Annotated in this window: 41 protein-coding genes, 12 tRNA genes and 6 rRNA genes (2 of these 59 only partly in view); 50 read left to right on the forward strand and 9 right to left on the reverse strand. The window is 42.2% G+C overall.

All coding sequences use genetic code 11. The features are described 5' to 3' along the window. The 24 genes from dnaJ to NST80_RS00865 form a co-directional block, all read left to right on the forward strand. Positions 1–896, forward strand: partial view of a molecular chaperone DnaJ gene (dnaJ, locus tag NST80_RS00750; RefSeq protein ID WP_002886399.1) — the 3' portion only. 238 nt of this gene lie to the left of the window's left edge; 896 of the gene's 1,134 nt are visible here — the last part of the coding sequence; its start codon lies off the left edge, out of view; its stop codon occupies positions 894–896. 104 nt (positions 897–1,000) lie between these two features. Continuing rightward, positions 1,001–1,747 carry a tRNA pseudouridine(38-40) synthase TruA gene (gene truA / locus NST80_RS00755; protein ID WP_004182157.1) on the forward strand — a complete coding sequence of 249 codons (747 nt, stop codon included), beginning with the start codon at positions 1,001–1,003 and terminating at the stop codon, positions 1,745–1,747. Beyond that, on the forward strand, positions 1,740–2,501 hold the full coding sequence (locus NST80_RS00760) for a bifunctional hydroxymethylpyrimidine kinase/phosphomethylpyrimidine kinase (protein ID WP_045768725.1): 762 nt from the start codon (positions 1,740–1,742) through the stop codon (positions 2,499–2,501). The genes truA and NST80_RS00760 overlap by 8 nt, the downstream gene beginning before the upstream one ends. Next, entirely contained in the window at positions 2,491–2,964 is a 474-nt protein-coding gene (locus NST80_RS00765; RefSeq protein ID WP_022496745.1) for an ECF transporter S component, read from the forward strand. Before NST80_RS00760 ends, NST80_RS00765 begins: the two co-directional genes overlap by 11 nt. Positions 2,965–3,342: 378 nt before the next feature. After that, positions 3,343–4,890: ribosomal RNA gene (locus tag NST80_RS00770) — 16S ribosomal RNA — on the forward strand. Between the two features lie 54 nt (positions 4,891–4,944). Further along, a tRNA-Ala gene (locus NST80_RS00775) sits at positions 4,945–5,017 on the forward strand. Between the two features lie 146 nt (positions 5,018–5,163). Beyond that, positions 5,164–8,063 (forward strand): 23S ribosomal RNA (locus tag NST80_RS00780). Between the two features lie 83 nt (positions 8,064–8,146). After that, positions 8,147–8,262: ribosomal RNA gene (rrf, locus tag NST80_RS00785) — 5S ribosomal RNA — on the forward strand. A 5-nt stretch (positions 8,263–8,267) separates the two neighbouring features. Next, positions 8,268–8,340, forward strand: a tRNA-Val gene (locus NST80_RS00790). Between the two features lie 2 nt (positions 8,341–8,342). After that, positions 8,343–8,415, forward strand: a tRNA-Asp gene (locus NST80_RS00795). A 19-nt stretch (positions 8,416–8,434) separates the two neighbouring features. Next, a tRNA-Lys gene (locus NST80_RS00800) sits at positions 8,435–8,507 on the forward strand. A 5-nt stretch (positions 8,508–8,512) separates the two neighbouring features. Continuing rightward, a tRNA-Leu gene (locus NST80_RS00805) sits at positions 8,513–8,594 on the forward strand. A 12-nt stretch (positions 8,595–8,606) separates the two neighbouring features. After that, positions 8,607–8,679: transfer RNA gene (locus NST80_RS00810), tRNA-Thr, on the forward strand. 6 nt (positions 8,680–8,685) lie between these two features. Continuing rightward, positions 8,686–8,757: transfer RNA gene (locus NST80_RS00815), tRNA-Gly, on the forward strand. Between the two features lie 6 nt (positions 8,758–8,763). After that, positions 8,764–8,849: transfer RNA gene (locus NST80_RS00820), tRNA-Leu, on the forward strand. Positions 8,850–8,863: 14 nt separating this feature from the next. Then, positions 8,864–8,937, forward strand: a tRNA-Arg gene (locus NST80_RS00825). Between the two features lie 6 nt (positions 8,938–8,943). Next, positions 8,944–9,017 (forward strand) — tRNA-Pro (locus NST80_RS00830). Positions 9,018–9,144: 127 nt separating this feature from the next. Beyond that, a 16S ribosomal RNA gene (locus NST80_RS00835) occupies positions 9,145–10,692 on the forward strand. Between the two features lie 54 nt (positions 10,693–10,746). After that, positions 10,747–10,819: transfer RNA gene (locus NST80_RS00840), tRNA-Ala, on the forward strand. Positions 10,820–10,965: 146 nt separating this feature from the next. Continuing rightward, a 23S ribosomal RNA gene (locus tag NST80_RS00845) occupies positions 10,966–13,865 on the forward strand. Positions 13,866–13,948: 83 nt separating this feature from the next. Further along, a 5S ribosomal RNA gene (rrf, locus tag NST80_RS00850) occupies positions 13,949–14,064 on the forward strand. Together the 16S, 23S and 5S rRNA genes with 12 tRNA genes alongside form the textbook arrangement of a ribosomal RNA operon. 5 nt (positions 14,065–14,069) lie before the next feature. Beyond that, positions 14,070–14,143 (forward strand) — tRNA-Asn (locus tag NST80_RS00855). A gap of 155 nt (positions 14,144–14,298) precedes the next feature. Next, positions 14,299–14,796 (forward strand): sigma factor, encoded by a 498-nt coding sequence (locus NST80_RS00860; protein WP_021143466.1) that lies wholly within the window; start codon positions 14,299–14,301, stop codon positions 14,794–14,796. Positions 14,797–14,925: 129 nt separating this feature from the next. Beyond that, on the forward strand, positions 14,926–15,912 hold the full coding sequence (locus tag NST80_RS00865) for an IS30 family transposase (RefSeq protein WP_013990693.1): 987 nt from the start codon (positions 14,926–14,928) through the stop codon (positions 15,910–15,912). A gap of 21 nt (positions 15,913–15,933) precedes the next feature. Here NST80_RS00865 and NST80_RS00870 read toward each other — a convergent pair whose 3' ends face one another. Beyond that, the gene (locus NST80_RS00870) at positions 15,934–16,776 is read right to left on the reverse strand and encodes a mechanosensitive ion channel family protein (RefSeq protein WP_118172430.1); all 843 of its coding nucleotides are present in this window, start codon (positions 16,774–16,776) and stop codon (positions 15,934–15,936) included. A 142-nt stretch (positions 16,777–16,918) separates the two neighbouring features. Here NST80_RS00870 and tig point away from each other — a divergent pair, with 142 nt between their 5' ends. From tig to NST80_RS00915, 9 genes are all read left to right on the forward strand, one after another. Beyond that, positions 16,919–18,202, forward strand: coding sequence for a trigger factor (tig, locus tag NST80_RS00875; protein ID WP_002885606.1), 1,284 nt, complete (start codon positions 16,919–16,921; stop codon positions 18,200–18,202). Between the two features lie 157 nt (positions 18,203–18,359). Next, entirely contained in the window at positions 18,360–18,935 is a 576-nt protein-coding gene (gene rpoE / locus NST80_RS00880; RefSeq protein ID WP_002885605.1) for a DNA-directed RNA polymerase subunit delta, read from the forward strand. A gap of 252 nt (positions 18,936–19,187) precedes the next feature. After that, on the forward strand, positions 19,188–20,792 hold the full coding sequence (locus tag NST80_RS00885; RefSeq protein ID WP_002886409.1) for a CTP synthase: 1,605 nt from the start codon (positions 19,188–19,190) through the stop codon (positions 20,790–20,792). Positions 20,793–20,886: 94 nt separating this feature from the next. Next, positions 20,887–21,357 carry a DUF3013 family protein gene (locus NST80_RS00890; RefSeq protein ID WP_002886414.1) on the forward strand — a complete coding sequence of 157 codons (471 nt, stop codon included), beginning with the start codon at positions 20,887–20,889 and terminating at the stop codon, positions 21,355–21,357. 15 nt (positions 21,358–21,372) lie between these two features. Then, positions 21,373–21,840 carry an NUDIX hydrolase gene (locus tag NST80_RS00895; RefSeq protein WP_002886415.1) on the forward strand — a complete coding sequence of 156 codons (468 nt, stop codon included), beginning with the start codon at positions 21,373–21,375 and terminating at the stop codon, positions 21,838–21,840. Next, positions 21,819–22,772 carry a 50S ribosomal protein L11 methyltransferase gene (gene prmA / locus NST80_RS00900; protein ID WP_002886416.1) on the forward strand — a complete coding sequence of 318 codons (954 nt, stop codon included), beginning with the start codon at positions 21,819–21,821 and terminating at the stop codon, positions 22,770–22,772. The genes NST80_RS00895 and prmA overlap by 22 nt, the downstream gene beginning before the upstream one ends. Further along, complete coding sequence (locus tag NST80_RS00905) at positions 22,773–23,516, forward strand: 16S rRNA (uracil(1498)-N(3))-methyltransferase (RefSeq protein ID WP_002886417.1); 744 nt, start codon at positions 22,773–22,775, stop codon at positions 23,514–23,516. It abuts the gene before it with no gap. Positions 23,517–23,681: 165 nt separating this feature from the next. After that, on the forward strand, positions 23,682–26,222 hold the full coding sequence (locus tag NST80_RS00910) for a bifunctional 2',3'-cyclic-nucleotide 2'-phosphodiesterase/3'-nucleotidase (protein WP_118172434.1): 2,541 nt from the start codon (positions 23,682–23,684) through the stop codon (positions 26,220–26,222). Between the two features lie 541 nt (positions 26,223–26,763). Further along, positions 26,764–27,966, forward strand: a complete 1,203-nt coding sequence (locus NST80_RS00915; protein WP_037605196.1) for an IS110 family transposase — start codon at positions 26,764–26,766, stop codon at positions 27,964–27,966. A 276-nt stretch (positions 27,967–28,242) separates the two neighbouring features. Here NST80_RS00915 and nrdI read toward each other — a convergent pair whose 3' ends face one another. Further along, positions 28,243–28,701: a class Ib ribonucleoside-diphosphate reductase assembly flavoprotein NrdI gene (nrdI, locus tag NST80_RS00920; RefSeq protein WP_002883589.1), complete on the reverse strand. Its 459-nt coding sequence runs from the start codon at positions 28,699–28,701 to the stop codon at positions 28,243–28,245. A gap of 167 nt (positions 28,702–28,868) precedes the next feature. On the opposite strand from nrdI, the gene NST80_RS00925 reads away from it, so the two are divergent. The 4 genes from NST80_RS00925 (at position 28,869) to ilvA (ending at position 37,045) form a co-directional block, all read left to right on the forward strand. Next, on the forward strand, positions 28,869–31,088 hold the full coding sequence (locus NST80_RS00925; protein ID WP_118172435.1) for a bifunctional (p)ppGpp synthetase/guanosine-3',5'-bis(diphosphate) 3'-pyrophosphohydrolase: 2,220 nt from the start codon (positions 28,869–28,871) through the stop codon (positions 31,086–31,088). Between the two features lie 12 nt (positions 31,089–31,100). Next, positions 31,101–31,544 (forward strand): D-aminoacyl-tRNA deacylase, encoded by a 444-nt coding sequence (gene dtd / locus NST80_RS00930; protein WP_049545639.1) that lies wholly within the window; start codon positions 31,101–31,103, stop codon positions 31,542–31,544. A gap of 378 nt (positions 31,545–31,922) precedes the next feature. Beyond that, complete coding sequence (locus NST80_RS00935; RefSeq protein ID WP_118172437.1) at positions 31,923–35,684, forward strand: glycoside hydrolase family 66 protein; 3,762 nt, start codon at positions 31,923–31,925, stop codon at positions 35,682–35,684. A 110-nt stretch (positions 35,685–35,794) separates the two neighbouring features. Then, the gene (ilvA, locus tag NST80_RS00940) at positions 35,795–37,045 is read left to right on the forward strand and encodes a threonine ammonia-lyase IlvA (protein ID WP_002883616.1); all 1,251 of its coding nucleotides are present in this window, start codon (positions 35,795–35,797) and stop codon (positions 37,043–37,045) included. A gap of 126 nt (positions 37,046–37,171) precedes the next feature. Here the strand turns inward: ilvA and def are convergent, their stop codons facing one another. Then, a complete protein-coding gene (gene def / locus NST80_RS00945; RefSeq protein WP_002883663.1) occupies positions 37,172–37,786 on the reverse strand; it encodes a peptide deformylase in 615 nt (204 codons plus the stop codon). Between the two features lie 93 nt (positions 37,787–37,879). Then, positions 37,880–38,518 carry a cyclic nucleotide-binding domain-containing protein gene (locus NST80_RS00950; RefSeq protein ID WP_183138081.1) on the reverse strand — a complete coding sequence of 213 codons (639 nt, stop codon included), beginning with the start codon at positions 38,516–38,518 and terminating at the stop codon, positions 37,880–37,882. Between the two features lie 107 nt (positions 38,519–38,625). Between NST80_RS00950 and NST80_RS00955 the strand changes: the two genes are divergently transcribed. Then, the gene (locus tag NST80_RS00955) at positions 38,626–39,783 is read left to right on the forward strand and encodes an MFS transporter (RefSeq protein WP_110980925.1); all 1,158 of its coding nucleotides are present in this window, start codon (positions 38,626–38,628) and stop codon (positions 39,781–39,783) included. Positions 39,784–39,932: 149 nt separating this feature from the next. Further along, entirely contained in the window at positions 39,933–40,202 is a 270-nt protein-coding gene (gene rpsO / locus NST80_RS00960; RefSeq protein WP_002883618.1) for a 30S ribosomal protein S15, read from the forward strand. A gap of 214 nt (positions 40,203–40,416) precedes the next feature. Here the strand turns inward: rpsO and NST80_RS00965 are convergent, their stop codons facing one another. Continuing rightward, the gene (locus tag NST80_RS00965) at positions 40,417–41,007 is read right to left on the reverse strand and encodes a VanZ family protein (RefSeq protein ID WP_002886429.1); all 591 of its coding nucleotides are present in this window, start codon (positions 41,005–41,007) and stop codon (positions 40,417–40,419) included. Positions 41,008–41,305: 298 nt separating this feature from the next. Between NST80_RS00965 and NST80_RS00970 the strand changes: the two genes are divergently transcribed. After that, complete coding sequence (locus NST80_RS00970; RefSeq protein WP_002886430.1) at positions 41,306–43,873, forward strand: SEC10/PgrA surface exclusion domain-containing protein; 2,568 nt, start codon at positions 41,306–41,308, stop codon at positions 43,871–43,873. On the opposite strand, the gene NST80_RS00975 is transcribed toward NST80_RS00970, so the two are convergent. From NST80_RS00975 to NST80_RS00985, 3 genes are all read right to left on the reverse strand, one after another. Then, on the reverse strand, positions 43,818–45,347 hold the full coding sequence (locus tag NST80_RS00975; protein WP_342504615.1) for an IS1182-like element ISSth2 family transposase: 1,530 nt from the start codon (positions 45,345–45,347) through the stop codon (positions 43,818–43,820). The genes NST80_RS00970 and NST80_RS00975 overlap by 56 nt on opposite strands. A gap of 172 nt (positions 45,348–45,519) precedes the next feature. Next, positions 45,520–46,260, reverse strand: a complete 741-nt coding sequence (locus tag NST80_RS00980) for an amino acid ABC transporter ATP-binding protein (RefSeq protein WP_002886432.1) — start codon at positions 46,258–46,260, stop codon at positions 45,520–45,522. After that, entirely contained in the window at positions 46,260–47,807 is a 1,548-nt protein-coding gene (locus tag NST80_RS00985; protein WP_013989972.1) for an ABC transporter substrate-binding protein/permease, read from the reverse strand. Before NST80_RS00985 ends, NST80_RS00980 begins: the two co-directional genes overlap by 1 nt. Positions 47,808–48,012: 205 nt before the next feature. Here NST80_RS00985 and NST80_RS00990 point away from each other — a divergent pair, with 205 nt between their 5' ends. Further along, on the forward strand, positions 48,013–48,867 hold the full coding sequence (locus NST80_RS00990; protein WP_002883622.1) for an undecaprenyl-diphosphate phosphatase: 855 nt from the start codon (positions 48,013–48,015) through the stop codon (positions 48,865–48,867). Between the two features lie 59 nt (positions 48,868–48,926). Here NST80_RS00990 and NST80_RS00995 read toward each other — a convergent pair whose 3' ends face one another. Beyond that, positions 48,927–49,298, reverse strand: a complete 372-nt coding sequence (locus tag NST80_RS00995; RefSeq protein ID WP_118057865.1) for a DUF3021 family protein — start codon at positions 49,296–49,298, stop codon at positions 48,927–48,929. A gap of 206 nt (positions 49,299–49,504) precedes the next feature. Here NST80_RS00995 and mecA point away from each other — a divergent pair, with 206 nt between their 5' ends. The 9 genes from mecA to hslO form a co-directional block, all read left to right on the forward strand. Further along, positions 49,505–50,254, forward strand: coding sequence for an adaptor protein MecA (mecA, locus tag NST80_RS01000; RefSeq protein ID WP_002886435.1), 750 nt, complete (start codon positions 49,505–49,507; stop codon positions 50,252–50,254). Between the two features lie 3 nt (positions 50,255–50,257). Further along, a complete protein-coding gene (locus NST80_RS01005; protein WP_118172028.1) occupies positions 50,258–51,415 on the forward strand; it encodes an MraY family glycosyltransferase in 1,158 nt (385 codons plus the stop codon). A 161-nt stretch (positions 51,416–51,576) separates the two neighbouring features. Further along, complete coding sequence (sufC, locus tag NST80_RS01010) at positions 51,577–52,347, forward strand: Fe-S cluster assembly ATPase SufC (RefSeq protein WP_002883600.1); 771 nt, start codon at positions 51,577–51,579, stop codon at positions 52,345–52,347. 36 nt (positions 52,348–52,383) lie between these two features. Next, complete coding sequence (sufD, locus tag NST80_RS01015) at positions 52,384–53,646, forward strand: Fe-S cluster assembly protein SufD (RefSeq protein WP_049529344.1); 1,263 nt, start codon at positions 52,384–52,386, stop codon at positions 53,644–53,646. A 53-nt stretch (positions 53,647–53,699) separates the two neighbouring features. Then, complete coding sequence (locus NST80_RS01020) at positions 53,700–54,932, forward strand: cysteine desulfurase (RefSeq protein WP_118172029.1); 1,233 nt, start codon at positions 53,700–53,702, stop codon at positions 54,930–54,932. Then, the gene (sufU, locus tag NST80_RS01025) at positions 54,919–55,353 is read left to right on the forward strand and encodes a Fe-S cluster assembly sulfur transfer protein SufU (protein ID WP_049529343.1); all 435 of its coding nucleotides are present in this window, start codon (positions 54,919–54,921) and stop codon (positions 55,351–55,353) included. The genes NST80_RS01020 and sufU overlap by 14 nt, the downstream gene beginning before the upstream one ends. Positions 55,354–55,428: 75 nt before the next feature. Beyond that, the gene (gene sufB / locus NST80_RS01030) at positions 55,429–56,847 is read left to right on the forward strand and encodes a Fe-S cluster assembly protein SufB (protein ID WP_002883666.1); all 1,419 of its coding nucleotides are present in this window, start codon (positions 55,429–55,431) and stop codon (positions 56,845–56,847) included. Positions 56,848–57,020: 173 nt separating this feature from the next. Next, on the forward strand, positions 57,021–57,380 hold the full coding sequence (locus NST80_RS01035) for a hypothetical protein (RefSeq protein WP_013989977.1): 360 nt from the start codon (positions 57,021–57,023) through the stop codon (positions 57,378–57,380). An 80-nt stretch (positions 57,381–57,460) separates the two neighbouring features. Beyond that, positions 57,461–57,671, forward strand: partial view of an Hsp33 family molecular chaperone HslO gene (gene hslO / locus NST80_RS01040; RefSeq protein WP_013989978.1) — the 5' portion only. 656 nt of this gene lie beyond the right edge of the window; 211 of the gene's 867 nt are visible here — the first part of the coding sequence; the start codon lies at positions 57,461–57,463; the stop codon falls past the right edge of the window.

A 57,671-nucleotide genomic window follows, 5' to 3' on the forward strand; every position in this document is an offset into this window, starting at 1 on the left:
GAGGCTTTGGTGGCTTTGATGGTGGTGCAGGCTTTGGTGGCTTTGAGGATATCTTCTCTAGCTTCTTTGGTGGTGGTGCTACTCGTAACCCGAATGCTCCACGTCAAGGTGATGATCTTCAGTACCGTGTCAACCTAAGCTTCGAAGAGGCGATTTTTGGTGCCGAAAAAGAAGTTCACTACAATCGTGAAGCAACATGTAAGACATGTTCGGGATCTGGTGCAAAACCTGGAACAAGCCCTGTAACTTGTGGTCGCTGTCATGGTCAAGGGGTTATCAATGTCGATACGCAAACACCACTTGGTATGATGCGTCGTCAAGTAACCTGTGATGTCTGTCATGGAACAGGTCAAGAAATTAAAGAGCCATGTCAAACTTGTCACGGAACAGGACATGAAAAACAAAGCCACAAAGTATCTGTCAAGATTCCAGCAGGTGTTGAAACAGGTCAACAAATCCGTCTTGCAGGTCAAGGTGAAGCTGGTTTCAATGGTGGTCCTTATGGAGACCTCTTTGTAATCATCAATGTTAATCCAAGCGATAAGTTTACTCGTGATGGATCAACAATTTACTATACACTTAACATTTCTTTTGTCCAAGCCGCTCTTGGTGATACTGTCGAAGTACCAACAGTTCACGGAAACGTTGAGATGACTATTCCAGCAGGAACTCAAACAGGCAAAACTTTCCGTCTAAAAGGAAAGGGTGCTCCACGTCTTCGTGGAGGTTCACAAGGAGACCAACACGTTACAGTTAAGATTGTAACTCCTACGAAGCTAAACGATGCTCAAAAAGAAGCTCTCCTTGCATTCGCCAAGGCAAGTGGAGATGAAAAAATCGCACCACAGAAAAAAGGTTTCTTCAATAAAGTAAAGGATGCCTTAGAAGATTTATAAAGGAAGGACGCTGAAAGCGTCTTTTTCTTTATGTCAAAGCTGTATGGGGTCAGTTGACAATCGACCTACTTTTTATCCTTGAAAAAATCTGATATGATAATTTTATGGTTAGATACAAAGCGACAATTTCCTATGATGGTACACTTTTCTCAGGTTTTCAAAGACAACCAAATGCACGTTCTATTCAAGAAGAACTTGAAAAGACTCTCTTACGGTTAAATAGCGGAACACCTGTCACCGTTCATGGAGCGGGTCGTACAGATGCAGGTGTTCATGCCTATGGACAAGTTATACACTTCGATTTGCCCCAGGAGCGGGATCCAGAGAAGTTACGTTTTGGTTTGGATACGCAATGTCCAGATGATATTGATGTTGTTAGTATCGAACTCGTATCAGAAGAATTTCATGCACGATACAATAAACACAGTAAAACTTATGAGTTCTTAGTAGATGCAGGGCGACCTAAGAACCCTATGATGCGTAATTATGCGACCCACTATCCCTACCCTCTAAGTTTAGCACCTATGCAGGAGGCTGCTAAGGATTTGGTCGGCACACATGATTTTACAGGCTTCACAGCTTCAGGAACTTCTGTAGAAAATAAAGTACGCACAATTACACAAGCTAGTGTATCTATCGATGAGAAAACTGGATTTTATATCTTTACTTTTTCTGGGAATGGTTTTCTCTATAAGCAAGTTAGAAATATGGTCGGCACCTTGTTGAAGATTGGCAATGGTCGCATGCCTGTTTCGCAAGTTAAGACAGTGTTGGAAAGTCGTGATCGTAATCTCGCAGGACCAACAGCAGCAGGAAATGGATTATATTTGAAGGAGATAAGATATGAGTGATGAATTGATTTTAGCGATTTCGGGGAATGATATTTTTAGTGGTGGCGGACTTCATGCAGACTTAGCGACGTTTACCACTAATAAACAACATGGATTTGTGGCTCTTACCTGTCTGACAGCTATGACTGAGAATGGTTTTGAGGTTATTCCGGTTGATACTAATGTTTTTAAACAACAACTTGACTCACTAAAAGATATCCCATTCTCAGCAATTAAAATTGGTTTGTTGCCTAACGTTGAAATCGCGGAATTAACGTTGGATTTTGTTAAAAAACATTCTGATATTCCAATTGTCTTGGATCCTGTTTTAGTATGTAAGGAGACTCATGACGTTGAAGTTTCTCAACTACGTGATGAATTGGTTAAATTTTTCCCTTATACCACGGTTATCACTCCGAACTTACCTGAAGTCGAACTGCTTATAGATAGAAAGGTTAAGACTCTTGATGATATGAAGCATGCGGCTAGCTATCTCAATGAATTAGGTGCTAAGACTGTCGTTGTCAAAGGTGGAAATCGCTTGGATGGTAATAAAGCGATAGATGTCTTTTATGATGGAACAGATTACAAATTGTTTGAAGAAGCTGTGCTAGACAAAAACAATACAGGTGCAGGATGTACATTTGCTTCAAGTATAGCTAGTGAATTAGTTAAAGGATGTTCAGAAACTGAAGCTGTGGCAAATGCTAAAGCATTTGTTTATGAATCAATTAAACAATCAAATGAATTTGGAGTAGTTCAATATGCAAAATAAGAAAACAAAAGAGCTAACATTATTAGCTATCTTAACAGCTTTATCAGTGACCTTTGGATTCGTAGCTAAAATTCCGACTCCAACAGGGCTTTTAACTTTGGTAGATGCAGGAATCTACTTCACAGCCTTCTATCTTGGCAAGAAAGAAGGGGCAATTGTGGGAGGACTATCTGCATTTTTGATAGATTTGCTATCATCTGCTCCGCAATGGATGTTTATCAGTTTGTTAATCCATGGTGCACAAGGTTATTTTGCTGGATTTAAGGGTAACTATCGTATCCTAGGTCTTCTGATTGCTACAATTGTGATGGTGGGTGGCTATGCACTTGCTTCAGTATTTATGTATGGAACAGGAGCTTCAATCGCAGAAGTGATTCCTAATTTCTGCCAAAACGCTCTCGGCCTAGTCGTTGGATGGGTATTGTATCAAGGATTCAAAAAGGTTCAATCTAAAAAAGATTAATAGCTTTACTAAAATCCTATTGACAAGCATTAATTTGGGTGATAAGATATAAAAGTTGTCTTAATTGCCTTGCCACAAACTTGAAAAGGTTCCAAAACTTTAAAAAAGTTATTGACAAGACAAGCTAGAGATGATATTATAAATAAGCTGTTTCGCGAGAGACAGCGGACACGAGAAGTGAAAAAACTTCAAAAAAAGTGTTGACAAGACATTCTAGATTTGCTAGAATACAGAAGTTGTCTTAAGAGAGACAAAGACCTTTGAGAACTGAATAAGAAACCAAGTGCAGGGTTATAGAAGAAATTATAACCTGTCAATTTACAAGAATAAATCGTCAGACGACGGTAATGAGTTAACGCTCGAACAATTATTAAATTTTTTAATGAGAGTTTGATCCTGGCTCAGGACGAACGCTGGCGGCGTGCCTAATACATGCAAGTAGAACGCTGAAGAGAGGAGCTTGCTCTTCTTGGATGAGTTGCGAACGGGTGAGTAACGCGTAGGTAACCTGCCTTGTAGCGGGGGATAACTATTGGAAACGATAGCTAATACCGCATAACAATGGATGACCCATGTCATTTATTTGAAAGGGGCAAATGCTCCACTACAAGATGGACCTGCGTTGTATTAGCTAGTAGGTGAGGTAACGGCTCACCTAGGCGACGATACATAGCCGACCTGAGAGGGTGATCGGCCACACTGGGACTGAGACACGGCCCAGACTCCTACGGGAGGCAGCAGTAGGGAATCTTCGGCAATGGGGGCAACCCTGACCGAGCAACGCCGCGTGAGTGAAGAAGGTTTTCGGATCGTAAAGCTCTGTTGTAAGTCAAGAACGAGTGTGAGAGTGGAAAGTTCACACTGTGACGGTAGCTTACCAGAAAGGGACGGCTAACTACGTGCCAGCAGCCGCGGTAATACGTAGGTCCCGAGCGTTGTCCGGATTTATTGGGCGTAAAGCGAGCGCAGGCGGTTTGATAAGTCTGAAGTTAAAGGCTGTGGCTCAACCATAGTTCGCTTTGGAAACTGTCAAACTTGAGTGCAGAAGGGGAGAGTGGAATTCCATGTGTAGCGGTGAAATGCGTAGATATATGGAGGAACACCGGTGGCGAAAGCGGCTCTCTGGTCTGTAACTGACGCTGAGGCTCGAAAGCGTGGGGAGCGAACAGGATTAGATACCCTGGTAGTCCACGCCGTAAACGATGAGTGCTAGGTGTTGGATCCTTTCCGGGATTCAGTGCCGCAGCTAACGCATTAAGCACTCCGCCTGGGGAGTACGACCGCAAGGTTGAAACTCAAAGGAATTGACGGGGGCCCGCACAAGCGGTGGAGCATGTGGTTTAATTCGAAGCAACGCGAAGAACCTTACCAGGTCTTGACATCCCGATGCTATTTCTAGAGATAGAAAGTTACTTCGGTACATCGGTGACAGGTGGTGCATGGTTGTCGTCAGCTCGTGTCGTGAGATGTTGGGTTAAGTCCCGCAACGAGCGCAACCCCTATTGTTAGTTGCCATCATTCAGTTGGGCACTCTAGCGAGACTGCCGGTAATAAACCGGAGGAAGGTGGGGATGACGTCAAATCATCATGCCCCTTATGACCTGGGCTACACACGTGCTACAATGGTTGGTACAACGAGTTGCGAGTCGGTGACGGCAAGCTAATCTCTTAAAGCCAATCTCAGTTCGGATTGTAGGCTGCAACTCGCCTACATGAAGTCGGAATCGCTAGTAATCGCGGATCAGCACGCCGCGGTGAATACGTTCCCGGGCCTTGTACACACCGCCCGTCACACCACGAGAGTTTGTAACACCCGAAGTCGGTGAGGTAACCTTTTGGAGCCAGCCGCCTAAGGTGGGATAGATGATTGGGGTGAAGTCGTAACAAGGTAGCCGTATCGGAAGGTGCGGCTGGATCACCTCCTTTCTAAGGAAAAACGGAATGTACTTGAGTTTCTTATTTAGTTTTGAGAGGTCTTGTGGGGCCTTAGCTCAGCTGGGAGAGCGCCTGCTTTGCACGCAGGAGGTCAGCGGTTCGATCCCGCTAGGCTCCATTGAATCGCAAGATTCAAGTATTGTCCATTGAAAATTGAATATCTATATCAAATTCCATATGTAATTAATTACATATAGATAGTAACAAGAAAATAAACCGAAACGCTGTGAATATTTAATGAGTTAGGTCGAAAGACCAAAATAAGGTTAAGTTAATAAGGGCGCACGGTGGATGCCTTGGCACTAGAAGCCGATGAAGGACGTGACTAACGACGAAATGCTTTGGGGAGCTGTAAGTGAGCAATGATCCAGAGATGTCCGAATGGGGGAACCCGGCAGGTTATGCCTGTCACTCATTACTGTTAAGGTAATGTAGAGGAAGACGCAGTGAACTGAAACATCTAAGTAGCTGCAGGAAGAGAAAGCAAAAGCGATTGCCTTAGTAGCGGCGAGCGAAACGGCAAGAGGGCAAACCGAAGAGTTTACTCTTCGGGGTTGTAGGACTGCAACGTGGACTTAAAGATTATAGAAGAACTACCTGGGAAGGTAGGCCAAAGAGAGTAATAGCCTCGTATTCGAAATAGTCTTTATACCTAGCAGTATCCTGAGTACGGCGAGACACGAGAAATCTCGTCGGAATCTGGGAGGACCATCTCCCAACCCTAAATACTCTCTAGTGACCGATAGTGAACCAGTACCGTGAGGGAAAGGTGAAAAGCACCCCGGGAGGGGAGTGAAATAGAACCTGAAACCGTGTGCCTACAACAAGTTCGAGCCCGTTAATGGGTGAGAGCGTGCCTTTTGTAGAATGAACCGGCGAGTTACGATATGATGCGAGGTTAAGTTGAAGAGACGGAGCCGTAGGGAAACCGAGTCTTAATAGGGCGTATTAGTATCATGTCGTAGACCCGAAACCATGTGACCTACCCATGAGCAGGTTGAAGGTGAGGTAAAACTCACTGGAGGACCGAACCAGGGCACGTTGAAAAGTGCTTGGATGACTTGTGGGTAGCGGAGAAATTCCAAACGAACTTGGAGATAGCTGGTTCTCTCCGAAATAGCTTTAGGGCTAGCGTCGATGTTAAGTCTCTTGGAGGTAGAGCACTGTTTGGGTGAGGGGTCCATCCCGGATTACCAATCTCAGATAAACTCCGAATGCCAACGAGATATAATCGGCAGTCAGACTGCGAGTGCTAAGATCCGTAGTCGAAAGGGAAACAGCCCAGACCACCAGCTAAGGTCCCAAAATATATGTTAAGTGGAAAAGGATGTGGGGTTGCACAGACAACTAGGATGTTAGCTTAGAAGCAGCTATTCATTCAAAGAGTGCGTAATAGCTCACTAGTCGAGTGACCCTGCGCCGAAAATGTACCGGGGCTAAAACATATTACCGAAGCTGTGGATACCTTTATAGGTATGGTAGGAGAGCGTTCTATGTGCGAAGAAGGTGTACCGTGAGGAGTGCTGGAGCGCATAGAAGTGAGAATGCCGGTATGAGTAGCGAAAGACAGGTGAGAATCCTGTCCACCGTAAGACTAAGGTTTCCAGGGGAAGGCTCGTCCGCCCTGGGTTAGTCGGGACCTAAGGAGAGACCGAAAGGTGTATCCGATGGACAACAGGTTGATATTCCTGTACTAGAGTATATAGTGATGGAGGGACGCAGTAGGCTAACTAAACCAGACGATTGGAAGTGTCTGGCCAAGCAGTGAGGTGTGATATGAGTCAAATGCTTATATCTATAACATTGAGCTGTGATGGGGAGCGAAGTTTAGTAGCGAAGTTAGTGATGTCACACTGCCGAGAAAAGCTTCTAGCGTTAATTATACTCTACCCGTACCGCAAACCGACACAGGTAGTCGAGGCGAGTAGCCTCAGGTGAGCGAGAGAACTCTCGTTAAGGAACTCGGCAAAATGGCCCCGTAACTTCGGGAGAAGGGGCGCTGACTTATGGTCAGCCGCAGTGAATAGGCCCAAGCAACTGTTTATCAAAAACACAGCTCTCTGCTAAATCGTAAGATGATGTATAGGGGGTGACGCCTGCCCGGTGCTGGAAGGTTAAGAGGAGTGCTTAGCAATAGCGAAGGTATGAATTGAAGCCCCAGTAAACGGCGGCCGTAACTATAACGGTCCTAAGGTAGCGAAATTCCTTGTCGGGTAAGTTCCGACCCGCACGAAAGGCGTAATGATTTGGGCACTGTCTCAACGAGAGACTCGGTGAAATTTTAGTACCTGTGAAGATGCAGGTTACCCGCGACAGGACGGAAAGACCCCATGGAGCTTTACTGCAGTTTGATATTGAGTATCTGTACCACATGTACAGGATAGGTAGGAGCCTATGACCTCGGGACGCCAGTTTCGAGTGAGGCGTTGTTGGGATACTACCCTTGTGTTATGGCTACTCTAACCCAGATAGGTTATCCCTATCGGAGACAGTGTCTGACGGGCAGTTTGACTGGGGCGGTCGCCTCCTAAAAGGTAACGGAGGCGCCCAAAGGTTCCCTCAGAATGGTTGGAAATCATTCGCAGAGTGTAAAGGTATAAGGGAGCTTGACTGCGAGAGTTACAACTCGAGCAGGGACGAAAGTCGGGCTTAGTGATCCGGTGGTTCCGCATGGAAGGGCCATCGCTCAACGGATAAAAGCTACCCTGGGGATAACAGGCTTATCTCCCCCAAGAGTTCACATCGACGGGGAGGTTTGGCACCTCGATGTCGGCTCGTCGCATCCTGGGGCTGTAGTCGGTCCCAAGGGTTGGGCTGTTCGCCCATTAAAGCGGCACGCGAGCTGGGTTCAGAACGTCGTGAGACAGTTCGGTCCCTATCCGTCGCGGGCGTAGGAAATTTGAGAGGATCTGCTCCTAGTACGAGAGGACCAGAGTGGACTTACCGCTGGTGTACCAGTTGTTCTGCCAAGAGCATCGCTGGGTAGCTATGTAGGGAAGGGATAAACGCTGAAAGCATCTAAGTGTGAAGCCCACCTCAAGATGAGATTTCCCATGATTTTATATCAGTAAGAGCCCTGAGAGATGATCAGGTTGATAGGTTAGAAGTGGAAGTGTGGTGACACATGTAGCGGACTAATACTAATAGCTCGAGGACTTATCCAAAGAAAGTAACTGAGACATATTGACAACGATTTGGTTTCTTGATACAGTATAGATATTCAATTTTGAGTTGAGAATACTCAGAGTTAAGTGACGATAGCCTAGGAGATACACCTGTTCCCATGCCGAACACAGAAGTTAAGCCCTAGTACGCCTGATGTAGTTGGGGGTTGCCCCCTGTTAGATACGGTAGTCGCTTAGCGCAAAGGGAGTTTAGCTCAGCTGGGAGAGCATCTGCCTTACAAGCAGAGGGTCAGCGGTTCGATCCCGTTAACTCCCATAGGTCCCGTGGTGTAGCGGTTATCACGTCGCCCTGTCACGGCGAAGATCGCGGGTTCGATTCCCGTCGGGACCGTTCAAATAGAAATATTTGAGACTCGTTAGCTCAGTTGGTAGAGCAATTGACTTTTAATCAATGGGTCACTGGTTCGAGCCCAGTACGGGTCATATATGCGGGTGTGGCGGAATTGGCAGACGCACCAGATTTAGGATCTGGCGCTTAACGGCGTGGGGGTTCAAGTCCCTTCACCCGCATTAGAAAAGTTAGCCGGCTTAGCTCAGTTGGTAGAGCATCTGATTTGTAATCAGAGGGTCGCGTGTTCAAGTCATGTAGCCGGCATAAAATGCGAACGTAGTTCAGTGGTAGAACACCACCTTGCCAAGGTGGGGGTCGCGGGTTCGAATCCCGTCGTTCGCTTGAGGAGCCGGGGTGGCGGAACTGGCAGACGCACAGGACTTAAAATCCTGCGAAAGGAAACTTTCGTACCGGTTCGATCCCGGTCCTCGGCATAATATAATAATGAGCACCCTTAGCTCAACTGGATAGAGTACCTGACTACGAATCAGGCGGTTAGAGGTTCGACTCCTCTAGGGTGCATTTTATCGGGAAGTAGCTCAGCTTGGTAGAGCACTTGGTTTGGGACCAAGGGGTCGCAGGTTCGAATCCTGTCTTCCCGATTTAGACCTTTGAGAACTGAATAAGAAACCAAGTGCAGGGTTATAGAAGAAATTATAACCTGTCAATTTACAAGAATAAATCGTCAGACGACGGTAATGAGTTAACGCTCGAACAATTATTAAATTTTTTAATGAGAGTTTGATCCTGGCTCAGGACGAACGCTGGCGGCGTGCCTAATACATGCAAGTAGAACGCTGAAGAGAGGAGCTTGCTCTTCTTGGATGAGTTGCGAACGGGTGAGTAACGCGTAGGTAACCTGCCTTGTAGCGGGGGATAACTATTGGAAACGATAGCTAATACCGCATAACAATGGATGACCCATGTCATTTATTTGAAAGGGGCAAATGCTCCACTACAAGATGGACCTGCGTTGTATTAGCTAGTAGGTGAGGTAACGGCTCACCTAGGCGACGATACATAGCCGACCTGAGAGGGTGATCGGCCACACTGGGACTGAGACACGGCCCAGACTCCTACGGGAGGCAGCAGTAGGGAATCTTCGGCAATGGGGGCAACCCTGACCGAGCAACGCCGCGTGAGTGAAGAAGGTTTTCGGATCGTAAAGCTCTGTTGTAAGTCAAGAACGAGTGTGAGAGTGGAAAGTTCACACTGTGACGGTAGCTTACCAGAAAGGGACGGCTAACTACGTGCCAGCAGCCGCGGTAATACGTAGGTCCCGAGCGTTGTCCGGATTTATTGGGCGTAAAGCGAGCGCAGGCGGTTTGATAAGTCTGAAGTTAAAGGCTGTGGCTCAACCATAGTTCGCTTTGGAAACTGTCAAACTTGAGTGCAGAAGGGGAGAGTGGAATTCCATGTGTAGCGGTGAAATGCGTAGATATATGGAGGAACACCGGTGGCGAAAGCGGCTCTCTGGTCTGTAACTGACGCTGAGGCTCGAAAGCGTGGGGAGCGAACAGGATTAGATACCCTGGTAGTCCACGCCGTAAACGATGAGTGCTAGGTGTTGGATCCTTTCCGGGATTCAGTGCCGCAGCTAACGCATTAAGCACTCCGCCTGGGGAGTACGACCGCAAGGTTGAAACTCAAAGGAATTGACGGGGGCCCGCACAAGCGGTGGAGCATGTGGTTTAATTCGAAGCAACGCGAAGAACCTTACCAGGTCTTGACATCCCGATGCTATTTCTAGAGATAGAAAGTTACTTCGGTACATCGGTGACAGGTGGTGCATGGTTGTCGTCAGCTCGTGTCGTGAGATGTTGGGTTAAGTCCCGCAACGAGCGCAACCCCTATTGTTAGTTGCCATCATTCAGTTGGGCACTCTAGCGAGACTGCCGGTAATAAACCGGAGGAAGGTGGGGATGACGTCAAATCATCATGCCCCTTATGACCTGGGCTACACACGTGCTACAATGGTTGGTACAACGAGTTGCGAGTCGGTGACGGCAAGCTAATCTCTTAAAGCCAATCTCAGTTCGGATTGTAGGCTGCAACTCGCCTACATGAAGTCGGAATCGCTAGTAATCGCGGATCAGCACGCCGCGGTGAATACGTTCCCGGGCCTTGTACACACCGCCCGTCACACCACGAGAGTTTGTAACACCCGAAGTCGGTGAGGTAACCTTTTGGAGCCAGCCGCCTAAGGTGGGATAGATGATTGGGGTGAAGTCGTAACAAGGTAGCCGTATCGGAAGGTGCGGCTGGATCACCTCCTTTCTAAGGAAAAACGGAATGTACTTGAGTTTCTTATTTAGTTTTGAGAGGTCTTGTGGGGCCTTAGCTCAGCTGGGAGAGCGCCTGCTTTGCACGCAGGAGGTCAGCGGTTCGATCCCGCTAGGCTCCATTGAATCGCAAGATTCAAGTATTGTCCATTGAAAATTGAATATCTATATCAAATTCCATATGTAATTAATTACATATAGATAGTAACAAGAAAATAAACCGAAACGCTGTGAATATTTAATGAGTTAGGTCGAAAGACCAAAATAAGGTTAAGTTAATAAGGGCGCACGGTGGATGCCTTGGCACTAGAAGCCGATGAAGGACGTGACTAACGACGAAATGCTTTGGGGAGCTGTAAGTGAGCAATGATCCAGAGATGTCCGAATGGGGGAACCCGGCAGGTTATGCCTGTCACTCATTACTGTTAAGGTAATGTAGAGGAAGACGCAGTGAACTGAAACATCTAAGTAGCTGCAGGAAGAGAAAGCAAAAGCGATTGCCTTAGTAGCGGCGAGCGAAACGGCAAGAGGGCAAACCGAAGAGTTTACTCTTCGGGGTTGTAGGACTGCAACGTGGACTTAAAGATTATAGAAGAACTACCTGGGAAGGTAGGCCAAAGAGAGTAATAGCCTCGTATTCGAAATAGTCTTTATACCTAGCAGTATCCTGAGTACGGCGAGACACGAGAAATCTCGTCGGAATCTGGGAGGACCATCTCCCAACCCTAAATACTCTCTAGTGACCGATAGTGAACCAGTACCGTGAGGGAAAGGTGAAAAGCACCCCGGGAGGGGAGTGAAATAGAACCTGAAACCGTGTGCCTACAACAAGTTCGAGCCCGTTAATGGGTGAGAGCGTGCCTTTTGTAGAATGAACCGGCGAGTTACGATATGATGCGAGGTTAAGTTGAAGAGACGGAGCCGTAGGGAAACCGAGTCTTAATAGGGCGTATTAGTATCATGTCGTAGACCCGAAACCATGTGACCTACCCATGAGCAGGTTGAAGGTGAGGTAAAACTCACTGGAGGACCGAACCAGGGCACGTTGAAAAGTGCTTGGATGACTTGTGGGTAGCGGAGAAATTCCAAACGAACTTGGAGATAGCTGGTTCTCTCCGAAATAGCTTTAGGGCTAGCGTCGATGTTAAGTCTCTTGGAGGTAGAGCACTGTTTGGGTGAGGGGTCCATCCCGGATTACCAATCTCAGATAAACTCCGAATGCCAACGAGATATAATCGGCAGTCAGACTGCGAGTGCTAAGATCCGTAGTCGAAAGGGAAACAGCCCAGACCACCAGCTAAGGTCCCAAAATATATGTTAAGTGGAAAAGGATGTGGGGTTGCACAGACAACTAGGATGTTAGCTTAGAAGCAGCTATTCATTCAAAGAGTGCGTAATAGCTCACTAGTCGAGTGACCCTGCGCCGAAAATGTACCGGGGCTAAAACATATTACCGAAGCTGTGGATACCTTTATAGGTATGGTAGGAGAGCGTTCTATGTGCGAAGAAGGTGTACCGTGAGGAGTGCTGGAGCGCATAGAAGTGAGAATGCCGGTATGAGTAGCGAAAGACAGGTGAGAATCCTGTCCACCGTAAGACTAAGGTTTCCAGGGGAAGGCTCGTCCGCCCTGGGTTAGTCGGGACCTAAGGAGAGACCGAAAGGTGTATCCGATGGACAACAGGTTGATATTCCTGTACTAGAGTATATAGTGATGGAGGGACGCAGTAGGCTAACTAAACCAGACGATTGGAAGTGTCTGGCCAAGCAGTGAGGTGTGATATGAGTCAAATGCTTATATCTATAACATTGAGCTGTGATGGGGAGCGAAGTTTAGTAGCGAAGTTAGTGATGTCACACTGCCGAGAAAAGCTTCTAGCGTTAATTATACTCTACCCGTACCGCAAACCGACACAGGTAGTCGAGGCGAGTAGCCTCAGGTGAGCGAGAGAACTCTCGTTAAGGAACTCGGCAAAATGGCCCCGTAACTTCGGGAGAAGGGGCGCTGACTTATGGTCAGCCGCAGTGAATAGGCCCAAGCAACTGTTTATCAAAAACACAGCTCTCTGCTAAATCGTAAGATGATGTATAGGGGGTGACGCCTGCCCGGTGCTGGAAGGTTAAGAGGAGTGCTTAGCAATAGCGAAGGTATGAATTGAAGCCCCAGTAAACGGCGGCCGTAACTATAACGGTCCTAAGGTAGCGAAATTCCTTGTCGGGTAAGTTCCGACCCGCACGAAAGGCGTAATGATTTGGGCACTGTCTCAACGAGAGACTCGGTGAAATTTTAGTACCTGTGAAGATGCAGGTTACCCGCGACAGGACGGAAAGACCCCATGGAGCTTTACTGCAGTTTGATATTGAGTATCTGTACCACATGTACAGGATAGGTAGGAGCCTATGACCTCGGGACGCCAGTTTCGAGTGAGGCGTTGTTGGGATACTACCCTTGTGTTATGGCTACTCTAACCCAGATAGGTTATCCCTATCGGAGACAGTGTCTGACGGGCAGTTTGACTGGGGCGGTCGCCTCCTAAAAGGTAACGGAGGCGCCCAAAGGTTCCCTCAGAATGGTTGGAAATCATTCGCAGAGTGTAAAGGTATAAGGGAGCTTGACTGCGAGAGTTACAACTCGAGCAGGGACGAAAGTCGGGCTTAGTGATCCGGTGGTTCCGCATGGAAGGGCCATCGCTCAACGGATAAAAGCTACCCTGGGGATAACAGGCTTATCTCCCCCAAGAGTTCACATCGACGGGGAGGTTTGGCACCTCGATGTCGGCTCGTCGCATCCTGGGGCTGTAGTCGGTCCCAAGGGTTGGGCTGTTCGCCCATTAAAGCGGCACGCGAGCTGGGTTCAGAACGTCGTGAGACAGTTCGGTCCCTATCCGTCGCGGGCGTAGGAAATTTGAGAGGATCTGCTCCTAGTACGAGAGGACCAGAGTGGACTTACCGCTGGTGTACCAGTTGTTCTGCCAAGAGCATCGCTGGGTAGCTATGTAGGGAAGGGATAAACGCTGAAAGCATCTAAGTGTGAAGCCCACCTCAAGATGAGATTTCCCATGATTTTATATCAGTAAGAGCCCTGAGAGATGATCAGGTTGATAGGTTAGAAGTGGAAGTGTGGTGACACATGTAGCGGACTAATACTAATAGCTCGAGGACTTATCCAAAGAAAGTAACTGAGACATATTGACAACGATTTGGTTTCTTGATACAGTATAGATATTCAATTTTGAGTTGAGAATACTCAGAGTTAAGTGACGATAGCCTAGGAGATACACCTGTTCCCATGCCGAACACAGAAGTTAAGCCCTAGTACGCCTGATGTAGTTGGGGGTTGCCCCCTGTTAGATACGGTAGTCGCTTAGCGTTTATCCGCCATAGCTCAGTTGGTAGTAGCGCATGACTGTTAATCATGATGTCGTAGGTTCGAGTCCTACTGGCGGAGTAATGATTTCATTGCTGGACTTAGGTCTAGCTTTTTTTGTTTTTATCAACTTTTATAGTGACATATATGTCGCTATTTTATTTCTTATCTATCTCTTATAATAGGTCTCGTAATTAATTTAATTACAAAAATTATATCTATTAATAGGAGGTTGAATGGAACAAGAAGTTTTTGTTCACGCATATGAGGTTGTTAGGCCGATTGTACTTAAGGCTAGTCGACAATATTTCATCCAACTTTGGGACCAAGCTGATATGGAGCAAGAAGCTATGATGACGCTTTATCAGCTTTTAGAAAAGTTTCCTGAATTAAAGTCTGATGATGATAAGTTACGGCGTTATTTTAAAACGAAATTTAGGAATAGACTTAATGATGAGGTTAGAAGGCAGGAGTCTGTAAAACGACAAGCCAATAGACAATGTTATATTGAAATTTCAGATATTGCTTTTTGTCTTCCAAATAAAGAGTTAGATGCTGTTGATAGGCTTGTTTATGATGAGCAGCTTAATGCTTTCCGTAATCAGTTGTCTTCGGAAGATGCTACTAAGTTAGACCGTTTGCTAGCTGGGGAGTGTTTTAGAGGTCGAAAAAAGATGATTCGAGAGTTAAAATTTTGGATGGTTGATTTTGATCCTTACAATGAAGATGATTAATTCTTAATATAGAACCTTGACTGGCAATATTGATTAATGTCTTGAATATACAATATAAGTGCACAATAAAAACTCATAAGATTTTCTAGTAAAATAGAATTGAACGAACTAGTTACGAAAGGAAATCTTATGAGCTACCATCATTTTACCATAGACGAGCGTGAAAGTATTCTCATTTACCGTACGCAAGGCCTAAATTTTTCTCAAATTGCTAAGTTACTTCATCGTCATCCATCTAGTATTAGTCGTGAGTGGAAGCGCCATACAAAATCAGGAGCTTATTCTCCAAATCATGCACAGGAATCGTACCATAATGCCAAATCACACTGTGGGCGGAAACGGATGCTTGAAATAGATCACAATTTAAGCAATACCATCAAACATCTATTTCTCGATTACCAATGGTCTCCTGAAGAAATAGAAGGTCGGTTGCGCTTAGAGTATGGGAAAACTGTTGTTAGTTATCAAACAATCTATAGAGCCATTTATCGAGGACATTTTGAGGATAACTCATTATCTCATGGTGCTCGTGGTGTCATTCGTAAACTTCGTCATCGTGGGAAAACACGTCATACAAAAGGTCATGTTGAAAATAGAGGGAAAATATCCATTTCTCATACAATTCACGAAAGACCAGAAGAGGCTAATAATCGAACTAGAATAGGAGATTGGGAAGCCGATACTGTTGCAGGTAAAACTGGAAAAGCTTGTTTAGTGACTCTAACAGACCGTTATTCTCGTTTTCTAAAAATCAAAAAGGTAGCTGTTAAGAAAAGCAAGTTGGTAATAGAAGCTATGGTAAAACTGTTAGAACCCTTGACGAAGTATACAGTAACTCCTGATAGAGGGAAAGAATTCACGTATCATCAGAAATTGAGTGATCAATTGAACATTGAAGTCTATTTTCCTGACCCTCATGCTCCATGGCAACGAGGAACCAATGAGAACACGAATGGATTACTTAGAGAATATTTTCCAAAGGGTAGTGATCTAACATTGGTTGATGATCAGACTATTCAGCTATGGGAGAACAAACTTAATAATAGGCCACGAAAATGTCTTAACTGGAAAACACCTTATGAAGTATTCTATGGGGAAAGTATGCACTTAATTTGACAATTCAAGAATGTAATGAATTTATTTTACTGCTATAGGGTTTCCAATAAATCTTGGAAGTTCAATATTTTCTTTGATTAGGGCTTCTTGGTAAAGTTTTAAGAAGTCTGCATAGATATGAGTTTGTTGTCCATTTTGTGTAAAGATTTCAATACGAAATACTAGTTGTCCGGAAGGAGTTGTGCTTAATCCAATGATATTTGGTGCTCCACAGATTTGAGGATAGTTTTCAATGTTTTCTTGATTTACTTCTTGGATGATGCTTGTCACCTTATTGATATCGGTTGATGGATAGACTGGGATATCAATTTGAGCTCTCATGTCTCCTCGAGATTTGTTGGATACAATTGTGATATTTCTGTTAGGTATAAAGTGGAGAGTTCCATCAAATCCTCGAATTTGAGTAGTTCGAATACCTACGGTTGAAATAAGGCCTGTAACGGGTCCTACTTCAACTGAGTCACCGACTTCAAATTGGTTTTCTAACAAGATGAAAAAACCATTAACGACATCTGATAGGAAGCCTTGAGCTCCTAGACCAAGAGCAACCCCAGCAAGTCCTGCACCAGCAAGGAGGCTTGATACTGGAACCCCAAGGATACTAAGAAGCCAGTAAACAAGGAAAAAGTATAGCACGTAGTTCATGCAATTGTGTAGTAAACGTTCAATGGTTTTTTGTCGAGCAGGTGTTTGAATTGTCCAAGCTAGAGAGCGTCCCACTGTATGTTTAAAAAGGAAGTTGATAATCTTCTTACTAAGAAGAAAGATGATGAGGAGAATGAGGAGTTTAATCCCTTTTGTAATGAGTACCATTAGGGTCTCTTCAAAATTAAATTGTTGGATGTATCTTTGTAAAATATTCATAGCTTTAGTTTATCAAAAATTTGAAGAAGTAGCAGTTTCTAACGATTTTCTTGTGATTAAATTGGAGAAAAAAACTTTTAAAAGGCTTTGAAATATGGTAAACTAAACTGTATCTATAAAAAATTTTAAGGAGAATGACTACATGTCTGTATCATTTGAAAACACAGCCACTAACCGTGGTGTGGTGACATTCACTATCGGTCAAGATAAAATTCAACCAGCTTTGGATCAAGCGTTTAACAAGGTTAAAAAGAATTTGAACGCTCCAGGCTTCCGTAAAGGACACATGCCTCGTGCCGTATTTAACCAAAAATTTGGTGAAGAAGCTCTTTACGACGATGCTTTGAATGCAATTCTTCCAGCAGCTTATGAAGCAGCGATTGCTGAACTTGGTCTTGATGTTGTTGCACAACCAAAAATTGATGTAAAATCAATTGAAAAAGGTCAAGATTGGACACTTACTGCAGAAGTTGTTACAAAACCTGAAGTAAAACTTGGTGCATATAAAGATCTTGAAGTTTCAGTTGAAGCTTCTAAAGAAGTTACTGATGAAGAAGTTGATGCTAAGCTTGAAAACGAACGCAAAAACTTGGCTGAATTGGTCGTTAAAGAAGGTGCAGCTGAAAATGGCGACACTGTTGTTATCGACTTTGTTGGTTCAGTAGATGGTGTTGAATTTGACGGTGGTAAGGGTGAAAACCACTCTCTTGAACTTGGTTCAGGTCAATTTATCCCAGGATTCGAAGACCAATTGGTTGGAGCAAAAGCTGGTGATGAAGTAGAAGTTAAAGTAACTTTCCCAGAAGACTATCAAGCTACTGATCTTGCAGGTAAAGCTGCTGTATTTGTTACTAAAGTTAACGAAGTTAAAGCTAAAGAAGTTCCTGCTCTTGATGATGAATTGGCTAAAGATCTTGACGATGAAGTTGAAACTCTTGATGAATTGAAAGCTAAATACCGTAAAGAACTTGAAGCAGCTAAAGAAATCGCATATGATGACGCTGTTGAAGGTGCTGCACTTGATTTGGCTGTTGAAAACGCTGAAATCGTTGAATTGCCAGCAGAAATGGTTGAAGACGAAGTTCACCGTGCTATGAACGAATTCATGGGTAACATGCAACGTCAAGGTATCTCTCCTGAAATGTACTTCCAAATCACTGGTACAACTCAAGAAGATCTTCACAAACAATATGAAGCTGACGCTGACAAACGTGTGAAAACTAACCTTGTTATCGAAGCTGTTGCTGCTGCTGAAGGATTCGACGCTACAGAAGAAGAAATCCAAAAAGAAATCAATGATCTTGCAGCTGAGTACAACATGGAAGTATCACAAGTTTCTGCACTTCTTTCACCTGAAATGCTTAAACACGATATCACTATGAAGAAAGCTGTTGAAGTTATCACAAGCACAGCAAAAGTTAAATAATATGACTAAAATCAAGTTTCTGTTGAGACTTGATTTTTTCTTCTATAAATGCTTTGACTATTGACTCTTTTTAGCGTAAAATAAAAGGTAGCGAAAAATTGATTGCTGAGCTATTTCTGATGGAAACTAGCTTGAGTAAGAATGAAGGAGAACCACTTTGGAACTAGACGTATTTGCTGGACAAGAAAAAAGTGAATTATCAATGATTGAAGTGGCCCGTGCTATCTTAGAAACACGTGGTCGTGATAATGAAATGTATTTCAATGATTTGGTCAATGAAATTCAAAATTACTTAGAAAAATCGGATGCTGATATCCGCAATGCTTTGCCATTCTTTTATTCAGATTTGAATACGGATGGAAGTTTCATTCCACTAGGTGATAACAAATGGGGCTTGCGTTCATGGTATGCAATTGATGAAATCGATGAAGAGGTCATCACATTGGAAGATACTGATGAAAATGCACCAAAACGTAAGAACAAGAAAGTTAATGCCTTCATGGATGGTGATGAAGATGCCATCGATTATAATGACGATGATCCAGAAGACGAAAACTTCACACCTGATTCTGATAGTCTTGAATATGACGACGATAGCGAAGATGATGAGAAAGCCGAAGTGGAATCTTATGACTCTGAGTTGAATGAAATTATTCCAGATGATGATTTGGATGATGTTGAGTTGTCAGAAGAAGATGATGATGATGACTATGAGGATGAGTCAAACGACTAAGTTTTCATTGACAAATAGTCTTGGATAGTTTAGACTATTTATCGGGCACCTCTTTTGAAGAGGTCATGATTAAGGCTCCCAGAGTGAAACTCTTGGGGGTCATTTTTGTTTTTAGTCATTTACTAGACTTGTCTAAGGTGAGGTAATTTGCACCGCTCCCATCAGGTACTAGGAAAGGGCTATCGTGATTATCTGAGTGGGTAATCAATCTATTATCTGTAGTTGTTTTGAATTATATTATAAGGAGTTAACATGACAAAATATATTTTCGTCACTGGTGGTGTGGTATCTTCAATTGGTAAAGGGATTGTAGCTGCAAGTCTTGGACGTTTGCTTAAGAATCGTGGTCTTAAGGTAACGATTCAAAAATTCGATCCTTACATCAATATTGACCCAGGGACAATGAGTCCTTACCAACACGGTGAAGTTTATGTTACTGATGATGGTGCTGAAACTGACCTTGACCTTGGTCACTACGAACGTTTTATTGATATCAATCTTAATAAATACTCTAACGTGACTACTGGTAAGATTTATAGCGAAGTTTTGCGTAAGGAACGTAAAGGGGAGTATCTTGGTGCGACTGTTCAGGTGATTCCGCATATCACCGATGCTTTGAAAGACAAGATTAAGCGTGCAGCGACAACGACTGATTCAGATGTCATTATCACTGAAGTTGGTGGTACGGTTGGGGATATTGAAAGTCTCCCATTCCTTGAAGCACTTCGTCAAATGAAGGCTGATGTTGGTTCTGAGAATGTTATGTATATCCACACAACACTTCTTCCATACTTGAAGGCTGCTGGTGAAATGAAGACAAAACCAACGCAACACTCTGTTAAGGAATTGCGTGGTTTGGGTATCCAACCAAATATGTTGGTTATTCGTACAGAACAACCTGCTGGTCAAGGAATCAAGAATAAATTGGCTCAGTTCTGTGATGTTGCACCTGAGGCTGTTATCGAATCACTCGACGTGGAACATATCTATCAAGTGCCACTTAATATGCAGGCTCAAGGTATGGATCAAATCGTTTGTGATCATTTGAAACTGGATGCTCCAGCTGCAGATATGACAGAATGGTCTGCTATGGTTGATAAGGTGCTTAATCTTAAGAAAACAACTAAGATTGCCCTTGTCGGTAAGTATGTGGAGCTTCACGATGCCTACTTGTCAGTGGTTGAGGCACTTAAACACTCTGGTTTGGCAAATGATACTGCTATTGATATTGACTGGGTCAATGCTAATGATTTGACTGCCGAAAATGTTGCTTCTCGTTTGGCTGATGCTGATGGGATCATCGTTCCTGGTGGTTTTGGTCAACGTGGTACTGAAGGTAAGATTCAAGCTATTCGTTATGCACGTGAAAATGATGTGCCAATGTTGGGTGTCTGTCTTGGTATGCAATTGACATGTATTGAGTTTGCTCGTCATGTCCTTCACTTGGATGGCGCTAATTCAGCTGAGCTTGATCCAAACACAAAATATCCAATTATCGATATTATGCGTGATCAAATTGACATTGAAGACATGGGTGGTACTCTTCGTCTCGGTCTTTACCCATGTAAGTTGAAACCAGGTTCTAAGGCAGCTGCAGCTTATGGCAACCAAGAAGTTGTTCAACGTCGTCACCGTCACCGTTATGAATTTAATACTAAGTTCCGTGAACAGTTTGAGGCTGAGGGCTTTGTATTCTCAGGTGTGTCACCAGATAATCGTTTGATGGAGGTTGTAGAACTCCCAGACAAGAAATTCTTTGTGGCAGCGCAATACCACCCAGAATACCATAGCCGTCCAAACCATGCTGAAGAACTTTACACTGCCTTTGTGACAGCAGCGGTTGAAAATGCTAAATAATAAACTAGGACAGAGTGGGACAGCCTACTCTGTTTTTTATTGGCTCCTTTTATGCTAAAATAAAGGGAATAATATGAAAGAACGAGGAAAACAAATGGCTAAATTCGGCTTTTTGTCAGTATTAGAAGAAGAATTGGATAAGCACCTGGACTCTGATTTTGCGATGGACTGGGATAAAAAGAATCACGCTGTGGAAGTAACCTTTATCCTAGAAGCGCAAAACAGTAGCAATGTGGAGACTATTGATGATAAGGGTGAAGTGTCTGATGAAGATGTTATTTTTGAAGACTACGTACTCTTTTACAATCCAGCAAAATCGCGTTTTGATGAAGAGGACTACCTAGTGACAATCCCATATGAACCTAAGAAAGGTCTATCTCGTGAGTTTTTGGCCTATTTTGCGGAGACCTTGAATGAGGTGGCGACAGAAGGACTGAGTGACTTGATGGATTTTCTATCTGATGATGGACCTGAGGAATTCGGTTTGGTTTGGGACAAAGAAGTTTTCGAAAAAGGGAAAGCTCAACTTGAAGAGAAGGAATTTTTTGCTTATCCAAGGTATTAAAGGGAGCGAAAAAGGATGGATGCTTATTTAAAAAATCAGTTTGATTTTACAGGTGTTAAGGCTGCCTTACTCGTAGAGCAAAGTATTTTGGTCATTCTCAGAGATAATAAACCAGATATTCCTTGGCCAAATACATGGGAATTGCCAGGTGGTGGAAGAGAAGGTCAAGAAACGCCTCTTGAATGTCTTCAACGTGAGGTCTGGGAGGAGCTGGGCTTGACTTTGACAGAGGAATCGATTATTTGGTCGAAAATCTATCCTAGTATGTTGGATAAAGATAGGTCAGCTGTCTTTGTGGTTGGCAAAATTAGCCAAGAGCAGTATCGTGAGATTCATTTTGGTGATGAGGGGCAGGAATTTAAACTAATGCCTGTAGAGGATTTTATAAAAGCAGAAGGTGTTATTCCCCAGTTGCAGGAACGCTTTAAAGACTATTTATCAGAAAAGGAAGAAAATAATATATGGACAAATGGCAAGAACTAACGATTGAGGTTAATCGTGAGGTCGAAGAGGCGGCTTCTAATATTTTAATTGAATCTGGTAGTCAAGGTGTGGCTATTGATGATAGTGCAGATTATATGGAAAATGCGAACCGTTTTGGTGAGCTTTATCCTGAGGTTGAACAGGTTGAGACGGTTAAAATTACGGCTTATTATCCGGAGTCAGCAGATATCGAAGCTATTACTAAGCAGGTTAATGAGCGTTTGGCTGAGTTGACGGATTTTGGTCTTGAAACTGGAGATATTCACTTGGCTACTCAAGAATTGGTTGAAGAAGACTGGGCTGAGAATTGGAAGAAGTACTATGAACCAGCTCGCATTACCCACGATTTGACTATCGTACCGTCATGGACGGATTATGAGGCATCAGTAGGTGAGAAGATTATCAAGCTAGATCCTGGCATGGCCTTTGGGACAGGAACACACCCGACAACTAAGATGAGTCTTTTTGCACTCGAACAGGTGCTTCGTGGTGGCGAGACTGTGATTGATGTGGGAACTGGTTCGGGTGTCCTCTCGATTGCTAGCTCTCTTCTTGGAGCTAAGGAAATCTATGCCTATGACCTTGACGATGTGGCGGTTCGAGTGGCACAGGAAAACATTGATATGAATCCTGGCATGGAAAATATCCACGTTGCGGCAGGTGATCTTTTGAAGGGTGTAACTCAAGAAGCTGAAGTTATCGTGGCTAATATTTTGGCGGATATTCTCATCCATCTGACGGAAGATGCCTACCGTTTGGTTAAGGACGAAGGTTATTTGATTATGTCAGGGATTATCTCTGAAAAATGGGATATGGTGCGTGCATCGGCTGAGAAAGCTGGTTTCTTCCTAGAAACTCACATGGTTCAGGGAGAGTGGAATGCTTGTGTCTTTAAGAAGACAGATGATATTTCAGGTGTGATCGGAGGCTAAATGCAACAGTATTTTATAAAGGGGCAAGTTGGAAATCCAGTAATCATCAAAGATAAGGATACTGTGAAGCATATGTTTAACGTTATGCGTTTAACAGAGGATGATCAGGTTGTCTTGGTTTTTGAAGACGGTATCAAGCGTCTTGCACGTGTGACTGACCGTGAGAATCATGTCTTTGAAGTGATTGAAGACTTAAGTGATAATGTTGAGATGCCTGTATCTGTAACTATTGCCTCAGGTTTTCCCAAGGGAGATAAGCTGGATCTGGTGACACAAAAGGCAACAGAGCTTGGAGCTCAGGCTATCTGGGCCTTCCCTGCCGACTGGTCTGTGGTCAAGTGGGATGGTAAGAAGCTTGCCAAGAAGGAAGATAAACTTGCCAAGATTGCTCTAGGAGCTGCAGAACAATCTAAGCGTAATCGTGTTCCAGAAGTTAGATTGTTCGAGAAGAAGGGGGAATTTCTATCAGAATTAGATAATTTTGATAAGATTTTTATCGCCTATGAGGAAACAGCCAAAGCAGGCGAGTTGGCTACTCTAGCTCGTGAGTTGGCTAAGGTAGAGAGTGGTCAGAAAATTCTCTTTATCTTTGGACCAGAAGGTGGTATTTCTCCGTCTGAGATTGATGTTTTTGAGGAAGCTGGTGGCCTTAAAATTGGCCTTGGACCACGTATTATGCGGACGGAAACGGCTCCTCTCTACGCTTTGAGTAGTGTCAGTTATGCCCTAGAATTGAATAAATAAAAGAAAGTTGGCCTTGTTCCAACTTTTTTTGTATTTGACACTTTTAAGCTAAGATTGCATCTTGTTATTGGTTTTGTATGACAAATCGAGTATTTCTAAAAAAGTTGATAATCTTATTTAGGTTTAATATAATTGTATTATCTTTATAAAAGGGGAAGATTTTTAATGAAAACAAATCGTTATGTGACTCAATCTGCTGTGGTTTTGGGCCTTTTTGCTCTCTTGACTGTGCCACAAGTCGTAGGGCAAGCCGATGAAGCAACGGCACTAGTACCAACTACTTCTACCGAAACTGTGGCAGATAGTGGTGCATCAGTAGTATCAGGACAAGGAACTTCTGGGACAGCTGTTCAAGGAGGAACAGAGACTGTTTCTGCTACACCAACAACAGTAGCGACAAATGCTTCTGAAGAGCCATCAGCTAATACCTCAACGGCCCAAGCGAGTCAAGAAGCCAGTGCTGTTTTGACGAATGCCAATCAAGTGACACCAGCAGTGCCAGTACAGGCTGAAACTGTTACAGAGCCTGCTCATGAGGGGCAGACCGTTGATATGCAGATTCTGTCAACAACAGACCTTCATACCAACTTGGTTAACTATGATTATTATCAAGATAAGCCGTCTCAAACAGTTGGTTTGTCTAAAACTGCTGTCCTTATCAAAAAAGCCCGTGAAACTAATCCAAATACGGTCTTAGTAGACAGTGGGGATACGATTCAGGGGACTCCTTTTGGGACTTATAAGGCCTTGATTGATCCTGTTGCCCAAGGTGAGACTCACCCTATGTACAAGGCTTTCGAGATGCTTGGTTATGATGCCGAAACGCTTGGAAACCACGAGTTTAACTATGGTCTAGAATTTTTGGATCGTATGGTTAAGGCTGCTAAGATTAACATTATCAATGCCAATGTACGCAATGCTCAGACTGGTGATTACTATTACAACCCTTATAAGATTGTTAACAAGACATTTACTGATACAGACGGCAAACAGGTAACGCTAAAAATCGGTATTACTGGTGTCCTTCCAACACAGATTTTGGTTTGGGATAAGGCCAACCTTGAAGGTAAGGTAACTGTTGATGATCCAATGGAGGCTGTTAAGGCTATCGTTCCTAAGATGAAGGCTGCAGGAGCTGACTTTATCCTTGTTGCTGCTCACTCTGGTATTGGTGACAATGAATACACTAAGAATGAGGAAAATGAAGGTTACCAAATTGCTGGTATCGAAGGCGTTGATGCTGTTGCGACAGGGCATTCTCACGCGGATTTCCCAAATGGAGATGGCACAAGTTTTTATGCAAAATACCCTGGTGTAGATGATGTCAATGGTCTCATCAATGGGAAACCTGTGGTTATGGCTGGTAAATTTGGGGATCATCTAGGTATCATGGATGTCAAATTGACTTACACGGATGGTAAATGGAAAGTTGTTAACAGTAAGGCCAAGCTTGAAAAGATTGATACTAAGTCAGATGTTGCGGACAAGGACTTAATTGACATGGCAGCTCATGACCATAATGGAACAATCAACTATGTTCGTAAGGAAGTTGGTGAGACTACAGCACCAATTACTAGCTACTTTGCTCAGGTTCAGGATGATCCATCTATTCAAATAGTTAATAATGCACAACTATGGTATGCTAAAAAACAAGTAGCGGGAACAGCAGATGAAAATCTTCCACTCCTCTCAGCAGCTGCACCTTTCAAGGCAGGGACTCGTGGGGATGCGACCTACTATACCGATATCCCAGCTGGTCCATTGGCCATTAAGAACGTTGCGGACCTCTACCTCTACGACAATGTTACTGCCCTACTCAAAGTGACTGGGGCACAAATTAAAGAATGGTTGGAAATGTCTGCAGGACAGTTCAATCAAATTGATCCTAACAGCAAAGAACCACAACAACTCATTAACAGTAGCTATCGCTCATACAATTACGATGTGATTGATGGGTTGACTTATAAGTTTGATTTGACACAACCTAACAAATACGATCGCGAAGGTAAGTTGGTTAACCCAGATGCTAGCCGTGTTCGTGACTTGGCTTATCAAGGGAAACCTATTGATTTGAATCAGACTTTCCTTGTCGTGACTAACAACTATCGTGCGACTGGTAACTTCCCTGGTGTTAAAGATGCTGCAGAAAAACGTCTCCTCAATCTTGAAAATCGTCAGGCCATCATTGATTATATCGTTAGTGAGAAAACGATTAATCCGAGTGCCGATGGAAATTGGAGTTTCGTCCCTAATATCACGAATGCAGATATCCGTTTTGCCTCATCTGACAATGCGCGTGCCCACCTTGCTGGTCAGGATGCCATTAGTTATGTAGGACCATCAACACAAGCAGGATTTGCAGAGTATCGTTTGGTTGTTAAGGAAAAGGCAAATCAAGTTGAGGATACGACTAAGAAAGAATCTGAGAAGTCACCAAAAGGTTCTGAGACAGCGGATCAAACTAAGCGTGAGATACCAAAAGCTACTGTAGGTGCCAGCGTGGCTAAACCTGCCCCAGCTATCCAATTGTCAAATGCTCAAGTCGTTATCTTGCCTCAAGCTCAAGTACAAGAAGCTCAAGGTTCAAGTTCAGTTAAGGCCTTGCCAAACACTGGTTCAGACGAATCTGTGTCAGCAACTTTAGCTGGTCTGGTTCTTATGACCTTGGCTGGATTCTTTGGAATCAAAAAACACGAAAAAAATTAAGCAAAGGAAAATCCTCTATCTGAACTGCACCCCAAAAGTTAGACAGAAAAATCTAACTTGGGGTGTTTTTATTATGAAATTGACTTATGAAGATACAGTTCAAATATATGAACTGAGAAAGCAAGGAGAAGGTTTTAAACGACTTTCAAATCAATTTGGGGTGAATGTTTCTGGTCTAAAGTACATGGTGAAATTAATTGACCGTTTATGAATAGACCTTTAAGTCACCTAACCAAATGGAACAGCTTTTGTAGACTATATTAATTACTACAACATTAAACGAATTAGAGTCAAATAAAACATACTAAGATTAGTAGTGAGGAAATCTCCGACGGGAGAAAGTACTCACTACTTTTTCGTTATGTTAAAGTAGAGGTGTCTTGTTAAGTCGATGAGTCCTTTGGCGCTAGACGTCGTAACTAAAACTGACAAGACACCTGTTTTAGGAAGAATGTTATCAAAGTATGTGGGACGAAAAACGTCGAGTATTGAAAATGGCATCACTAAAGCAAGGAATCATTCAAGACAAAGAGGTAATATCATGCGAGTAGTTTTTGGTATTGACGTGAGTAAAGCAAGTTCAGAAGTGGCCATCTTGGTCAATGGAGAAAAAGTACATGGCTATACCATACCCAATGATGCCATCGGATTTAATCGACTACTTGGGGACTTGAAGACTGTTCACCAGCCAGAGATTGTCTTCGAGGCGACTGGTGTCTATTCTCGTCGTCTTCAGGCCTTCTTTGAGGATAATAGTTACACTTATACACGGCTCAATCCTTTAGAATCCAAAAAACAACTAGATAGCTTACGAGTACGTAAAACCGATAAGATTGACGCTGAAAAACTAGCTATGTCTCAGTTCATCCTCAATCGTAAACCAAGCTATGTCCAAGAAGCGCTTTACCAAGAATTACGCGACCTCAGCCGTTTCTATCAGAATCTTACTGAGGATATTGTCTGCGCTAAAAACCGTCTGCACAAGGTTTTACAGATCACTTTTCCTGAATTAGAAAACATCTTGTCAGCACCAACTGGGGAACAATATTGGAACTTGGTAATAACTTTCCCATGTAATAGTTTTGTACTGGAGTCGGATGACGCCACATTAACAGCTATCATCCGTCAGTCTACGGCAAAACGTATCTCTGAAAAACGTGTGACTTACTTAGTAGATAAGCTTACAAAACTAGCTAATCAGTCTTATTGTGCGGTCAAGAAAACCTCTCCAGTGATAGAAGAGGTCAAATACTATGCAGGGGAGTTACTTAGGCTTTCTGAACACAGACAAGGTGTTGTAGAGGAGATGGTAACATTGGCTCAATCTTTGCCAGAATATGAGATTCTTCTCTCTATCCCTGGAATAGCTGAAACCACAGCGACAAGTATTATTGGCGAACTTGGTGACATTCGTCGATTTCACTCTGCCAATCAAATCAATGCTTTTATCGGTATTGACCTCAGACACTATGAATCTGGAAACTTTCTAGCCAAGGAACATATCACCAAACGTGGGAATCCCTATGCCAGAAAGATTCTCTTTAAGTGCATTCATAACATAGCTTCAGCTAGCCACACCAATCCTTGTCATATCGCAGACTTCTATGAGAAACGGAAAAGACAATCGCAAGTGACTTCAACCAAACCACACACGATTGCCTCTATACATCGTCTCATTAGAACAATGTATTACCTCATAACGCATAACAAACTTTACGATTATACTTCTATCCAAAATCGGTAAAATTGTTTATGCCATATTATTGTAACGCCTTATCAAAAAAATCACCATATAAGGTGTTGGTTTAGTGTACACTTTTTACACTAAACTTTAATTCAAAAAAAGATAATTTCCTTAGTTTGACTATGGAACTCAAACTATTTTTCATCAAATACCTTGATATACTTGACAAATGGTAGAAAAAGACTCAGTCCTGTACAATACAGAACTAAATCCTTTGATTAAATTATTTGTCTAACTTTTGGGGTGCAGTGCAATCAGGGCTTTTTTGCTCTAGTTTTAGCGTTGGTTAAAGTTCTTTTGTGCTTCTAGGATAATAGGTGCCAGACGTTCGATATCGGACTGTGTGCCGCGTAGCTCGAAGTCTCCCAACATTGGGAAACCAAAACGTTGACTGTACTGTTTGGCGGTTAGGCAGTACTGGTTATTGAAGTTACGGTTACCAGAACCGATGATACCAAAGCAACGTTCGTGATTGCCATGGGCTGCGATAAAGTCACCCAGTGGATTGGTTAGGATTTCAACATCTCCATTGTCAACGCCATTTCCTCCTTCAAGGTAGGTTGGCAAGAGTGCGACAAAGGGTTCATCTACTTGGAAGGTTTCATGATTAAGCTCTTTAATATTGATTTGGCGACATTCAATCCCGTGGTTGAGGGACAGATAGTCAGACATACGTTTGACAAAGCTTTGGGTATTACCGCTTAGACTAATATAAACGAGGGTAAGTTGAGACATAAGCGTCCTCTTTCTATCTATATCTTGTGTTTGTTCAATCATTCTAACACAAGATATTGTGCTTTTCAAGTTAGCTCCTTGCGGTTAAGAATTGCCTATCTAGCTCTTTTTCTTTACTTGTAAAAGTGATAAAATAAAGGTTATTAAAAGAAGCGAAGGAAGAAATCATGGCTAAAGATAAAAATGTAACAGGAGAAGAAATTTTAGACATTTGTTCGGCCTACATGTCAGCAGATGATTTGAAATTAGTTGAAAAAGCCTGGCATTATGCAACAGATGCTCATAGTGGGCAATTTCGTCAGTCAGGAGAACCTTATATTATTCACCCTATTCAGGTGGCAGGTATCCTGGCAGATCTCCATCTTGATGCAGTGACAGTAGCCTGTGGTTTCTTACACGATGTCGTTGAAGACACCGAAAAAACGCTTGATGATTTGGAAGCGGATTTTGGCACAGATGTACGAAATATCGTGGACGGTGTTACTAAACTTGGTAAGGTTGAGTACAAGTCCCATGAGGAGCAGTTGGCTGAAAATCACCGTAAGATGCTTATGGCCATGTCTAAGGATATCCGTGTCATCTTGGTTAAATTGGCCGACCGTTTGCACAATATGCGTACCCTTAAGCATCTTCGTAAGGATAAGCAAGAGCGCATTTCTCGCGAAACTATGGAAATCTATGCTCCTTTGGCCCACCGTTTAGGTATTAGTCGTATCAAATGGGAATTGGAAGACATGTCCTTCCGTTACCTTAATGAGGTGGAATTCTACAAGATTTCTCACATGATGAAGGAAAAACGTCGTGAGCGTGAGGAACTTGTGGACGAGATTGTCGATAAAATTAAGACCTACACAGCTGAACAAGGACTTGTTGGTGATGTGTATGGTCGTCCAAAGCATATCTACTCTATTTACCGTAAGATGCGCGACAAGAAAAAGCGCTTCGATCAAATTTATGATTTGATTGCCATCCGTTGTGTTATGGAGACGCATAGTGATGTTTACGCCATGTTGGGATACATCCATGAGCTCTGGCGTCCGATGCCTGGCCGTTTTAAAGACTATATTGCCAATCCTAAATCCAATGGTTACCAGTCTATCCATACAACGGTTTATGGGCCAAAAGGACCTATTGAAATTCAAATCCGTACCAAGGAAATGCACCAAGTTGCCGAATACGGGGTTGCAGCTCACTGGGCTTACAAGAAAGGTATCAAGGGCAAGGTAGATTCGAAAGAGTCTGCTTTGGGAATGAACTGGATTAAAGATCTTGTTGAACTTCAAGACGCCTCAAATGGTGATGCTATGGGGTTTGTTGACTCTGTTAAAGAGGATATCTTCTCAGAGCGTATTTATGTCTTTACGCCAAATGGTGCTGTTCAGGAACTGCCTAAAGATTCAGGACCTATTGACTTTGCCTATGCCATCCATACCCAAGTTGGTGAGAAGGCCACAGGTGCTAAGGTTAATGGCCGTATGGTGCCCTTGACAGCCAAACTCAAGACAGGTGATGTGGTTGAGATTGTAACTAATGCCAATTCCTTTGGTCCTAGCCGTGACTGGATTAAGATGGTTAAGACCACCAAGGCCAGAAATAAAATTCGTCAATTCTTTAAAAATCAAGACAAGGAAGCTTCTATCACCAAGGGTCGTGAGCTTTTGATTGCCTACTTCCAAGAGCATGGCTATATTGCCAATAAGTACCTAGACAAGAAACATATTGAGGAAATTCTCCCTCGTATGAGTGTGCGTAGTGAAGAAGCTCTCTATGCCGCTGTTGGTTTTGGTGAAATTAGTGCTGCTGCTGTTTTCAATCGTTTGACAGAAAAAGAACGCCGTGAGGAAGAGCGTGCTAAGGCAAAAGCTGAAGCTGAAGAGCTAATGAACGGTGGCGAAGTTAAGACTGAGAAGAAAGAAGTTCTCAAGGTTAAGAGTGAAAATGGCGTCATCATTCAAGGTGCTTCAGGCCTCCTCATGCGTATCGCTAAGTGCTGTAACCCAGTACCTGGAGATGAGATTGAAGGTTATATCACCAAGGGACGTGGAATTGCTATTCACCGTTCCGATTGTAATAATATCAAGAGTCAAGAAGGTTATGAGCAACGTCTAATCGAAGTGGAGTGGGATGAGCGTAATGCCAATAAATCTTATTTGGCAGAGATTGACATCTATGGCCTTAACCGTTCTGGTCTGTTGAATGATGTTCTTCAAATCTTGTCAAATACGACCAAGAGCATTGCTACGGTCAATGCACAACCGACTAAGGACATGAAGTTTGCCAATATTCACGTTAGCTTTGAAATTGCAAACCTTATTGAATTGACTGGTCTTGTGGATAAGATTAAAATTATCCCTGATGTTTACAGTGTTAAACGTACGAATGGGTAAGGAGTTACTGCGATGAAGATTGTAATTCAGCGCGTGCAAAGTGCCTCTGTAGTTATTGAGGATTCTACGGTTGGCGCTATTAAGCAGGGACTTTTACTCTTGGTTGGAGTTGGTCCAGAGGACACCAAAGAGGACCTAGAGTATGCAGTTCGTAAGATTGTCAATATGCGCATTTTTTCAGATGAAGATGGCAAGATGAATCTTTCTGTTAAGGATATTGGCGGTCAGATTTTGTCGATTTCTCAGTTTACGCTTTTTGCAGATACGAAAAAGGGGAATCGACCGGCATTTACAGGTGCTGCAAAGCCCGACATGGCTAGCCAGTTCTATGACGATTTCAACCAATCCTTGTCAACTCACGTTCCTGTAGAAAGAGGACGCTTTGGTGCAGATATGCAGGTTAGTCTGGTTAATGACGGACCTGTGACCATTATTTTAGATACTAAAAATCGATAAACAAACCATTTCTCGCCTTGTGTGAGAGGTGGTTTTTTATTCTCATCGCAGGAACTATTTTGATGGATTTTCATTATTTGGGATTTATTTTTGTCATTTTAAGTAGACTGAATCAAGTGAATATTTAATGAAATTAGAAAATGTTGTTCTCAAATTTCTGAAAAAACCTGACCATTCATGATGAAAAAATTACCGTTTACGAGGATTACCGGAAATTCCCTTGTCTTACAAAAAAGATTAAGTTAACATTAGTTTCATAAGAAACACCAAGCGATTTTTATGAAACTAAAAATAACTCGAGTTTACAGCATGCAAATACAAATAGTGATAATTTGAAACGCCGAGGTGATTTAAACTTTTTTAGAGGGATAGAGAGATATGTCAAAGAAAGTAGCGTCAACTAAATTATTATCAGGTTTGTTTGTAGCCGGTGGTGTCCTAGGGATGAATCAGGTCGCCAAGGCAGATAACGTGGTCAGTTCAGAAGCAACAAAACCAGTTATTACAACTGAAGCAGATAACTTGGTGGTGGTACCAACTGAGGCCGTTGCTCCAGTAGCGACAACAGAAGTAGGTCCATCATCTGCTGCTGTTGCGACAGATACTGCAACAACAGCGACAGCTTCTACAATCTTTTCACAAGCTGTGCCAGCAGAGAGTGCTAACTCAGAAACGCTTGTATCCAGTGAAGCATTAGCTCCTGAGTCAGCTGCTGTGGAAACCATCACATCATCATCTGATAATGCTACTGAGGCAGGACGCCATTCAATTGCTCAAGTAACACCAGTTACAGAAGTGGCAGAGCAAAACTTGAATGGTGATGCCTACTTGACAGATCCAGAAACAACAAAAGCAGCCTATAGCAAGACAGATGGTGATATTAATTATTCTGTTGTTGTATCTAATCCAACAGCAGAAACTAAGACGATGACTGTCAACTTGACACTTCAGCATGCTTCAGAAATTATCGGTCAAGATAACGTTGACCTTACGCTAGCGGCAGGAGCTTCAGCTAAGGTTTCAAACTTGACAGTAGCGTCAGAGTGGTTGACAAACAATACAGGTTATTTGGTGACAATCAGTGTCAACGATAAATCAGGTAGTACTTTGTCAAGCAAGCGTGCTGGCTTGTCTGTTGAAGATGATTGGACAGTTTTCCCACGTTACGGTATCGTAGCAGGTTCGCCAACTGATCAAAACAGTATTCTTGTTAAAAATCTTGAAGCCTACCGTAAAGAGCTTGAGCTCATGAAGTCTATGAATATCAACTCATATTTCTTCTATGACGCTTATAATGAAGCTACAGATCCTTTCCCAGAGGGTGTCGATAGCTTTGTTCAAAAATGGAATACCTGGAGTCATACTCAGGTTGACACTAAGGCTGTTAAAGAATTGGTTGACCAAGTTCATAAGTCAGGTGCTGTTGCCATGCTTTATAACATGATTTCAGCAGATTCAAATCCAAAGAATCCAGCACTTCCACTTGCTGCTTTGGCTTATAACTTCTACGATAGCTTTGGTAAGAAGGGTGAACCGATGACTTACACTATCGGTGATAACCCAACTCAAGTTTACTATGATCCAGCGAATCCAGATTGGCAAAAATATATCGCAGGTGTCATGAAATCAGCTATGGATCGTATGGGATTCGATGGTTGGCAAGGTGATACAATTGGTGACAACCGTGTGACTGATTATGAGCACCGTAACAGCACAGACGAGGCTGACTCACACATGATGTCTGATTCATATGCGTCATTTATTAATGCCATGAAGGACCTCATCGGTGAAAAGTACTACATCACAATCAATGATGTCAATGGTGGTAATGATGATAAACTAGCCAAGGCACGTCAAGATGTTGTTTATAATGAGCTTTGGACAAACGGTGGTTCAGTTATTCCAGGACGTATGCAGGTTGCCTATGGTGATTTGAAAGCACGTATCGATATGGTACGCAATAAAACTGGTAAATCACTTATCGTTGGTGCCTACATGGAAGAACCAGGTATTGACTATACTGTTCCTGGCGGAAAAGCAACTAACGGTGCGGGTAAAGATGCCCTTGCTGGTAAACCATTGCAAGCTGATGCGACACTTCTCGTAGATGCGACAGTAGCTGCAGCCGGTGGCTATCACATGTCCATTGCAGCCCTTGCCAATGCTAATGCAGCCCTTAACGTTCTTCAAAGTGCTTATTACCCAACGCAATACCTCAGTGTAGCTAGGGACACTATTCGTAAGCTTTACAATTACCAACAGTTTATCACTGCTTATGAAAATCTTCTCCGTGGTGAGGGTGTGACTAACAGCACTCAGTCTGTATCTACCAAGAATGCGGCTGGTGAAATCCTTTCTAAAGATGCTCTTGGTGTGACAGGAGATCAAGTTTGGACATTTGCTAAATCAGGAAAAGGTTTCTCAACTGTTCAAATGATTAACATGATGGGCATCAATGCGGGCTGGCATAATGAAGAAGGTTATGCGGACAATAAAACACCGGACGCACAAGAAAATCTCACAGTTCGTCTTAGCCTAGCAGGTAAAACAGCTCAAGAAGCTGCTAAAATTGCCAATCAAGTCTATGTGACGTCACCAGATGATTGGGCAACTTCAAGCATGAAGAAGGCACAAGCAAGTCTTGAAACAGATGAAAATGGTCAACCAGTGCTTGTCATTTCAGTTCCTAAACTAACTCTTTGGAACATGCTCTATATCAAGGAAGACACAACAGCAACACCGGTAGAACCAGTTATCTTGAAACCAGTTACTAACCAAGCTGGTAAGAAAGTAGATAATACCGTAACATCTGAAGCAAGCTCAGAAACAGCTAAATCAGAAAATACAACAGTAAATAAAGGTTCAGAGGCTCCAACTGATACGAAACCATCTGTTGAAGCTCCTAAACTAGATGAAACAACTAAACCAGCACCATCAGTTGACGAGTTAGTAAACTCAGCAGCTGTTCCAGTGGCGATAGCTGTGTCAGAGACCGCACATGATAAGAAAGATGACAACTCAGTATCTAATACGGATCAAGGTACAGTAGCATCAGATTCAATCACTACACCAGCTTCAGAGGCTGCAAGCACAGCTGCCTCAACAGCCTCATCAGAAGTCTCAGAAAGTGCAACAGTATCATCGGAAGCATCAGAAACTGAAATTAGTTCAGAAGCATCAACTTCAGAGTCAGCAACTCCAACGACGACAGCAATTTCAGAATCACATGCAGTAGTTGAACCAGTGGCTTCTTTGACAGAATCAGAGAGTCAGGCAAGCACTAGCCTTGTTTCAGAAACTACAAGCACAATTGTCTCAGTTGCTCCGTCAGAAGTATCAGAAAGCACAACAGTATCATCGAAGGTCTCAGAAACTGATATTATCTCAGAAACATCAACTTCAGAGACTTCAGCATCTGAATCAGAGAATTCAATCAGCACAGTCGTTTCAGAATCAGAAGTAGTTGAAGAACCAGCTGTTTCATTGACAGAATTAGAAAGTCAAGTGAGCACTTCAGAAGTGACTTCGGCGATTTCAGAAACAGTAAGCACATCAGAGGAGGTCATCCTTGATGGACTATCAGAAAACATCAATAGTTGGAATAGACTCTCTGTAGCTCCTCGCGTCTCAGAAACCTTACCAAGTACTTCTGAAACGATTACAGAAGCAGCATCACTCTTTAGCAACTATGCAAGATATTCAGAAACAGCAAGCTCAGAATCTCACTCTGTGGTAGCAGCTTCTTCAGAAGTTTCTATTGAAAAATTAGCAGTATCTATCTTGAAAGATACTGAGGGAGGCTTGTACGATGCAACAACAATCAGAAATATTGTTGAGATGATTGATAGTATTACAACAAATGTCAGCTATACTCGCAGTAGCCGTCAAGACCTTGTCAATACAGCTTCGTCAGATAACACTTACAATGGTAGTCAAGATCTTAACCTTGCAAGTAAGACAACGACGCAAGCAGGTGAAAAAGGAACAACTGAAGATCTTAAGGCTACAATTGCTAAAACAGCAAAATCTCACAAGTGGGGAGAACATGCTGTAGCTATCCTTACAGCTATTGTCCTTGCAGGTGCGGCAACCCTTGCAGCTCTTCGTAACTTCTTGATGTCAAAAAAAGTTGATAAATAATAAGTAGAACTCTTTGTGTAAACAAGGAGTTTTCTTTATACTGGCTGCTATTTTTTCTGAAAATTGTGATACAATAGAAATAGTTTGAATATTGTGTCAAAGGAGAGCCAATGATTACTGCAAATGATATCGTAAAGGCTAATGAAGTCTTGAAAAACGTGGTGGAACGCACACCACTAGATTTTGATCGCTACTTATCTGAAAAATACGGGGCGACTATTTATATTAAAAAAGAAAATATGCAAAAGGTACGCTCTTTTAAATTGCGTGGAGCCTACTATGCTATCCATCAATTGAGTGATGAGGACAAGGCGCGTGGTGTGGTTTGTGCATCAGCCGGAAACCATGCTCAGGGGGTTGCCTACACTTGTAACGAGATGAAGATTCCGGCAACCATCTTTATGCCAGTAACAACACCTCTCCAAAAAATTGGTCAAGTCCGTTTCTTTGGTGGCAAGTTTGTAACAATCAAATTGGTGGGAGATACCTTTGATGCTTCTGCTCAAGCAGCGCAGGAATATACCAAGTCTGAAGGGATGACTTTCATTGATCCATTCGACGATTATAATGTCCAAGCGGGGCAAGGAACTGTTGCTTATGAAATTTATGAGCAGGCTCAAGAGGAAGGTGTTTCCTTTGATAGTATCTTAGTTCCAGTCGGAGGCGGTGGCCTTATCTCTGGTGTAGCTACCTATATCAAGGATGTGGCACCATCTATGGAGGTTATTGGTGTTGAGGCTAGTGGTGCTCGTAGTATGCGTGCTGCCTTTGACCGTGGTTATCCTGTAAAACTTGAAGAAATTGATAAGTTTGCGGACGGGATTGCTGTTCAAAAGGTAGGCGTCAAGACCTATGAAGTAGCACGTAAATATGTTGACCGCCTCTTAGGAGTTGATGAAGGATTGATTTCAGAAACCCTAATTGATATGTACTCTAAGGTTGGTACCATTGCAGAACCCGCAGGTGCGGCATCAGTAGCGGCTTTGGAAGTGATTAAAGATGAGATTAAAGGAAAAACCATCGTCTGCATCATTTCAGGTGGTAACAATGACATCAACCGTATGCCAGAGATGGAAGAACGTGCGCTTATCTACGATGGTATCAAGCATTACTTTGTGGTTAACTTCCCACAACGTCCTGGTGCCCTTCGTGAATTTGTAAATGATATCTTGGGACCAAATGATGATATCACTCGTTTTGAGTACATCAAACGAGCTAATAAAGGAAAAGGCCCAGTTCTCATTGGTATAGCTCTTAGCGATAAGAACGACTATGATGGACTTCTCGAGCGTCTTTCTGCCTTTGACCCAAGTTATATTAACCTTCACGGTAACGAAACACTATACAATATGCTTGTCTGAGGATAGGTTCATATAATGAAAAAAGAATCGACGAAAGTCGGTTCTTTTCTACTTTAACTTAGCTATGAAGTGGCGCTAAGGCTTTATCTTCAAACTAAAACCCCAGTATTTCTACTGAGGTTTTCTTTATTCGATAATTAAGAGTCCATCTTTGATGGCGAATGGATTGTCTTTATTGATGCGGTCGTAGAACATGATACCGTTAGTATGGTCGATTTCATGTTGAACAACGATTGAGTTGTAACCACGGAGTTTAACACGTTGCTTTTCGCCTTCTTTGTTGAAGTATTCAACAGTTACACGAGCATGACGAACCACGTAACCAGGAACGTCGCGGTCAACTGAGAGGCATCCTTCGCCATCGCCCAAAGCAGCATCTTGAACAGAATGGGCAACTACTTTAGGGTTGTACATGATTTCTTGAAGGCTATATGCTTCTTTTGGTGGATTACCTTCAGCGTCTTCAGGGTTTGGAACGAGAACAGCGATAATGCGTTTTGAAATATCTAATTGAGGGGCTGCAAGACCGACTCCCCCACGAAGCCCCATTTTTTCGGCAATAACAGGATCTTGTGAGTTACGAAGAAACTGCATCATTTTTTCGCCTAGGATAATGTCTTCGTCTGATAGTGGGAAGGTTACATCTTCAGCGACAGCACGCAAGGTTGGATTTCCTTCGCGAATGATATCATTCATATCAATCATATGGCTGGCGCGGATAATTTTGGTTTGAGCGTCCATTTGTTTACCTCTATTTTCTTTGATTTACTTGTTTATAACTATAGCACAAAAGGGTTGAAAATTAAACCATCAAGGATTAAAGTGAGGCTTTTTCTAATCGATAAAAGCCAGTTTTTCCAAGGTTTGTCTCTCTAAAATACGATAGGTTTTAAAAGCCTCTTTTTCGATAATTCCCTGGTCGATAAATTGTTTGATGACTCGCTGTACATGACGATAGCTAGTTCCAAAACGGGAAGCTAAAATAGATGGCGATAATTGAAAGATATTCTCTTCTTCACTATTCAAAATATGGGTGGCCAGACGCTCTTTGACAGAGTAGCTCGCATTCGTTGAAGCAGTGATACCTTGCTTATGCAGTGCCATAGCCAGGTTACGTCCAATTTGGTAGAGAAAAACAGGGTCTTTGAGGAGTTCTTCTTTATTATTTAATGGGAGCTGAACTGCTTGAATATCTTCTAAAGCAATGACTGATGATCCTGCTGGTTGGTTGGTCATAAGTTCTACATCTCCCAATATTTGAGGTTGATTGAGCGTTTCTAGGATATGTTCTTTACCATTGAAGAGAGAACGAACAATTTTTACCTTTCCTGATAAAATGTAGGTCAGCTCAGTGATAGCTTGCCCTTGGGTACAAATATAATCGTTCTTTTGAAAGGTGACTTTCTGTAATTGGTTGAGGTAGGGGGGGGGAAAGACCTGGTCAAGTTGAGGTCTTATGGTATGATTACGCATACATCTCCTTTTTTAGGACCTAGGTCCTATTTTTTAAAGTCTCCTTAGATTATAATGAAAAAATAACTATTAGACAAGTAAGGAAAGGATGTTCTTATCCCTATATTATGACACGAATTTTAGAAAAAATGAGCCTGCTTGGGCTATCCTTGCTCTTGATTTCGGCCTTTTCGATTTCAACAGCGTTACCACCTATGTTGGACTACTATAGCCCAACCTTTTCTGCCGCGCAAGTGGAGCTTTTAGTATCTGTCCCTTCATTTTCCGTAGTCGCGATGCTCTTACTTAATTCATTTATTGACAAATGGCTAAGTGATAGACAGCTAATTGTGACTGGGCTGCTCTTACTTAGTAGTGCTGGGATTTTTCCTTTTTTTGTACAAGCCTATCCTCTTGTCTTACTGTCACGTATTGCTTTTGGAATGGGGATTGGTCTTATCAATGCTAAGGCGATTGCCATCATCAGTCAACGTTATCAAGGTAAAGAGCGAGTTCAGATGTTAGGTATTCGTGGCTCCATGGAGTTGATTGGTGGAGCTTCTTGTTCTCTTTTAGTTGGACAATTACTGAAAATTCATTGGACCTTTGCCTTTCTTATCTATGGTTTTGGTTTTGTGATTTTGATTATGTACCTCCTTTTTGTGCCATCGATGGAGCAGGTGGAGAAGAAGCAGATTACAAAAAGAAAACAAGTTCTGAACAAAAAAGACCTTGGTATGATTCTTGGCATGGCTCTTTTAGCAGGTTTTGTCATCTGTATCAATTCTTCGATTAGTTTGCGCGTGCCTCTGTTTCAAGTTGCTGGTAAGACTATTGAGAGTGGTCAATCAGCCTTAGTACTGAGTTTAGAGCAGGGAATTGGAATTGTAGCTGGACTGAGTTTCGCCTCGCTTATAGGACATTTTAAAAATCGTCTTTTGCTTATAGTGATGTTCTTGTTAGCGGTTTGTCTCTTTGGGATGTCAGTGGCTAGTAACTTACCGATTTTGATTTTATCTTCAGTTGGTGTTGGTTTCTTTTATAGTATTATTTTGACAATTATCTTTAACCGACTTTCTGAGTCTATTGCTAGAAGTCTGTTGAACAAGGCGACAGCCTATGTCCTCTTAGGCTGTAACCTAGGGTCAGCCATTTCCCCTTATGTTTTGAAATTGTTAGCACTCATATCTCCAAGTTTTAGTTGGATTTTTCTAGCTTATGCTATCGTAAGTTTCCTACTTTTCCTTGGATTCTTTCTGAATGCAAAAATGGCCAAAAAAGTCTAAGCTTCAAAAACTTAATCAGTGAAATCTTGCGATTGACAAAGATTAGTAGATGAGCTAAAATAGAGAGGTCGTAAAGACAAACCAACTCTTTCTTGGTTTTAGGAGAGCCAATCCTAAGACTCGGATGGAGCAAAAAAAGGAGAAAAAACATGGCAATCTCAAAAGAGAAAAAAAATGAAATCATTGCTCAATACGCACGTCACGAAGGTGACACTGGTTCAGTAGAGGTTCAAGTTGCTGTCCTTACTTGGGAAATCAACCACCTTAACGAACACATTAAACAACACAAAAAAGACCACGCTACTTACCGTGGTTTGATGAAAAAAATCGGTCACCGTCGTAACTTGTTGGCATACCTTCGCCGCACAGACGTTAACCGTTACCGTGAGTTGATCAGCTCACTCGGACTTCGTCGTTAATTCAAGATACAAGTGTCTAGGCCTTGTTCAATTGAATACACGAAAATGGAACTGCTCTATGATGGGGCAGTTTTTTTATTCGCTAGGATTTTAGCCTGAGTTCAAAACAGCTCTCTAGATGTAGAGGGCTGTTTTTCTGCATTCCTCTAAAAATTTCTTACGATGATTAATCTATAGAACAAAAAAAAACTCCAAAATTAATTCTGGAAGTTTTTTAACTTAAAATCTTTTTGATAACTGTTTGAAATTGAGGGAGTTGATGGATAGCAGTTCCGACAAGGATACCTAACATATTTAAGGTGATATCTCCCAAATCAAAGACTCCCAAATGTCCGAAGTACTGAATGGATTCGACGGAGAAAAGGGTAAGGAGACAAAGTAGGAGATTACTCAATCGTGAAGAAAAGAGGAGTCCCAGAGGAATGAACATTAACAGGTTCATGATGGGAACGAAGTGGCTACCCCAGTATAATTCCCGAGCAAAGGAAAGGGGGTTAAGTGAGAGACCTTGGGTACCAATGTTTTTCAAGAAAAGTAGGTAGAAGAGAGCAAGAAAGTAAATGAAGTAGAGTAGGAGTAGTGTCTGTTTTTTCAGCTTTCTAGTAAGAAGTAGTTTCAAAAAAGCGTAGACAAAGTAACTCAGTAGGACAATAATGACTAGGTTGAGTAAGACTTGAAAGTAGGAGCCATAATGGGCGATGTAATGAACGTACTGTTCGAGATGCCCCCTATAAAACCAATAAGACAAGGCCAGTGAGAGCATTCCTAGTAAGATGTTACTCAATGTTTTTAATGTTTTTGCCACTTTGCTCCTCCATTTGCATATGATGAGTACACATTATATCAAAAAAACGTTTAAAGAAAGTTAAGAAACTGTAACGAAGTTTTGATAGAATGAAAGGATAAGGCAGAATCAAAGACTAAAAAAGGACTTTGAAACAGCAACTCTACTTTTGACTAACAATTTAATGATTTTTGTAAACAGGCTATGAAAGCTTATAAAATAATTAAATTTTAAAAATTAGGAGTCAGCATCTTGTTTCAGGATTATTAAAATGTTATTATATAGTAGTGAATTTTTAACATAAAAAGGAGTTCGTCTTATGAATAAAAAGGTTTTGGCGACAGCCGGAATTGCAGCACTTGCAGTTTCTGCTACAGTTGCTAAAGCTGATGAGGTAACGACAAACGATCAAGCCTCAACAACAGCATCAGTATCATCGACAGCTACACAAGCTGTCCCAACTCAAGCCCAAGTCGAAGCGGCTAGAGAAGAAGCCAGCTCTGCAAATCAAGCAGTATCGCAACAAGAGTCAGTAGTTGCTAATCATGAAGCAGCTGCAAACCAGGCTCAAGCAAACCTAGCGACAGCAGATGCTAACTTGCAAAAGGCACAAACAGCAGCCGATGAAGCAAGTCCAGAAACTATTGCTGCCGCTCAAGGTCAAGTAACTACTGCTGAAAATGCAGCTAAGGAAGCTAAGTCAGCAGTCGAAACAGCTCAATCAGCAGAAAAAACTGCTAAAGATGCAGCAGACAAACAGCAAGCCGTCGTTAATACAGATCAAGCTAATGTCAATGCTAAAGCTACTGAAGTAGCTAATGCTCAAAAATCAGTAGATGCCGCTAAAGCAGCCCTTAATGGTTCTAGCGCTTCTGAGGCAGCTTCAAACCAAGCTAAAGCACAATCAGCTTTTGATGCTGCAACAGCAGCTGAGAAAAAAGCTCAAGAAGAATTGGCAGCGGCTCAGGCAGCTGATAAAGAAAAAGCTACTGCTATTGCCGCTAAAGAAGGGCAATTGACTGCAGATCAAAATGCAGCAAACCAAGCTAAAGCAGCTTATGAGACTGCTCAAACAGTAGCTAATGAAAAGGCAGCAGCTCTTGCAGCCGCTGAAGCAGCTAAGAAAAAAGCAGAATCTTCAACAACTTCAACAGCTAATGTTCGTCAAAAATTCTCAGTGTCACAAGAGTATGTCAATGCTCTTAAGATTCATGAGTCTAAAACAGTGACAGCAGCAGAAAAAGCTCAAGCTGAACAAGTCTTGAAGAACGTTAATAAACGTGATCGTGGTAACAATAGTTATCAAGATAATGAAGCGGATAAAAATGTTAAAATTAGTGATTTGAATAACCTTAGTGAAGCTCAAATTACAGATTTGTCATTGTATGCTTCAAGTTTGATTAACCAAATTCGTACAGCCTTTGGTACAACTCAAACATCTGTTTCAAAAGGTAGTGTTCTTGCGGCCGACCGTGTTTCAGACGGTTATGTAGCAGATAACTGGGGTTGGGAAGCTATTACCCATAAACGACATGATAGTGCCGCCCTTGACCGTGCTGGTAAGTCATTTAATAGTGTAAGTATTGGTGAAAACCTTAATACATGGCAAGGTTTGACAGGACCATTTACCCTTAACGACATTAAGAAATATGTCTATGAAGCTATGCTTGACTTCATGTTTAACGGTAATGAGTGGAACCATGCTCGTTCTATCTCTGGACTTACAGCAGATGGTGGTGAGTCTTACATTGGAACAGACATCAGTGTTGTTGCCGGTGCCTTTAACGTTCACGTAAACAATGTCAATAAAAATTCTATCGCTTCTGATAGTAGCTTTGACACAACTAAGATTGCTAACCCATATGTAGGTAACCAATCTCAATCATCTTCAAATGCAAATCTTGCTGCTGCAAAAGCAGCTTATGAAGCTGCTAAGCAAGCTAACGATCAAGCTCAAAGTGACTTGGCTAGCAAGAAAGCTGCTTCTGAATCAGCAACTCTTAAGCTTAAGAATACTCAGTCAGAACTTGCAGCTCTTAAAGCGACTGCAAGCAAGTTGGCAGCTGCTCAGAATAACCTTTCTGAAAAACAAGCAGCCCTTGCAACTGCTAAATCAGAATTGGAAAAAGCTAACGCTGCAGTTGAAAACCTTAATGCTAACGCACAGGAAAAAGCAGTAGCCCTTAGCAAAGCTCAAGCAACTCTTGATGAAAAACAAGCAGAGCTTCAAACAGCTAAAGATAAACTTGCGACAAGTTCTGCAACCTTGCAACGTTTGACAAATGCCTACAACGCTGCTAAGCAAGATACTGCTAAGAAACAAGTAGCATTGACACAAGCTAACCAAGCTTTGACTGCTGCTAAGAACCGTCTAGCAGCCCTTACAAATGCTTCAGGTAACCTAGCTAAGGCTAAAGCAGAACGTGCAACAGCCTTTGCTAAACTTACTGCAGCCAAAGGTGCTCTTTCAACTGAACGTGCGAAACTTGTTGAATTGTCAGCTAAGCGTGATAAATTAACGAGCGAATACACGACTGTTCAAACAGCCTTCGATAACTACATGAAAGCTAAGGCAGACAAAGAGCGTCAAACACAATTGGCTAAAGAGTTCGCTAACATTACATCCAAAGGTCTTACACCAGTACCTGTTTACGATGTAGATGGTAAAGTTATTGCTTTTACAACACAAGAACAAGCAGCTCAAACTGTAGCTCAAGTTCCTGTAAATTATGGTCAAACAAAAGCTGAGAAACAAGCTCCTGTACAAGCAGCAGACAGCTTGCCAGAAACAGGTGAGTCAACTGCAGCAGGATTCAGTCTTGTAGGTCTCTTCATGACACTATTGGCCTTCCTTGGTTTCGTTGACAGACGTACACGTCGTAACTAATCATTATAGACAAAAAAACGGCAACTGCCGTTTCAGAATGAAGACAAACATCGTTTTTGATGTTTGTCTTTTTTATATTCTTACCTAATTCTCCTATAATCCAATAATATTGAGATATTGGGGTAAAATTATAGGTCTTTCCTGTCATCATTTTTACCAATTTTTTGATATTTAGACACGCTAAAGTAAGCCCAACCTTATCTTCCATTTTGGACTTTCCTTTTTCTCTGGTATAACGTAAGTTATGATATTCTTTAGCTGTTCCGAATAACCGTTCTATCGTTTCTTTACGGTGTTGATACCGTTCTTTCATACCACTTTGATGGCGAATATCTTCACAGACTTCTAGGGCATCTTTCCAAATATGACGCACAACAACTTTTTGGTTCTGGCGACTTTCTGTACAAATAGCTAACAAGGGACAGGTCTTACAAATTTTAGGATTACTTTTATACTCTCGATAACCTTCACGTGTGGTTGTACGATAAGTTAACACCTTGTTCTCTGGACAAAGATAACAATCAAAATGCTCGTCATAGACAAAGTCTTTTGGACGTAAAAAATCTTTCTTACCTCTTGGTCTAGTGTAAGGGAAAACTGGTGTAATCCCTTTTTCTAGAAGAAACTTGGCAATACTAGGTGTTTTATAGCCTGAATCCGCAATAATGAATTCAGGAGAGAATGGTTCTAGTTTGACAAAAAGAGCAGAGAAAGCCTGACTATCATGGATGTTTCCTGCTTCAACCGTATAAGCTAAGGCCCAACCGTGTTTATCACAAGCTACTTGAGCATTGTAAGCGAAGACTTCCTTATGTTCCCCCTTATGAAACCAACCACTGTCTGGGTCTGTCGTTGATTGTTTCTTAGGTTTAGCCTCGCTTTTTTTGGCGGGCTTTAAGAGCTTTTTTGCGTGTTTTCTCCTATCTAAATTAATCTCAATCTCCAGTTGTTCACTCATGAATTTAGCTTTTTGATCAATAACAACAGTTTTGTACTTATGATTATTAGCAGCTGCCTTGATATGGGTCCCATCAATGAAGATTTCTGAGGGATCAATGAGCCCCGCTTCCAAAACATGATGAAGCACATGACTAAAAATGTGTGCTAACACTTCCTTGTTTTGAAAGCGTCGGCTATAGTTCTTACCGTAAGTTGTAAAATGAGGCACCTTATCGTTCAGAGATAAGCCAAGAAACCAACGGTAAGCCGTATTCACCTCAATATCTTTAATGGTTTGGCGCATAGAACGAATGCCATAAAAACATTGAATCAACGGAATTTTAACTAATAAAACGGGGTCTAGACTAGGGCGACCATTATCCGAGGAATAACTATCTTCGACAAGATCATAAATAAAAGAGAAATCAATCGTTTCCTCGACTTTTCTTAGAAAATGGTCTTTAGGCACAAGTTCATCAAGCGTATAGAATCCTACTTGACGTCGATTGTATTCGGGATTTTCTTTGTGAAACATAGGAACACCTCATCAAATACCTTTTTCTTTTATTATACTCCTTCAAAGCAAGAAAAGTCCCCAGAAGTATAACTTCTGAGGACTTTGTCTTCAATCTGAAACGGCAACTGCCGTTTTTTTATATGTCTGAGAATCTAAAAAAGTTAAGGTCGATACCTTAACTTTTTTGTTTTTAACCCAAGAAACGTTTGAGGAATTCCTTGGTACGTTCTTCTTTAGGGTTTTCAAAGATTTGTTCTGGGCTACCTTGTTCAGCGATTACCCCTTTATCCATGAAGATGACACGGTCTGAAACATCACGTGCGAACTCCATTTCATGGGTAACGATAATCATGGTCAAACCAGTTTCGGATAGCTCCTGCATAGTCTTGAGTACTTCCCCTACCATTTCTGGGTCAAGGGCTGAAGTTGGTTCGTCAAAGAGGATGGCTTCTGGATCAACAGAGAGGGCACGAGCGATTGCTACACGTTGTTTTTGTCCCCCTGAAAGTTGTTTTGGTTTAGCCTTCCAGTATTGTTCCCCCATACCAACTTTCTCCAAGTTAGCTTTGGCGATGCTTTCAGCTTCTTTACGGTCACGTTTGAGAACGGTTGTTTGAGCTACGATAGCATTTTCCAAGACATTAAGGTTTTCAAAGAGGTTGAAGGATTGGAAAACCATACCGAGTCTTTCACGATAGGTAGTGAGGTCGTAACCTTTTTCAAGGACGTTGTCCCCATGATAGAGGATTTCACCACCTGAAGGTGACTCGAGTAAGTTAATAGAGCGAAGGAAGGTTGATTTCCCTGAACCTGAAGAACCAATAATTGAGATAACCTCACCCTTTTTGACGCTGAGGGAGATATCTTTGAGGACTTCATTTTTTCCGTATGATTTTTTGAGGTTTTTAATTTCTAAAATCGTCTCAGTCATTAGTGAACCCCTCCTTGTGTGTAAGTATCTTGATCCAAACGGCGTTCTACATAACGCAAGATGCGTGTCACTGTGAAGGTAAGAACAAAGTAGATTGCTGCGATAACAAAGAATGTTTGGAAGTATTGATAAGTTTGGCTTGCGACAGTGTTACCTGCGAAGTAAAGTTCCACAACAGAGATAACGTTCAAAACAGAGGTATCCTTGATATTGATAACGAACTCATTACCAGTAGCTGGCAAGATGTTACGGATAACCTGTGGAAGAACAATCTTACGCATGGTTTGACCGTGGGTAAATCCAAGAGCAGTTGCAGCTTCAAATTGTCCTTTATCTACGGCGAAGATACCACCACGAACGATTTCACTCATGTAGGCTCCGGTGTTGATAGAAACGATGAAGACAGCTGCTAGGGTACGATCAATATTGATACCAAAGGCCTGGGCAGTACCGTAGTAGATAACCATAGATTGTACAATCATTGGCGTACCACGGAAAACTTCGATATAGACATTAAGAACCCAACCGAAGAGTTTTTGGAGCAAGGCTACAAATTTATTAGCAGCCTTAGGAGCTGTGCGGTAAACACCAATCATAAGACCGATGAAAGTACCCACAACTGTACCGATAATTGAGATAAGAAGGGTAATTCCTGTACCACGTAAGAATTGTGGCCAGTTCTTAGCGATGATATTGCTCATCTGACTAAAGAAGTTTCCTTTTTTAGCCTCATCAGTCTTATCTGCAGGTTGGATGTCAATGATGTGATCCATCAGTTTAACACGTTCCTCTTGGCTGATTCCAGCAAGGACCTTATTGACTTGTTCCATTTGCTGGCTGTTTCCTTTGCGAAGACCGACGGCCAAGGAGACGTCATCGTCTGAAACCTGGAAACCACCATCTTTAAGCGTAATCATCTTATATTTTGAGCTAGCTTCTTCGGCAGTTTTTGCTTCAGGACGCTCTGAAACATAACCATCGATGATACCTGATGCAAGGGCTTGGCGCATAGCCCCAAAGTCTCCCATAGCCGTTTGTTTGCTGACACCTGGGATTTGGTCAATCAAATTATAGAGATAAACCCCTTGTTGAGCTGTGATTTTAGCATCCTTGAAGTCTTTGAGACTCTTAGCGTTGGCATAATCACCGTCTGAGCTGACAACCATGACAGGTTCGCTTCGGTAGTAGCTGTCTGAAAAGTCGATTTCTTGACGACGTTCAGCTGTTGGGCTCATACCTGCGATGATCATATCGATTTTGCCGGAAGTGAGGGCAGGAATCAAACCTGTCCAAGCTGTTTTGACTACCAAGGGTTTCTTGCCTTGAGCTTCAGCGATTTTTTTAGCGATTTGCACGTCATAACCGTTGGCATACTGTTTGGTACCTTCGATTGGAACGGCTCCGTTTGAGTTATCGTCCTGCGTCCAGTTGAAAGGTGCATAGGCAGCCTCCATACCGACACGGAGATACTCGTCTGCTTGAGCGCTTGATACCCCACCAAAAACGAGGAGGAGCGCTGCAAAGCAGGCTACAATAATTTTTTTCATTGAAACAATGTCTCCTATAAAAATGTCATACCTTACTATTTTACAGGAAATTAGGATTAATGACAATAAGTTGGGATTAGAAAAACAATCTCTATACCAAGATTGTCTTCAAATACAAGTTGTAATTTGATATAATAGGAAGGACGATTTGGAGCCTTGATCATTTTTGGTGTGATGAGGCTAGCATTTTAAAACGGAGATAATTATGCAAACGGCACAATTTATTATTGAATTACTAAAAGCAGTCTTTCTTGGGATTGTCGAAGGTATCACTGAGTGGCTACCGATTTCATCTACAGGTCACTTGATTTTGGTGAATGAATTCTTGAACTTGAGACAAAGTAAAGATTTCATCGATATGTTTAATATCGTTATCCAACTTGGTGCTATTCTTGCGGTTATGGTCATTTACTTTAAACGTTTGAATCCCTTCCAACCTGGTAAGACAGCACGTGAAGTGCAATTGACTTGGCAACTTTGGCTCAAGGTGGTCATTGCCTGTATTCCTTCAGCCTTCTTTGGTCTTCTTTTAGATGACTGGATGGAGGCCCATCTCAGTAATTTCTTTGTAGTAGCTATCATGTTGGTAGTCTACGGGATTGCCTTTATTTGGATTGAGGACCGCAATCGACGTGTAGAACCTAAGGTAACGGATTTGGCACGTATGTCTTACAAGACAGCTTTCTATATTGGTCTTTTCCAAGTCTTGAGTATCATTCCAGGGACAAGCCGTTCAGGTGCTACTATTCTTGGGGGTATCATCGTTGGTACTAGTCGTAGCGTAGCTGCTGACTTTACCTTCTTCCTTGGTATTCCAACCATGTTTGGTTATAGTGGCCTTAAGGCGGTTAAGTATTTCATTGACGGGAATACCTTGACAGGTGGACAAGTGGCTATTCTCTTGGTAGCTAGTGTGACAGCCTTTGTTGTCAGCTTGTTCGTGATTCGCTTCTTGATGAATTATATTAAGAAACATGATTTCACAGTTTTCGGAAAATACCGTATCGTGCTTGGTATTATTGTGCTTCTCTATGGAGCTGTCAAACTTATTTTCGGATAATTACTTTTAAGTAAACTGAAAAGGACTTCAATTGAAGTCCTTTTTAGCTGGTTTAGAGATCATTTGTGGATAAGTTTTCCAAAGATAAGGTAAGCTAGCAACCATAGGACCAATCCGCAAGTCAAAAAGCTAGCTAGGATTTTCAAGAAGTCCACGACATTATGCAAGGGATACCATCCGGACAAACAGAGAATTGGAAGGATGGTAACACACATGATAGAGAAGTGGAGAAGTGATTGCTGTTTGAGCGATAAACGGTTATCGTCGTAAATGGGAGCAGTTGCTAGTATGATGGCAACGATCAGTCCTGTAAGAAAGGTAGATTTGTTTACTTGATAAGGTTGCCCCGATAAGTAGAGAAAGAGCGTCAATAAACTCGTTATTCCTCCAGCAATGCTAGCTCGTAGCCACCCTTTTTTATAGGCAGTCATGGTCATCACCTCCATGTATATCTTCCCTTTTATTATACTCCAATCTAGGATAGATGACAGGTATAAATGGGGAAATACAAGGTTTTGTTAGTATTAAGAAGTTTTTAGAAATCCTTTCCAAAATAAGACTCAAACTTGCTCAGAAATTGCTATCTCTTGGCTTTTCTAGTATAATGAAATAACTACTCGTGCGAGGTTTTTTACATATGGAAATGAAACAAATAAGCGAGACAACTCTAAAAATCATGATTACCATGGAAGATCTTGAAGAACATGGTATGGAATTGAAGGATTTCTTGATTCCCCAGGAAAAAACAGAGGAATTTTTCTATACTGTCATGGATGAGTTGGACTTGCCTGATAACTTTAAAAATAGTGGGATGCTGAGCTTCCGTGTCACGCCACGCAAGGATCGTGTGGATGTCTTTGTGACTAAATCAGATCTTAAGGAAGACCTTGATTTCAACGATTTGTCAGATATGGATGACTATTCAGGGCTTTCTCCAGAAGAGTTTCTAAAGGCCCTTGAGGGTAACTTTATGGACAAGGGTGACATCGAAGCACACCATAAGCTCGAAGAGCTTGAAAAGACCTTGGAAGAGGTTGATAAGGCTATGACAGAGCCTACCAAGGAAGTGGCTGAAGAAAATATTCGTGAAGACTATACCCACTATGTCTTGGCCTTCTCTGATTTTGATCAAGTGGTGACTTTTACGCAAGGTTTGAAGGATGTACCTGTTGAAGGTTCTGAGCTTTATAAACTTGGGGATGTCTACTACATGACGATCCTTCTTTACTTGGCTGATGAGCCTGATTATTACGCGAACAATATGTATGCGCGTTTTCTTGAATATGCGAATGTGGCAGACCGAACACGTGCCTACCTACAAGAGCATGCAACAATCTTGATGGAAGATGATGCTTTACCGGTACTACAAGCAACGAAATGGAGCTAAGACATGCCTTGGACCATTAACTATATATTCGTTTTGATTGGTACCTTTTTGATTGCCATTGTGGCGACCCCTTTGGTACGTTCTTTGGCCTTACGTGTCGGAGCTGTTGACAATCCCAATGCAAGACGTATCAATAAAAAGCCCATGCCTAGTGCTGGCGGTCTAGCTATTTTGTTGGCCTTTGTACTAGCGACCTTGGTCTTTATGCCTATGATTATCCATAAGGATATTTGGCATGTTTCCTACATCAGGTATATCTTACCGGTTGTTGTGGGTGGATCTGTCGTAGCTCTGACGGGCTTCATTGATGATATCTTGGAATTAAAGCCTCTACCTAAGATGCTTGGTATTGTTATTGGAGCTGTTATCGTTTGGGCTTTTACAGACTTCCGATTTGATAGCTTTAAGATTCCATTTGGTGGTCCCATGATTCATTTTGGGCCAGTCCTGACCTTGATTTTAACGGTGTTATGGATTGCGGCCATCACCAATGCCATTAATCTGATTGATGGTTTAGATGGCTTGGTTGGAGGAGTTTCTATCATTTCCCTTATGACTATGGGGGTGATCTCTTATTTCTTCCTCTATGATACTGATATTTTCTTGACCATGACCATCTTTGTCTTGGTGGCTGCCATTATGGGCTTCTTCCCCTACAATTATCATCCAGCAATTATCTATCTAGGTGATACGGGGGCGCTCTTTATTGGCTTTATGATTGGTGTCTTGTCATTGCAAGGATTGAAAAATGCAACTGCAGTAGCTATTTTGTCACCTGTTATTATCCTTGGAGTGCCTATTGTTGATACAGTGGTAGCCATTGTCCGCCGTAAATTGTCAGGGCGTCCAGCCATGGAGGCTGACAAGATGCACTTGCATCATCGCCTTCTAGCCATGGGCTTCACTCATCGAGGGGCGGTTCTGGTGGTTTATGCCATCGCTATCCTCTTTTCATTGATTGCCCTCCTGTTAAACGTTTCCAGCCGTTTCGGTGGTATTCTCTTACTCTTGAGTTTGATTTTGGGAATGGAAATTCTGATTGAAGGGCTTGAGATTTGGGGCGTTGGTCGAACACCTCTCTTCAATTTCCTAAAATTTATCGGGAATAGTGATTATCGCCAAGCAACCATGTTAAAATGGAAGCAAGGGCGAAAAAATTAAACATTTGAAAAGCCAAGTAATGGCTTTTTTGTTATAATGATTCTAATTAAGGAAAATGGAAGTTCTCTTTTTATTTTCCAGAAAATAGCAAGACTATTTTCAAAAAAATAATGCAAATTAGCGAGCAAGTGCTCGCTGTATATATGAAAAAGGAGTATACAATGTCTGTACTTGAAATCAAAAATCTTCATGTTTCTGTTGAAGATAAAGAAATCTTGAAGGGTCTTAATTTGACTCTTAAAACTGGTGAGATTGCTGCTATCATGGGTCCTAACGGAACTGGTAAATCTACCCTCTCAGCTGCTATCATGGGTAACCCAAACTATGAAATCACAGAAGGGGACATCCTTTTTGATGGTGAAAGCATCCTTGACTTGGAAGTTGACGAACGTGCACGCCTAGGTCTTTTCCTTGCTATGCAATACCCAGCTGAAATCCCAGGGATCACAAACGCTGAGTTCATCCGTGCGGCTATGAACGCTGGTAAAGAAGATGACGAAAAGATTTCTGTTCTTGATTTCATCACTAAATTGGATGAAAAGATGGAATTGCTTGGTATGCGTGAAGAAATGGCTGAGCGTTACCTTAATGAAGGTTTCTCAGGTGGTGAGAAAAAACGTAACGAAATTCTTCAATTGCTTATGTTGGAACCTAAGTTTGCTCTTCTCGATGAGATTGACTCAGGTCTTGATATCGATGCCCTTAAAGTGGTTTCAAAAGGGGTTAACGCTATGCGTGGCGAAGGCTTCGGTGCTATGATTATCACTCACTACCAACGTCTCTTGAACTACATCACTCCAGATGTCGTACATGTAATGATGGAAGGTAAAGTGGTTCTTTCAGGCGGTCCTGAATTGGCTGCTCGTCTTGAGCAAGAAGGTTATGCGAAAATCGCTGAAGAGCTCGGTTACGAGTACCACGAAGAAGCGTAAGTCTGTTACTCGAAATAACTAGAAAAGGAGTAACCTATGTCAAAAGAATCTATTATCGCTTTTTCACAAGCAAAGGCAGAGCCACTTTGGTTGCAAGACCTTCGTCAAGCAGCCTTTGATAAGATTGAAAGTTTGGCTCTTCCAAAAATTGAGCGTGTTAAATTCCACCGTTGGAATCTCGGTGATGGAACGATTACTGAAAATGAACCATCAGCAAATGTGCCTGATTTTACAGCGCTTGGAAACAACCCTAAATTGGTCCAAGTAGGAACAAATACTGTTCTTGAACAATTGCCAGCTGACTTGATTAGCCAAGGTGTGGTCTTCACAGACCTTACGACTGCTCTTGAGGAAATCCCAGAAGTCGTTGAAGCCTTCTTTGGTAAGGCTGTGGCCTACGATGAGGACAAATTGGCAGCTTATAACTATGCCTATTTCAATAGTGCAGCAGTCCTCTATGTACCAGATAATGTTGAAATTGACTTGCCAGTTGAAAGCTATTTTTACCAAGATGGAACTTCAAATGTTCCATTTAACAAACACGTTTTGATCATGGCCGGTAAAAATAGTAAATTGACTTACCTTGAGCGTTTTGAAACGCTAGGTGAAGCGACTGAAAAAGCTAGTGCCAACATTTCTGTGGAAGTTATTGCTCAAGACGGTGCACAAGTCAAGTTTGCGGCTATTGACCGTTTGGGTGAAAACGTCACAACTTATATTAGTCGTCGTGGTCGTATCGGTCGTGATGCCAGCATTGACTGGGCTCTTGGAATCATGAACGAGGGCAATGTTATTGCTGACTTTGATAGTGACTTGATTGGCAATGGAAGTCATGCCAACCTCAAAGTTATTGGTCTTTCATCAGGGCGTCAGGTTCAAGGGATTGATACTCGTGTGACGAACTATGGTAACAACTCTGTGGGACATATCCTACAACATGGTGTTATTTTGGAACGTGGTACTTTGACTTTCAATGGTATTGGTCACATTGTCAAAGGTGCTAAGGGTGCTGATGCACAACAAGAAAGCCGTGTGCTTATGCTTTCTGACAAGGCACGTTCAGACGCCAACCCAATCCTCTTGATTGACGAAAACGAAGTTACAGCAGGACATGCTGCTTCAATCGGTCAGGTAGATCCAGAGGATATGTATTACCTCATGAGTCGTGGACTTGATCAAGACACTGCAGAACGTTTGGTTATTCGCGGTTTCTTAGGAGCAGTTATTACTGAAATCCCAGTTAAAGAAGTGCGCGATGAAATGATTTCTGTAACTGATACAAAACTAAACAAACGTTAGGAACTATCGACGCAGATAGTCTAACCTATGATATATCTAGATAGGGAGATAAGATGTCAGCTTTAGATGCCTATAAGATTCGACAAGATTTTGCCATTTTAGATCAGGTAGTTAATGATGAACCTTTGGTATACTTGGATAATGCAGCAACGACTCAGAAGCCTCAAGTAGTTTTGGACACTCTCATGGCCTACTATCATGAGGACAATGCCAATGTTCACCGTGGTGTGCACACTTTGGCTGAGCGTGCAACAGCTGCTTACGAAGCTAGTCGTGAAAAGCTTCGTCAGTTTATCAATGCTAAATCAACCAAAGAGGTCCTCTTTACACGTGGAACGACAACTGGTCTTAACTGGGTTGGTCGTTTTGCAGAGCAGGTTCTTGAGCCAGGAGATGAGGTGGTTATTTCAATTATGGAACACCACTCGAATATCATTCCTTGGCAGGAAGCTTGTAAGAAGACGGAGGCTAAACTTGTTTATGCCTACTTGAAAGATGGCCAATTGGATATGGAAGATTTGGCTAACAAGATTACTGAAAAAACAAAATTTGTCAGTCTAGCTCAGGTCTCTAACGTTTTAGGCTGCATCAATCCTGTCAAAGAAATTGCCAAGCTTGCCCACCAAGTTGGTGCCTATATGGTGGTGGATGGTGCCCAATCGGCGCCCCACATGGCCATTGATGTTCAGGATTTGGATTGTGATTTCTTCACCCTTTCTGGACATAAGATGTTAGGTCCAACAGGAATTGGAGTTCTTTATGGCAAGGAAGAGATTCTTAACCAGATGAATCCGATTGAATTCGGTGGTGAGATGATTGATTTTGTTTATGAACAAGAAGCCACTTGGAAGGAATTGCCTTGGAAATTTGAGGCTGGTACACCTAACATTGCGGGGGCTATTGCTCTTGGTGCTGCTGTAGACTACCTCTCTGCTTTAGGCATGGAAAATATTCATGCTTACGAGCAAGAATTGGTAGACTATGTTTTGCCTAAGCTTCAGGCTATTGATGGTTTGACAGTCTACGGTCCAGAAGATCCTAGCCAGCATGCAGGTGTTATTGCCTTTAATATTGATGGGCTTCACCCTCATGATGTGGCGACAGCTCTTGATTATGAAGGAGTAGCAGTGCGTGCGGGTCACCACTGTGCTCAGCCTTTAATTAATCATTTAGGAATCTCATCAGCTGCCCGAGCAAGTTTCTATATTTACAATACTAAAGAGGATTGCGACAAGCTTGTGGAGGCAATTCTTGCGACGAAGGAGTTTTTCAATGGCACTCTCTAGACTAGATAGTTTATATATGGCTGTTGTGGCCGATCACTCTAAGAGCCCTCACCATCATGGTGTCCTACCTGATGTGGAGCAACTTCAACTGAATAATCCGACTTGTGGAGATGTTATCAATCTGTCAGTCAAATTTGATGGTGACGTGATTGAAGACATTGCCTTTGCTGGTGATGGTTGTACCATTTCTACAGCGTCATCAAGTATGATGACGGATGCAGTTATTGGAAAAACCAAGGCAGAGGCTTTGGAACTAGCGGAGATTTTCTCTCTTATGATTCAAGGAAAACATGACATCGCTACAGGTAAATTAGGTGAAGCTAAGCTTTTGGCGGGGGTTTCTAAATTTCCACAACGTATCAAATGTGCAACACTTTCTTGGAATGCCCTTAAAAAAGCCATAGAGAGAAGCGAGTTTTAGGAAGTCAAGGAGCAGTTAGTCTCCTTGCCCAAGCAAAAAGGAAAACGAATCAAACCTTTAATAAAGGAAAATACTATGACTGAAACAAATGAAAAAGTAGAACCAAAACCCATTGATTTGGGGGAATATAAATATGGTTTCCATGACGATGTGACACCAGTCTTTTCAACAGGAAAAGGAATCAGTGAAGATGTGGTCCGTGCCATGTCTGCTGAAAAAGGGGAGCCTGAGTGGATGCTTGAATTCCGCTTGAAATCATTGGAAACCTTTAACAAAATGGCCATGCAAGAGTGGGGACCAGACCTTTCTGGTATTAACTTTGATGACTTGACATATTTCCAAAAAGCATCAGACAAACCTGCTCGTGACTGGGAAGACGTTCCTGAGAAAATCAAGGAAACTTTTGAACGTATTGGTATCCCAGAAGCAGAGCGTGCCTATCTTGCTGGAGCCTCAGCTCAGTATGAATCAGAAGTGGTTTACCACAACATGAAAGAAGAGTATGACAAGTTGGGTATTATCTTTACAGATACGGACTCAGCTCTCAAAGAGCATCCAGAGCTCTTTAAGAAGTACTTCTCAAAACTGGTTCCGCCAACAGACAATAAATTTGCGGCCCTTAACTCTGCCTTTTGGTCAGGTGGTACCTTTATTTATGTACCTAAAGGCGTCAAGGTGGATATTCCGCTTCAAACCTACTTCCGTATCAATAACGAAGCGACTGCTCAGTTTGAACGTACCCTTATCATCGTAGATGAAGGTGCCAGCGTTCACTATGTTGAAGGATGTACAGCACCAACATACACAACGGCTAGCCTTCATGCAGCCATTGTTGAAATCTTTGCGCTTGATGGTGCCTACATGCGCTACTCAACTATCCAAAACTGGTCAGATAGCGTCTACAACTTGGTAACTAAACGTGCTACTGCTAAGAAAAACGCAACTGTTGAGTGGATTGATGGTAACCTTGGTGCCGAAGTTACTATGAAGTACCCATCTGTTTACCTTGATGGAGAGGGTGCGCGTGGTACTATGCTTTCAATCGCCTTCGCCAATGCGGGTCAACACCAAGATACAGGAGCTAAGATGATTCACAATGCACCGCATACATCATCATCTATTGTCTCTAAATCAATTGCTCGTAATGGTGGTAAGGTTGACTACCGTGGACAAGTTACTTTCAACAAGGATTCTAAGAAATCGGTATCTCACATCGAATGTGACACCATCTTGATGGATGACTTATCTAAATCAGACACTATCCCATTCAACGAAATCCACAACTCACAAGTTGCCCTTGAACACGAAGCTAAAGTTTCTAAGATTTCTGAAGAGCAACTCTACTACCTCATGAGCCGTGGACTCTCAGAACAAGAAGCAACAGAGATGATTGTTATGGGATTTGTGGAACCATTTACCAAAGAACTTCCAATGGAATATGCTGTTGAGCTTAACCGCTTGATTAGTTATGAAATGGAAGGATCAGTTGGGTAAAAACTCTGATAATTTAAAGGACCTGATGGTCCTTTTTGTTTTGCATGAAAAATCAGGAAATGAGCTCTAGATAATTGTTAGGAACAGAGTAATTGCAAAACGCAGAAAGCGTTTACAATCTGTATTTAAAAAGATATAATAGATTTGAGCAGCAAGTAATGGAGGTGACTAATATGGGAGTATATAACAGTGACTGGCTACTCAATCAGATTCGAGGGACAGCTAATGTCGTCAGCAAGGCTTTTAAATTTGAGACTCTGGATATTGATTTAGGTCAGGTGGAAGATGAGCAAGGGCACACTGTTGATGGAAATGACTACATTGATGATTTGTTAATTCACGAAAAGTATGATCAGGCGACAGCCTTCATTCATAGTCAACTCAAACGTTTGACGACTAATGACTATAATCTCCTTGTCAGCATCTATATTGAGTATTTGGAGAATTTGCCGCCATTAATAAAAGAAAAACATCAGCTTGATAATCGCCAAATAATGGACTGGAAAGCTAAACTTTCCGAGTTTTCATGGTAATTTGCTAGAGAGAGTGGGAGAGGAAACGCCAAGCGTTTACGACTTTTCCACCCTCTTTTTTGTGTTATAATAGAATCACTATGGATAAATTAATTAAAACAATTTCAGAATCAGGTTCTTTCCGTGCTTATGTTCTTGATAGCACGGAAACTGTTAGAACCGCACAAGAAAAACACAATACTTTATCATCATCGACAGTTGCTTTGGGGCGTACCCTTATTGCTAACCAAATCTTGGCTGCTAACCAAAAAGGTGAAAGCAAAATTACGGTTAAGGTTATCGGAAATAGCT

This window comes from Streptococcus sp. FSL K6-1323 (assembly GCF_038630745.1).
GTDB lineage: Bacteria > Bacillota > Bacilli > Lactobacillales > Streptococcaceae > Streptococcus > Streptococcus salivarius_D.

Excerpts from the sequence above, each read along its gene's own strand:
- truA (WP_004182157.1), top strand. The coding sequence starts at position 1,001 with ATGGTTAGATACAAAGCGACAATTTCCTATGATGGTACACTTTTCTCA.
- NST80_RS00760 (WP_045768725.1), top strand. The coding sequence starts at position 1,740 with ATGAGTGATGAATTGATTTTAGCGATTTCGGGGAATGATATTTTTAGT.
- NST80_RS00765 (WP_022496745.1), top strand. The coding sequence starts at position 2,491 with ATGCAAAATAAGAAAACAAAAGAGCTAACATTATTAGCTATCTTAACA.
- NST80_RS00860 (WP_021143466.1), top strand. The coding sequence starts at position 14,299 with ATGGAACAAGAAGTTTTTGTTCACGCATATGAGGTTGTTAGGCCGATT.
- NST80_RS00865 (WP_013990693.1), top strand. The coding sequence starts at position 14,926 with ATGAGCTACCATCATTTTACCATAGACGAGCGTGAAAGTATTCTCATT.
- NST80_RS00870 (WP_118172430.1), bottom strand. The coding sequence starts at position 16,776 with ATGAATATTTTACAAAGATACATCCAACAATTTAATTTTGAAGAGACC.
- tig (WP_002885606.1), top strand. The coding sequence starts at position 16,919 with ATGTCTGTATCATTTGAAAACACAGCCACTAACCGTGGTGTGGTGACA.
- NST80_RS00885 (WP_002886409.1), top strand. The coding sequence starts at position 19,188 with ATGACAAAATATATTTTCGTCACTGGTGGTGTGGTATCTTCAATTGGT.
- NST80_RS00890 (WP_002886414.1), top strand. The coding sequence starts at position 20,887 with ATGGCTAAATTCGGCTTTTTGTCAGTATTAGAAGAAGAATTGGATAAG.
- NST80_RS00895 (WP_002886415.1), top strand. The coding sequence starts at position 21,373 with ATGGATGCTTATTTAAAAAATCAGTTTGATTTTACAGGTGTTAAGGCT.
- prmA (WP_002886416.1), top strand. The coding sequence starts at position 21,819 with ATGGACAAATGGCAAGAACTAACGATTGAGGTTAATCGTGAGGTCGAA.
- NST80_RS00905 (WP_002886417.1), top strand. The coding sequence starts at position 22,773 with ATGCAACAGTATTTTATAAAGGGGCAAGTTGGAAATCCAGTAATCATC.
- NST80_RS00910 (WP_118172434.1), top strand. The coding sequence starts at position 23,682 with ATGAAAACAAATCGTTATGTGACTCAATCTGCTGTGGTTTTGGGCCTT.
- NST80_RS00915 (WP_037605196.1), top strand. The coding sequence starts at position 26,764 with ATGCGAGTAGTTTTTGGTATTGACGTGAGTAAAGCAAGTTCAGAAGTG.
- nrdI (WP_002883589.1), bottom strand. The coding sequence starts at position 28,701 with ATGTCTCAACTTACCCTCGTTTATATTAGTCTAAGCGGTAATACCCAA.
- NST80_RS00925 (WP_118172435.1), top strand. The coding sequence starts at position 28,869 with ATGGCTAAAGATAAAAATGTAACAGGAGAAGAAATTTTAGACATTTGT.
- dtd (WP_049545639.1), top strand. The coding sequence starts at position 31,101 with ATGAAGATTGTAATTCAGCGCGTGCAAAGTGCCTCTGTAGTTATTGAG.
- NST80_RS00935 (WP_118172437.1), top strand. The coding sequence starts at position 31,923 with ATGTCAAAGAAAGTAGCGTCAACTAAATTATTATCAGGTTTGTTTGTA.
- ilvA (WP_002883616.1), top strand. The coding sequence starts at position 35,795 with ATGATTACTGCAAATGATATCGTAAAGGCTAATGAAGTCTTGAAAAAC.
- def (WP_002883663.1), bottom strand. The coding sequence starts at position 37,786 with ATGGACGCTCAAACCAAAATTATCCGCGCCAGCCATATGATTGATATG.
- NST80_RS00950 (WP_183138081.1), bottom strand. The coding sequence starts at position 38,518 with ATGCGTAATCATACCATAAGACCTCAACTTGACCAGGTCTTTCCCCCC.
- NST80_RS00955 (WP_110980925.1), top strand. The coding sequence starts at position 38,626 with ATGACACGAATTTTAGAAAAAATGAGCCTGCTTGGGCTATCCTTGCTC.
- rpsO (WP_002883618.1), top strand. The coding sequence starts at position 39,933 with ATGGCAATCTCAAAAGAGAAAAAAAATGAAATCATTGCTCAATACGCA.
- NST80_RS00970 (WP_002886430.1), top strand. The coding sequence starts at position 41,306 with ATGAATAAAAAGGTTTTGGCGACAGCCGGAATTGCAGCACTTGCAGTT.
- NST80_RS00975 (WP_342504615.1), bottom strand. The coding sequence starts at position 45,347 with ATGTTTCACAAAGAAAATCCCGAATACAATCGACGTCAAGTAGGATTC.
- NST80_RS00980 (WP_002886432.1), bottom strand. The coding sequence starts at position 46,260 with ATGACTGAGACGATTTTAGAAATTAAAAACCTCAAAAAATCATACGGA.
- NST80_RS00985 (WP_013989972.1), bottom strand. The coding sequence starts at position 47,807 with ATGAAAAAAATTATTGTAGCCTGCTTTGCAGCGCTCCTCCTCGTTTTT.
- NST80_RS00990 (WP_002883622.1), top strand. The coding sequence starts at position 48,013 with ATGCAAACGGCACAATTTATTATTGAATTACTAAAAGCAGTCTTTCTT.
- NST80_RS00995 (WP_118057865.1), bottom strand. The coding sequence starts at position 49,298 with ATGACTGCCTATAAAAAAGGGTGGCTACGAGCTAGCATTGCTGGAGGA.
- mecA (WP_002886435.1), top strand. The coding sequence starts at position 49,505 with ATGGAAATGAAACAAATAAGCGAGACAACTCTAAAAATCATGATTACC.
- NST80_RS01005 (WP_118172028.1), top strand. The coding sequence starts at position 50,258 with ATGCCTTGGACCATTAACTATATATTCGTTTTGATTGGTACCTTTTTG.
- sufC (WP_002883600.1), top strand. The coding sequence starts at position 51,577 with ATGTCTGTACTTGAAATCAAAAATCTTCATGTTTCTGTTGAAGATAAA.
- sufD (WP_049529344.1), top strand. The coding sequence starts at position 52,384 with ATGTCAAAAGAATCTATTATCGCTTTTTCACAAGCAAAGGCAGAGCCA.
- NST80_RS01020 (WP_118172029.1), top strand. The coding sequence starts at position 53,700 with ATGTCAGCTTTAGATGCCTATAAGATTCGACAAGATTTTGCCATTTTA.
- sufU (WP_049529343.1), top strand. The coding sequence starts at position 54,919 with ATGGCACTCTCTAGACTAGATAGTTTATATATGGCTGTTGTGGCCGAT.
- sufB (WP_002883666.1), top strand. The coding sequence starts at position 55,429 with ATGACTGAAACAAATGAAAAAGTAGAACCAAAACCCATTGATTTGGGG.
- NST80_RS01035 (WP_013989977.1), top strand. The coding sequence starts at position 57,021 with ATGGGAGTATATAACAGTGACTGGCTACTCAATCAGATTCGAGGGACA.